We start from the raw sequence: 44,496 nt of genomic DNA on the forward strand, positions 1-44,496 counted from the left end.
TCGGAAAGCGGTCGTTGTAGCCGCGCACGCCGCGCATATGGCCGAAGTAATGATCGAACGAACGGTTCTCCTGCATGAACACGACAATGTGCTCGACGTCACGGATCGAGCCCGTGCGCGAATTGGCGGGGACGGCGAGCGCATTGCGGATCGATTCCGGCAGCATCGTCACGGCGGCGGCGGCGCCCGCGGACGTTGCAGCGGTCTTTAGAAAACGGCGACGGCTATTGGATGTCATGATGTTATTGCCTTCTTCTCGGGGGGAAAGGAATTAACAAGGGAATAACCGCGCGTATTCACGCGCGTTTCTTTGTTTCTTTATTTCTTTATTGCCTGAACGTCGATTCAATGACTCGCTTCGCCTGGCGCGTAGCGAAGAACGGGCGCGACCTGCTGGTTGTCGGCAGCAAGGCTGGCCTGCGCGCTGAGAATGGCGGTGCTGTCCTGCGCGTCGCTTCGCGTGTTGTCGGCCGCGTTCATGCCGCTCGCGGCCGGCGTATTAAACGCACTGGCCGAATTGCCCGTCGTCGAAGACGGCAGCGGCAATCCAGGCGGCGACGCGGAAGGCGCAGCGGTATTGGCTTGCGACGCGCTGGGCGTGGAGTTGCCGACCGTGGCGGCATCGTCCGCTCCGCATGCGGCGAGGGCGAACGATGCAAGCACAACGATTGCGCTCACGCGCAAGGAAGAGAGAGGGAGTCCGTTCATTCGAGCGTCCAGGTTCCAGCGGAATCGACCGATGACGGCTTGCCCGGGAAGGCTGGCCGTCGCTGGAAACGCAGTCTGAAGTCGAATGAAGAACTTATTGTGAAACGTTTGACAAGGAAAAGAAATACCTTGAAATACTTCTTATCGGAAAGCCATTAGAAAGCGAAAAGAAACACGAAAGTCATCATGTAATTGTCTTTAAAGCAATTCGGCATTAAATGCCAGATTGCTTTCCTTGCGTTTCGCATACGCGGCATATTCGACCGGCAACGCTTCATGGCTTGCGCTCGTCGGTACTATGAGCGGCGTGCCTCGCGCGAACTCGACGCAACATCTTGCGAGCACGTCCGTCGGATCGACGAGATGTGCGCTGCGGCCTTTGCGCGTCACCGTCGCCGCTTGCGGGAAAAGAAGCGGCAGCTCGGTGCAGGCAAGCAGAATGACTTCAACCCGCTGCAACAACAGGCTTTCGACGGCCGCGATGATGTCGTCGGCGCAGTCGCCGTTCGTGAAACCCGCCTTCACGCCCCGCGCGCCGTAGATCGCGTTCATCACGCGCGCCTGCATCGCGAGCGGCGGCAGGACCTGGGTCATGCCGCGCGCTTCGAGCGCCGAGCGATAAACACCGCTTGCAATCGTGCCGTCCGTGGCGAGCAGGCCGATGCGATCGACGGCGGGAAACGTCGTGCGCAGATAGTCGGCCGTCACGTTCATCATGTTGATGATAGGCACGCGCAAGCGTGCTTCGATCGGCCCGATGAACGCATGCGCGGTATTGCACGGAATCGCGATCAGATCGGCGCCGCCGTCTTCGAGCTTTTTGCATGTCGCGTAGAGCGCGAGCGTCGGGTCCGCGCCATCGCCCGTCAGATGATCGGTGCGGTCGGGAATCTGCGGGTTCTGTTCGACGATGACCTTGATGTGATCCTGATCGCGCGCGGCGGGTGTATTGCGCACGACCTTGTGCATGAAGTCGACTGTCGCGGCGGGCCCGACGCCGCCGACCACGCCAAGCTTGATCTGACGCGCCGGCTTGCAATGCTCGGCGAACAACAGATGTTGCGCGTACACCGAATAGCTGTCGACGATCGGCACGGCCAGCGCGCCGAGCCGCCGCAGCGACAGGGCGCTATCGGTGCTGCCCGGCAGCAGCACGTCGACGCCCTGCCCGATCAGCGTTTCGCATGCTTCACGCAACCCGTCCACGCCCTTCAAGCCGACGCTCACAACTTCGATACGCGCGCTCTCGCCATATCGTTCGAACAGATGGTGCTCGCACAGCACCGGCGAGGTCAGCACGCCGACACGGCGCGCAAGCGGAAAACGCTGGCGAATATGCGCAAACAGAGCGGCCACCATGTCGACGATTGCGAGCGTCGTGTTCTGCTGTAATTCGTCGATAAACAAATGGCTTTCGAAGCATGGCAGCGCAACAGCGGGCAAGCCGCGCTGTTCGAAATCGCGTATCGCATCGAATACGCGCAACTTGTGTTGCGCTGAACCCGCAACATAAGAAATTGACGCACGGCGCTCGATATCCGATATGCGTTCGACAGCAATATCCAATGGCTGAAACGTACGCGCAGTGGCATTGGCGTCATGCATTTTGCGCAACACATCCACGCTCGCGAGACGCGCTGCGCCGCCGACAATGCCGAGCGCACGCCGCCCCATCCCAGACGATGTATTCATAGTCCCTCGCTTGCTGTCTTATTGGATGCGCGCATTCCGGCGAGGCCGATGTCCTGGCCGCCGGCGCCTTACATCGAATCTCGTTATCGCGGCGCCGATCAGAATATAAATCCGAATGAGCATTTATGTCGCATGAATAAAAGGGAAAGTTTTCCTATAAACAACAGGCTTGGCTAATTCGCGCTTTTTAACGGTTGCCAATTGCGTGTGGTTAACCCCTACATGCGCCGGAATTGTTAATTAACGGCGACTGATTCCATTCCGAACGGCAACCCTATGCTCGCTTATCCCACTCGCTTCGGGCCCATCCCTTGCTGAATTCGCAGCCTTGGGGAGGCAGAAAGACGCCAAAGCGCCAAATGGAGACCCGTGAAGATGGCAACGAAAAATCCACACGACAGCGATGACGAATTGCAATGGCGTGCGATCGGCGCGCACATGACCGACAACCGGCGCGTGCTGGTCGTCGACGATTACGCCGATGCCGCCGACGCGTTGCAACTGCTGCTATTCGCAAACGGCTTCGAATGCCGCGCGATGCACCGCGCCGAGGACGTCTGCGAACTCGCGTCCCAATGGCAGCCATTTGCGGTCGTGCTCGACATTGCGATGCCGGGCGTCGATGGGCTCGAGCTTGCGCGTCGCCTGCGCGCCTCTGAATCGACCTCGCATATGTTGCTGATCGCGTGTACTGGCTACGCGTCGCAGCTCGATCGCGAGCGGGCGCGCGAAGCCGGCTTCGATGCGCATTGCGCGAAGCCGCTCACCCCGCAGCGTCTGCTCGAACTGTTGAAGCGGGCGACATCCGACGACGCATAGCGCGTGTGTAATTCATACAGGCATGCCTGCGCCGTGCCGCCGCATCCATACCGCAAAGGACTAGTCACGCGCCTTCACGCATCATGGGCGGCAACGGCGACAGGGGCAGGCACGCGAACTGCTGTCACGTTGTCAGCCCTCGCCGCACAAAGGTTTAGCGCGCCCGGGCGGCTGCGGCGAAGCACCAAGGGAGGCGCTAGCCGGGGATCTCGCGTTGACAGACAGGAGATTAACGATGCATAGAAGAAATTTCATACTGAGCACCGGCGCCGCACTCGCTGCGGGCGGTCTTGCCCTCTCGGGCTGCACGATGACGGGTTCGAATTCCACGACGAGCACCAGCAATTCGGACAAGCGCCGCGCGATCGATTCGAGCGTCGATGAAACGCTCTCGCGGCTCTACACGACCGCGCACGGCTCACGCGAGCTGGTCGCGAAGGCGCGTGGCGTGCTGGTGTTCCCATCCGTCGTGCAGGCGGGCTTCTGGATCGGCGGACAATATGGCCAAGGGTCGCTGCGCGTCGGCGGGCAAACGGTGGGTTACTACAGCACGGCAGCGGGTTCGTTCGGCCTGCAGATCGGCGCGCAGTCCAAGGGCGTGATCTTCCTGTTCATGACGCAGGATGCACTCGACAGCTTCCGCAACAGCCAGGGCTGGTCGGTTGGCGGCGATGCTACGGTCGCGCTCGTGAAGGTTGGCGCAAACGGCAACATCGATACGACGACGGCTACGAAGCCCGTGCAGGCATTCGTGCTGACCAATGCCGGTCTGATGGCGGGCGTGTCGCTCGAAGGCGCGAAGATCTCGCGGCTCGATATCTGAGGCGTAGTAGAGCGCCGATGTACACGGGGCGCGCAATGCGCCCCGTATGACGACATTGAAGTGTCGAACGCTCGTGCAGGATCAGTACGCCTGTGTAAAACCCTCTCCTTTTCCCAACGCGATTTTGCATTCGCACGGCCGGCACCCATCCATTGCGAACCTTCACCAAGTTGACGCATTTCATCCTCTACAGTGCTTCATGCACCGCAGTCCCGCGTCGCTCAAAGATCTGAAGAAAACGCCGAGGCTCGCCGTAGAAGCTTCACGGTACGCGCGTGCCGATGGCACACCGCTTGCTGCTCACGGAAGCCGTCTTCCCTCGCCTCTATCGCCGACCCGATCCGACGCACGGATCGCGCCAGCCATCTGCGGCGGCAATCCATCTGCGGCGGCAATTCAAGCGTCTCACTCAATCTACTCTTTCACCAGGAGTCACAACCTTGACGCTGAACGTCCTTCTCGTCGCCTCGGAGGCGATGCCGCTGGCTAAGTCCGGCGGTTTGGGCGATATGGTGAGTGCGTACGCCGCCGCGTTGCGCGATGCGGGCGTCGCTTCGACCATTCTATTGCCTGCGTATCCTGCGGCGCTCGAACGCGCGGTGGGCGTGACGCCCATCTGCCGCATCAGCGGCTTGCCGGGCGGGGACGCGCGACTGTTGCGCGCGCACATGCCCGATACGGGCGTGCCCGTCCTGCTCCTGCAGATGGACCATCTGTTCAAACGCGACAACCTCTATCAGGACGAGCAGGGCCGCGACTATCTCGACAACGCGATCCGCTTCGCGTCGCTTGCGGCTGCCGCAACGCGCATCGCGCGCGGCGTGCGCGGCGTGCAGATGCCCGACATCGTGCATGCGCACGACTGGCACACGGGCCTCACGCCGCTGTTGATGAAGCTCGCAGGTGTCGCGGCGAAAAGCGTGTTCACCGTGCATAACCTTGCGTTTCAGGGCAACTATCCACTCGCGCTCGGCAGCTGGATGGGCGTGCCGCCCGAACTGCTCGCGCCAGCGTTGACGGACCCGCGCAGCATCGAGTTCTACGGCGCGCTCAGCATGATGAAAGCGGGCATCGTATACGCGGACCAGGTCGTCACTGTCAGCGAGAACTACGCGCGCGAAATTCTCACGCCGCATTTCGGGCATCTGATGGAAGGCGTGCTGCAGGCGTGCTCGCACAAGCTGTCGGGCATCACGAACGGCATCGACAGCGCGACATGGAATCCCGCTACCGACCCGATGATCGCGCGCGCCTTTTCCGCCGACGACGTGCGCGGCAAGCAGGCCTGCAAGCGCGATCTGCAGCAGACCTTCGGCCTGACGGTCGATCCGTTCGCGCCGCTGGTTGCGATCGGCAGCCGTCTCACGTCGCAAAAGCTTGCGGACGTCGTGGTCGAAGCATTGCCGTTACTGCTCGCGCGCGATGCGCGGCTACAGGTCGCGATTCTCGGCAAGGGAGGCGCGTATCTCGAAGCCGCAGTGCGCGACCTCGCCGCCGCGTGGCCGCAGCGCGTCGGCGCGTACATCGGCTATGACGAACGGCGCGCGCACATGCTGCACGCGGGCGCCGACCTGCTGTTGCACGGCAGCCGCTTCGAGCCGTGCGGCCTCACGCAGCTCTATGCGCTGCGCTACGGCACGATTCCCGTCGCATCGCGAGTCGGCGGGCTGCGCGACACGATCGTCGATTACACGCCCGAGCGTTCGCCAGAACTCGGCTTGCCCGAAGACGGCGCAACGGGTTTTCTCTTCGATGGCGAAACACCCGAGGACGTCGCGGCCGCCTTGCAGCGCGCGCTCGACGCGTTCATGCGGCCTTCGTCATGGCATGCTCTGCAGCGCAATGCGATGCGGTGCGATTTCAGCTGGCGCAAGCCGGTACAGGCGTATCTGAAGCTCTATGGCATGTTGACGGATGCACGCCCGGCGCAACCGCGCGTCGACGTCGAACGCGTCGCAGCGGCGTCGGCGCAACGTCGCTCGAATGCGAGTGGCGCAGCGACCGGACAGGCTGCGTGGAGCAATGGCGCGGCGTCACAGGAGACGGTGGCGCGAAGCGCGTGAAGATGACGCAACAGCCCACATACAGGCTGTGCAAAAAGCAACGGACCTCTTCTCGCGAAGAGGTCCGTTTTTCTTTTAGCACTACCACTGCCTCTCAGGTCCGCCACTACGCCTGCAAATCGCACCTACGAACTCGCGCCTTCAAAAAAGCTCACTCCGTCAAATGCTCTTCGAGCCGCTGGAAGATCCGCTTCGTCTCGCCCTTCGCATGCAGCGAGAACAGCAACAGCGAGCGGCCCGTCACCTGATACACATCGCCCGATCCGAAATCAGGCAATTCGTCGCGCTCCGGCGCGTTCGTGTCGATCATGCAGCTCCACTGATCGCTGCCCGGTATCTCCGGCAACATGAAATCGACGACGTCGTGATACGCGTTGATGACAAGCAGCAACGTCGCATCGGAGGCTGGACGCCGGATACCGCTCGCCTGCGCGCGCCCGTCGATCACCAGACCGAAGCAGCGCATCGCCGAATCGTCCCATTGCTCGTCCGTCAGCACGACGCCGACGGGACTCAGCCATTTCACGTCCATCACGCCGATGTCTTCGCGCATCTCGCCCGTGAGAAAGCGATTGCGCCTCAGCACGGGTAACGCGTGGCGCAGCGTCGTCAGCTTGCGCACGAACTCGGTGAGCGCGCGGCCGTTGTCGTCGATACCCGACCAGTCGATCCAGCTGACCTCGTTGTCCTGGCAATAGGCGTTGTTATTGCCCCTCTGCGTGCGGCCGAATTCATCGCCGGCCAGCACCATCGGCGTGCCTTGCGAAAACAGCAGCGTCGCGAGCAGGTTGCGCTTCTGGCGCTCGCGCAATGCGATGATTTCGGCGTCGTCGGATGGCCCTTCCTCGCCGCAATTCCACGAGCGGTTGTCGCTGTGACCGTCGTTGTTGTCTTCGCCGTTCGCCTCGTTATGGCGCTCGTTGTACGAGACGAGATCGTTCAGCGTGAAGCCGTCGTGCGCGGTGATGAAGTTCACGCTCGCCCAGGGGCGCCTGCCGCGCCGGTTGAAGAAGTCGCCTGAAGCGGTGAGGCGTTTGGCGAGATCGGCGGCGGACGCTTCGTCGCCCTTCCAGAACGAGCGCACCGTGTCACGAAAGCGATCGTTCCATTCAGCCCAGCCAGGCGGGAAGCCGCCCACCTGATAGCCACCCGGTCCGCAGTCCCACGGCTCCGCGATCAGCTTCACGCTGGAGATGATCGGGTCCTGCCGGCAACTGTCCAGAAAGCCGCCGCCTTCGTCGAAACCATAGGGCTCGCGCCCGAGGATAGTCGCGAGATCGAAGCGGAAGCCGTCGACGTTCATCTCCGTCACCCAGTAGCGCAGACTGTCCGTGACCATCTGCAGCACGCGCGGGTGTGAGAGATTCAGCGTATTGCCCGTGCCCGTGTCGTTGATGTAATAGCGGCTTTCTTCAGGCATCAGCCGGTAGTACGACGCGTTGTCGATGCCGCGAAACGACAGCGTCGGCCCACGCTCGTTGCCTTCGGCCGTATGGTTGTACACGACGTCGAGTATCAGTTCGAGACCGGCATCGTGCAGCCGGTCGATCATCTCCTTGAACTCTTCGATCACGCCGGGCCCGCGCGCGAAGTAACGCGGATCGGCCGCGAAAAAGCCGATCGTGTTGTATCCCCAGTAGTTCGTCAGCCCTTTGTCGAGCAGGTATGAATCGTTGACGAACGAATGAATGGGCAACAGTTCGAGCGTCGTCACGCCCACGTGTTTGATATGGTCGATTACGGCTTTCTGCGCCAGACCGTCGAAGGTGCCACGCATCTTTTCTGGCACCCCGGGATGCATCTTCGTATAGCCGCGCACATGCGTCTCGTAGACGATCGTGCGGTCCCACGGCACGCGAACGCGCGTCGGATGTGTCCAGTTGAACGTCTGGTCGACCACCTGGCACTTCGGCATGAACGACGCGCTGTCGCGCTCGTCGAACGTGAGATCGTCTTCCGTTTCGAGCGTATAGCCGAACAGCGACGGGTCCCAGCGCAATGAACCGACATGCGCCTTCGCGTACGGATCGAGCAACAGCTTGTTCGGATTGAAGCGATGACCGGCCTCGGGCTCATACGGACCGTGTACGCGATAGCCATACACCGTGCCCGGCTTCAGGCCGGCCATATGCACATGCCACACTTCGTCGGTGTATTCGGGCAGTTCGATGCGCTCGAGTTCCTTCTTTCCTTCGTCGTCGAACAGGCACAACTCGACCTTCGTCGCATGCGCGGAAAAGAGCGCGAAGTTGACCCCTCTGCCATCCCAGGTCGCGCCGAGTGGAAACGGCAAGCCCTCGGAAATGCGGGAATCGGTTGGCATCGTTGTGTTCCTCAGGCGAATTGGATAGGCGTGACGCGTGTGATGTCCGCGCGCACGCAGCAACGTAAACCTTTAGCAATCGGTGTGCCTGACAGGTCAATGAAATGCATGAAGCGCAAGCAGGCGCTTGAACGCCTTGCATCACGGCGTTCGTTTGTTAGCCTCTGCGCGGAACCCGCAAAATCCCGGGCAGACGGACACGCCCGACGCTGCTGCGGAGTCAGACTTACAAAGACGCCGATATTTTTTGCTAAACGCTCTTACTTGCAAAACACTTGCGTCGCGCGCGCCATTGATGCCCGCACGGTGCGCGGCGGCTGGCTGGAAGTCCCGCTGCGCATGGCAGCGGGCTATGTGCGGCAGCGCGGCGAACCGTCCACGCAGAGGCGTCAAACGTGTCGCCGACCGGATTGGCACGGGTCATGCGTGCGTGCAAACCAATTGACGATGACGTTTCGCTTGCACCCGAGCCCGGCTGCGAGATCAGAAGTTTGCCTGTACATATGGATTCGAACGCACTATCGGACAGCCGCCTTCCCACCATCCTGCTCATCGACGACGAGCCGGACCTGCTGATCGCATGGGCGCTTCTGCTCGAACTGGAGGGTTTCCACGTACTCACGGCCTTCGAGCCGCGCAAGGGGGTCGAACTCGCGCAACGGGTTCATCCCGCACTTGTCATCACAGATCTGATGATGCCCGGCATGGATGGCGCCGAGGTATGCCGCACGCTCAAGAACGATCCCGATCTCGACGGCATGCCCGTGATCCTGTGGAGCGCGTCGACTGACATTCCAACCGACCTGGATTGCGAATGCACGCTGCACAAGCCGGTTGCGCGCGAGACCTTGCTGGATCAGGTCGATCTGTTGCTGGGCCGCCTGCACGACGGCGCCAGGCCCGTACGCGGCGGGGGCGATGCGTCGTTGAACTAGCGCCAGGCGAGGCAAACGTTGTCGCTGCTCACGCCGCGCGCGCCTCCGGAAAGCAATCCCAACAGTCAATCGAACGCTGCCTTCGCGCAACGATGGGCAACACGCGTTGCGGTCCATCGTCGCAGTTCGCAAGCCATTGCGCCAGCGGCGCGAGCCAGGCGTCAATTCGTTGCACATTCAATCGATAGTCGCACAGCGTCGTCTGAGAGCGGCATCGCCGAATCGATCGTGCCCGCACGCATCGCGCAATCCGACATGGACCCGACACAAAAAACGGGCCGCGTTGTCACGCGGCCCAGCGGGCTTCGCCCGTCTTGTTCGCTCCCTGTGACCGGACGGCCGGGCGGCCATCAACACAACAGAAGCGCCGCCCGGCAACGCCACGATCAGTGATGCTTGCGGTTTTCGCGTGCGATGTCCTTTGCGTTATCCTTTGCGTCTTCCTTCGCATCGCCATACGACTTCTGCATTTCGCCGGCGCCTTGCTGCAGGTCGCCCTTCAGTTCCTGGCTACGGTTGCCCGTGGCCTTGCCGACAGCCTCGTTGACCTTGCCCTTCACCTTTTCGACCGTACCCTTCACTTGATCCTTGTTCATGGCTGACTCCGTCTGGTTACGCCGACGCAACGGTTGCGCCAGTCATCGGGAATCGAGCATTCGCTGTGCCTGAGCTGGGCCGCACAGCTGCCGCACAGCCGACGTACCGTGTTAACAACCGACGGCGGGCGCGCGCGCTTCGAGCGCTCGCAGCAATTCGTCCAGCCTGCTGGCACGCGAGCGTTGCGACGGCACCAGCCGCGCCGCCAGCACGGCGTTGAGCCGGGTGCGCCAGTATGAAAGTGGGAAACGATGTTCGGCGGCCATACGCGCGAGTACCCGCTCCAGATGTTGCAACTCGCTTTCCAGTTGGTAGTTGTCCATAGTTGGTCCCCTGATATTGTTTCGGTCCGAGGGGCATAGGCGTGGCGCCCGTCATGTCGATCGCGCCTGAAACGAGCCACGCATGCGCTGGCCCTTATACAGCACCCGCCATACCCGGATGCACTGCGCATCGCGGGCGCGCTAGACGTACGGGCGCTCACGCATCCATTTCGTCATGATCCACTTGTCGCCGCTCGTGACGGGCGCGCCGCCGTGCAGCGTCAGCGGATCGAGCTGACGGCGCCCGTTCATGTAGCGGAAGTAGATCGCGCCGCCTTGCCGTGCCATCACCGCGAGCCCCGCGTCCGGAAACACCGTCTCGCCGCCGCCCTCGACGTCGCTCAGATAGACGATCAGCGTCGCGACACGCTGGCCGCCGCGCGCCGTGTGCAGCACGCTGCCGTTCTGGCCGGGCGGGAAATAGTCGAAGTGCGGACGGTACTCGCCGCCTTGCCGGTAGTGCAAAATCTGCAGACCTTCCCCGTGCTCGAGCGGCCAGTTCATCAACGCGGAGATGCGGTGGTCCAGCCGTTCGATGAACGCGTCCTCGCAGCGCTGGAACCAGAAGCCTTCGCTGGTGCGCAGCTGGATCACGTCTTCGCTACCGTTGTCGGGATTGACGGTGGTCGAGCGCTTCAGCCGGTGCCGTGCGCGCTCGATCAGCTCGGCGCATTCTTCGCCCGACAGCACGTCGTCGAACGCGATCACCTGCGGACGCTCGAAGCGGATGCGCACCGTCACGTCACGGTCGTACGCGTGTACCGTGTTGCCCGCCGCGACGGGACAGGCATCGTAGTGATAGGCGCGTGTTTCGTCTTCCGGCGAAGCAATGACGCTCGCCACCGCGCCCGTCTCCGATGCCGCGCGGCGCACGATCTCACGCGCTGCGTCGATCTCGAAGCCGCCCTGCACCATCGCCTCGATCATCGATTCCTGCGTACACCCGCGGCTCACGTTGGTCGCGAGCCATTCCCGCCATGCAGCATCCACCTCGCGCATCACATCCCCCGCTGCTCCATTGTCGCGCTACCCGGACCCCGGTCGGGACCAGCTCAACGCGCTCATGCTCCGTTCATGCCGCTTTCGCGCGAAACGCGGCCAGCCCTCGTTTCGCCTGCGCGCGGATCGCGTTCTGCACGAAAGGCGTCCAGCCGAGCAGCGCGCCCTTCGCGCCCAACGCCTGACTGGCCCAACGCCATAGATCGAAACGGTCGTGATGCTCGACGATCAGTCCGTCGCGAAACACGAAACGCGCATCGATCTGGTTGACCACCGTCCTGCCTGTCTGGCTGAACACATAGCTCGCGACCCAATGCGCGCTGCCGCTGTCGGCATCGGCAACGACATGGCTGAAGGCCAGCGTGAACTCCTGCGCACGCGACACCAGCATGCGCCACATGTCGGTCACTTCGCCGCCGTGCAGCGCGACGAACACGGGGTCGCTGAAGGTCACGTCGGGCGCGTAGCACGCTGCCATCGCGTCGACATCGCGCCGCTGGAACGCTTCGTAAAATCGCTCGATCAATGCCGCATTGGGATGAGTCATCTCGGTCTTGTGCTCGCCGTTTTCGTTTTTGCCAGCCGGTGTCAGGCCATATCAGCCTGTGTTTTCCTTAGCCTGCCGCTTCGTCAGTGCCATTCACCCAAGGTACAACACGCTCACGCGATTGCGCAATCGTTCAGATATGTCGCCGTCTTACGCCGCTTCCGGGTCCGAGCGATGAATCGCGATGCCTTCCATCGGGTCCGGCTCCTCGCGCCACGGCGCACGTTCGATCATCCGTTGCGCGTCGGCATAGCCCGCTTCCCAGCGGCGCCGGATGCCGTCCTTCGAAAAGTCGATGTCCTTGTGCATGTCGTCGCGCCCGAAGTTCGGCGCATCGAGCTCGATCACCTGCATCGTGGTGCCGCAGCCCCAGTTCAGCAGTTCCTTGACGGCAGCCGTGTCGCGCTGGTCTTCGGGCAGATGCTTGCCGAGTTCGCGGATCACGTGCCGCAGCCGGTGAATCTGCCGCTGCCGTTCGAGATGACTCTCGGCGCGGCTCGAATACTGGATGTCGCGCTGGCGGCTCATCGCTTGCTGGATCGACGCGGGTTCGTCGCCATGCGCGGGCCACAGTTGCACGGTGAAGATCACGGAACTGTTCCGCGGCCGGTCGTCGAGCACGGCTTCGAGCGGCGTGTTCGAATAGATGCCGCCGTCCCAGTACGCCTCGCCGTCGATGCGCACGGAAGGAAAACCCGGCGGAAACGCCGCCGACGCCATCACATGCTCGACATCGAGCGGTGCGTCGCGATTGGTGAAATAGCGCATATGACCGCTGCCCACGCTGACCGTGCCGACCGTCAGCCGTGTCTGCTTGCGGTTCAGATAATCGAAATCGATCAGCGACGCGAGCGTCTCGCGCAGCGGCTCCGTGTGATAAAACGCCGCCTGCTCGATGCCGACGGGCGCATGCAGCGCGAGCCATGCGTCGGCGCGCGGCGTGAAAAAGGCGGGCAAGCCTTGCGCCATGATCGACAGGTTGCGCAGCCACTGCTCGTAGCCGGGAATCCATGCGGCCCACGCGGTGGCCAGATACGCGGGCAGACCGAGCGCGGCGCAGGCGGGCGCGCAGGCCGAAAGCCAGTCCGGCGCTTGATGCCCCGTCCACGTGACGCGGTCCCAGAATGTGCGCAGGCGGCTCATCCGGTCTTCGGGACGGTTGCCCGCGATGATCGCGCCGTTGATCGCGCCGATCGACGTGCCGATCACCCAGTCGGGCTCGATCCCGGCATCGTGCAGCGCTTCGAACACGCCCGCCTGATAGGCGCCCAGCGCGCCGCCGCCTTGCAGCACGAGCACGACCTGGGCGTCGATCTCGGGACGCGCGGACGCGCCACGCGTTTCTTCGCTCTTGCGTATCCCCGTGGCGGCGCGCGAGGCCTGCGCAGAATGCGCTGTCGCGTGCGCCGCGGTTTTCTTGACCATCGTGCTTCTCCGTCGAAAAACGAAGCGTTCATCTGGAGACCTGCGGCCGCGCCGCAGGCAATCACACGATAGCGCACCTTTATTGCGCGCGCACTTCAAGGCGCGCCTGTCACGGCAACGCCACATGTCACCGCTCCCGCCGCTACTTGGCGATGCGCAGGATGGCCGACGCCAGTTGCGCGTAGCACGGCTTGATGTCGTCGGGTGTCGCCGCGTAGCAGTACACGCCAACGGGCTGCTTCGCGTCATAGCAGCGGCTCGGGCCATCCGCCACGTTGGCGATGCACTTGAGAATGTCCTGACCGAGCTCGCCACTGCCCGCGCCCGTCTTGGTCAACAGCGACGGGCCGTAGCCGAGCGCGAAAACAAAGATGCCTTCCGCGCGCGCTTTCGCCGCCATCATTTCCATCAGGTTGCGCGCCGCGTTGTTCACGTTGTTGAACTTCGTCGTCATGGCGGTGACTTGCGCGGGGGTCGGCTTGCCATTATTCACCGTGCCGATAATGGGCATCTGGCCGTCGACCGGCCGCGTCAGCGTGCCCGCGGCGGGCGACGCCGATGTAATGGGCAAGGTGGCTGAAGCATCCGATGCAGCATGCACGTCGTAGGTGGCGGGCAGGCTCTTTACGTTGTCAGCATACTTGTCGTAGCAGCTGCTCTGCTGGTTTTGCGCCGTCATGCTGTCGAATGCGCCAGGGTTGCCACTCCAGCTGTTCGTATCCTTGCCCGTCGTGGACGGCGGACCGTCGCTCGTCATGATCGTGTATTTGCCCGCTGCGCACGTCGTGTTTGCTGCCGCGAACGAAGCCGCGAAGCTGTTCGGCGCGCCGTCGGAAAAGAACACGATCACGCGCAGGCTGGACGGCTGCGTGATGACGTGATCTAGCTGGTACTTCGCGTTCCAGATCGCATCCACGGATGCCGTATTGCCACCGAAGCTGTAATTCGTGATCTTGTTCGTCATCGTCGTGCGGTCGAAGCCGCGGCTCTGGTCGCTCTTGAACGGCACGTCGACGACCGTGCCCGCCGCGAAGTGCATCAGCGCCACACGGTCGGTCGACGTATTGAAGTTGTTGAGAAACGCCGTCGACCCCGAGCGCACGGCCGCCTGCGTCTTCGTGTCGCTCATCGAGCCCGTCACATCGACCACGAACGACAGATCCAGGTCGCGCCGGATCGCCTCGCCCGTGGTCGCCACATTCAGCAGCTTGAAACCCTGCATCTGCATCAGCGTGAGCGGCACGCTCGCCTGCGCGGCGAGATCGATGGTCACCGTGCCCTTGTTGATGTTGACCGACGGCGCACTGAGCGTGGCCGTCGAACCGAGAAAGCCCTGCGGATAGTTCGCGTCAAAGAACGCATTCGCGGCCGTGGTCGCGTTGGTGATCTGCTCGGCCTGGGTCGAGCCGCGCGTGACGGCCTGGCCCGCCGCGACCAGCGCACCGTCCACCGCCGAATCCAGCCGCGCCTTGACCATGTAACCGAGGCCCGCGTCGATCGCGAGTCCCGCGACGCCGAGCAGCGCGATCAGCGACACCGCGACGAGTATGCTCACCGAGCCTTGCTGGCGCCTGAGCGCGCGTGTGTTTCTTTTGAATGTTTTCATTGCTTCCCCCGGTGCTTCGAACTGCTTGACCTTCAGAACACGCTCATCGAATACAGGTTCGGCGACAGCGCGGGCGTCGTGATGCCGCCGCCCAGGTTGATCGCGCCGATCAGCGGCTGCTGCACATAGAAGCTTTCGACGGCATACGCGATCTGACCGTCGGACAGCTTGCCCTTGAGCAGATCGACCGCTTGCGCCGGCGTCTTGCCGCCGAGGCCGTTGCACGCGCCGCTGCCGTCCGTGGCCCACGAGGTGCCCGCTGACGAGCAGTTCCAGATCTTGCTGGCCGCGCCGCCGTCGCTGCCGCCCGTCCATTTCCATTGCGCGACAACTGTCCCCGTGCAGCCGTTGCCTTTCGCGTCGCAGCCTTGCGAGCCCATGATCTGCGTGATGTAGATCATGCCGTTCGCGCTCATGTTGAGCGGCGGCGTGGTGGCCGCGAGCGACGACATGATGGTCTGCATCGGATAGGTAGCCGCCGCGCGCGACGACAGGTTCGCGCCTTCGCGGCTCACGTTGATGAGGATCATCTGCGCCTGGATGTTGCGCGCGATGTCGTACAGCGGCAGCGCGATGCCCAGCAGCAGCGGCAGCAACAACGCAAACTCGACGCTGACGATCCCTTTGGCATTGCCTCGTGCGTAACGGCGCCCCTTGAGCCGTGGTCTCGTCTTCATGTCAGAAGCCCTCGTTGCGCATGGTCGCGGCGACGCTGAAGTTGAAGAAGCCGCCGGGAAAGAACGAGCGGATCATCGGCGTGATCATCGGCCACGCGCAGTTGATCTGCAGCACGACGATGTCGCCGGGATTGCCGAACATGCTCGAGCTGTAGCTCGCGTCGCTCGCATAGCTTTGCGCCTTGCCGCTGTTGACCGTGATCGCGTAGCTCGGATTGACGAGGGGATACAGACCCATCGACTGCTCCCTGATCTCCTGAATCACGGCGAGATAGCGCTGCGGACTTTTCTGGTTCGGGTCGAGACCCGTCTGCCCCGTCACCGCGTAGCGCGCGCCCTCGCGCACCGCGTATTGCATGGTCAGGTTCACCCACAGCGCGACGCCGAGATCCATCACCATGCACAGCAGAAAGAACAGGATGGGCGCGATAAACGCGAATTCGAGCGTCGCGACGCCAAGCTGCCCACGGCGGCGTCCCTGCGAACGCCTCGCGCGCGACACTCTCAGATGAGGACGCGTGGTTTTCATCGTGTCTCTCCCGCAGTGGGTTCAGTGCATGCCGCCCATCGTCGGCAGCAGTTGCCGCGCGACCTGCATCGCAGCGGGCCCGATCAGCACCATGATCAGCGTCGGAAAGATGCAGAACATCAGGGGAAAGAGCAGCTTGAGCGCGATCTTCGCCGCCTGTTCTTCGGCGCGCATCCGGCGCTTGGTGCGCAGCGCGTCGATGAACACACGCAGCGAATCGCCGACGCTCGTGCCGAAGCGGTCCGCCTGAATCAGCATCGAAGTGAGCGTGTCGATGTCCTCGACGCCCGTACGCAGCGCGAGATTGCGCAGGGCCTTGTCGCGGCCCGCGCCCGCGCGCAGTTCCAGCAGCACCAGCTCCAGCTCCTCCTTCAACGCGTGGCTCTTCACACCGATCTCCTCGGCGACGCGCTGCATCGCCGCGTCCAGCCCGAGGCCCGCTTCGACGCAGACGGTCATCAGATCGAGCGCATCGGGCAGGTCTTCGAAGAGGCTGCGCTGGCGCTTCTCGACGAGACGGCTCAGCACCACGTTCGGCAGATAGAAGCCGAGCGCCGCCATCAAGAGCGTCGCCATCAGCAGGAATTTCTGCGCGTCGGGGCCCGCGAACAGCGTGACGCCGAGCAGCGCGAGCGCGGGCAGCACGAGCGCGAGCAGCGTCTTCGCGGCGAAGTAGATTGCGGGCGCGACTTCGCTGCGCATGCCCGCATTCGCGAAGCGCCGCCGCAACGCGGACTTGTCCCAATCGTCCTTCGGCAGTGACAGCTTTGCGACGTGTTGCGAGACCTTCGTGACTGTCTCCATCCACGCCGGGCTGTCGTCGGCGTCCGCACCCGGCGTGCCTGATGCAGCCCCCATCGCACCCGCCGCCGACGACGCCGCAATGCCGTCGATACGGCGCTTCAACGGATCGGGACGCAGCAGCGACATCGCCTTCCACGCTGCGCCGAACACGATCGCAAACATCGCGGCCAGTACGGCAAGCTGTTCGGTTTCCATGATTTCCCCGTTTTGTTGCGTTCGTTTTATCTGTTCGCGTCTTTGTCGGCTGCTACACGCGGATGCGCACCGTCTTGCGCAGCCACAGAATGCCGAAGAACATCATCCCCAGCCCGAGTCCCGCAATCTGCTGGCCGGTCGGGTCTTCCCAGAACACCTTGCAGTAGCCGGGGTTCAGCACCGACAACGCGGCGATCACGATGAACGGCAGCAACCCCAGAATCCACGCGGACAGCCGACCTTCCGCCGACAGCACGCGCACCTTGGCGAGCAGCTTGAGCCGTTCGCGGATGATGCCCGCGATATTGCCGAGAATCTCCGCGAGATTGCCGCCCGCCTCGCGCTGGATCAGCACGGCGATCACGAAGTAGCGCACGTCGTCGACGGGCACGCGGCTCACCAGATTCATCAGCGCGTCGTTCATCGACACGCCGTAGTTGATTTCGTCGAAGGCGATACGGAACTCGCCGCCGAGCGGATTGGGCAACTCGTCGCCCACCATGCCGAGCGCGGCGGGAAACGAATGGCCGGCGCGCAGCGCGCGGGCGATCAGATCGGCGGCATCGGGCAACTGGCGTTCGAGCTTGACGATGCGCTTCGCGCGCTTGCCGCGCAGATACGCGAGCGGCAGCAGCGCCGCCGCGCCCGCCACCACGAGCGAAATCGCAAACGGCAGATGCATCGCGCCGACGCCGAACACGAGCCCCGCGCCCCCGAACGCCACCGTATAGCCGACGAAGCGCCCGACCGACCACGTCAACCCCGACTGCTGCAGATACAGATCGAGCCGATGCACGCGCGGCATGCGCAACAGCATGCGCGTGAGTGTCGGCGATTCGCTCAACAGACGCTGCTTGAGAATCGACATCTGTTCGCCGCTCACGTGGCCGCCCGCCGACATCGCGCGAATCCGCGCGTCCGTGCGCTTGACGACCGGGCCATGGCGGCTGTTCCAGTACAGGTACACGCTCTCGATCAGCAGCACGATCGCGACGAAACCGAGGACCGCGAAAGCCAGCAGTGTCGTATCCATGTCCGTCTCCAGAAAAGCGCGTCAGACTTCGAAACGCCGCGACGGATCGAACATCTGATCCGGCAACGCGAGACCGAACGAGGCAAGCCGGTCGGCGAACTTGGGCCGCACGCCCGTCGCGCAGAAGTAGCCCTTGACCGTGCCGTCTTCCGCCACACCCGTGCGTTTGAACGTGAAGATTTCCTGCATGTTGATGATCTCGCCTTCCATCCCGGTGATTTCGGAGATGCTCATCAGCTTGCGGCGTCCATCCGTCAGACGCGACGCCTGCACGACCACCGTAATCGCCGATGCGATCTGCTGACGCATCGCCTTGATCGGCATTGTCAGGCCCGCCATGCCGACCATGTTTTCGAGGCGCGTGAGCGCGTCGCGCGGCGTGTTCGCGTGCAGCGTCGCCATCGATCCTTCGTGGCCTGTGTTCATCGCGTGCAGCATGTCGAGCGCTTCCGCGCCGCGCACTTCGCCGAGCACGATGCGGTCGGGGCGCATCCGCAGCGCGTTGCGCACCAGCGAGCGCTGCGAGATTTCGCCCTTGCCTTCGATATTCGGCGGCCGCGTTTCCAGACGCAGCACGTGTTCCTGGCGCAGTTGCAACTCAGCCGCATCTTCGATCGTGACGATGCGTTCGTCGTTGGGAATGAAGCCCGACAGCAGGTTCAGCATGGTCGTCTTGCCGCTGCCCGTGCCGCCTGAGATCAGCACGTTGAGCTTGGCCTTGATGAGCGCTTCGAGCAGTTGCGCCATGGCGGGCGTGAAGCTCTGGTTCTTCACCATGTCGTCCACTTTCAGCGGATTCACAGCGAAGCGCCGGATCGACACGAGCGGCCCGTCGATCGCGGAAGGCGGAATGATCGCGTTGACGCGCGAGCCGTCGGGCAGGCGCGCGTCGACCATCGGCGTCGATTCGTCGATACGCCGCCCGACGCGCGACACGATGCGCTCGATGATCTTCATCAGATGCGCGTCGTCGAAGAACGTGATGTCGGTGTGCTCGAGCTTGCCGCGCCGCTCCACGTACACGTGGCGCGGCGTGTTGACGAGTATGTCCGACACGGTCGGGTCGGCGAGCAGCGGTTCGAGCGGGCCGAGACCGAACATTTCGTCATGCACGTCCTGCGCGAGGCGGCGGCGCTCGAGCTCGTTCATCGGAATCTTGTCTTCGTCGACGATGCGCTCGACCAGTTGCGCGAGCTCGCGTTTGATCTGCTCGGGCGTCAGGCGTTGCAGCTTGTCGAGTTCGACACGGTCGATGATCTTCTCGTGTACGGTCATCTTCAGTTGTTGATACGCGCGGCGCGCGGCGATGCTTTCGGCGCTGTTGCCCGCTCCGGCCGCAGTCGCCGCGTCGAGCGGCATCGATCCGCTCTGCAGTCTCAGTTGATCGCGCAATGACATGGTGTCGCTCCCCGGTTCCTGTTGTGTGGCGCTCTCGTCAATGACCCGGCGTCAATGATTCGTCTTCAGTTGCGGCATGTCGCGCGGCTTCTGCGCGAAGAGGCGCGCGAGGCCGCCCTTTTTCTCTTTCTGTGGCGCGGGCCACAACGTGTGCGCGAACGCGACGATGTCCTGCGCGAGCGCGCTGCCCTTCGCGATGCTCATGATGGGCAGCCCCTGATCGAGCGCCGCGCCCGCATGTTTGTCGTCGCGCGCGAAGCGATGCGCGACGCCCATGCCGAAGCTCTGCTCGAACGCCTGCAGGTTGACGGGCGCGTGCTTGTCGTACTGGTTCACGAGCACGCTGACCTTGCCCGTCGCGTAGCCGAGTTCCTGAAAGATGTCGAGCATGCGGCGGCCCGTGCGCAGATACAGCACGCTCTGGCGCACCAGCATGCAGATGCGGTCGCTCTGGTCGAGCACGTGGATCGCGAGTGGATTGATGCCGAGGCCAAGATCGACGATCACCGCGTCGTACTGCGAGCGCGCGAGCGTCAGCACGCGTTCGAGCTGCGCGGGGCGCAGTTCGCCTGCGCGGATCGGATCGCCCGCGCCTGCGAGCACGTCGAGGTTGTCGTTCACGTGCATCACACAGGAATCGAAGAACGCGTTGTCGAGCCGGTCGATCTGCGCGCACAGATCGGCGAGCGTCGCGGCGGGCGTCTGGTCGGACATCAGCAGGCTCGCGTCGGCGAACTGCTGGTTCGCATCGACGAGCAGTACGCGCTTGCCGCGCTGCGTCGCGAGCGCATGCGCCAGGTTCATCGCGATGAAGCTCGTGCCCGTGCCACCCTTGCACGATGTCAGCGCCACGACGCGCCCTTCGCGGCGCGCGCCCGCCGTCTTCTTGCCCCACACGTGCGAAAGTTCAGAGGCGAACGCCTGCGGGTCGAGCGGCCACGGCAGCACATGGCGTACGCCTGCGCGCATCGCGGCCATCAGCAATGCCGTCGAAGGCGCGGGCGTCACCAGCATGCAGTTCAGTTGCGGCACATGCGAGACGGCCTCTTCGATCGACGCCATGTCTTGCGGCTCAAGACCGACATCGTCGACGATCAGCAGATCTGCCGACTTGATCGACGCCGCATGCGTGCGCAGGTGCCGCACCGAGCCGTGAACGGCCCGCACGCGATGCGCGACGCCGCATCCTTCCAGCAGTTGCTCGATATGGCGCGAGCGGTCTGGGCCCGATGAGATGAGGAGGATGTCGATCATGTTCAGTCTCCGCGTGCGGGGCGTGGGGTTTAGTGCGTTGTTTCTGTTGCGGTTGCGATCGCGCCGCGCGTGCGGCGCACTCAATCAGTTCGAGCCGGGCAGGCCGACCGCGAACACGTTGATGGGCGGCGGCGGCGCCGTGAACGACTTCGCGTAGTTCTTCTGGATCGCGTGGGCCGTCGAGCCGTCGACACCAGCCACCGGGTCGGTGTTCATACCCGCGTTCGGGTTCAGCGTCTGCATTTCCTTCAGCTGCGAGACGGAACTGCCGAACGTCTCGTCCCAGTGCGGTGTCGAGGTCAGGCAGCCAGCGAGCGTCAGGCTCGCCGCTGCGCACAGCGACGCGCGGATCAATGTCTGGATGGTTTTCATATCGGTCTCCCGGTGTTCGTCAGATGCGCGTCGCGTTCACTGCGTGCGGCGGTCGTCGTTGTTTTCGCGTGCTTCCTGCGTGCCGGACTGTGCGGCGGGCTTCGCCGCGAGCGGCTGCGCGCTCACGCTCACCGTCTGTACGGCGGCCGTATGCACGGTGCCGTCTGTCGGTTCGGTGCGCGTGACGGGCGCCGTGCCGTCGCCGTCGCTGCCGCTCCCTGTCGAGCGCGGCGTGGCGGGCGCACGGATCGCGTCCGCCGCGGGCTGGGTGCGCTCGGGCGCCGGCACGGGCGACGGCGTCGTCGTGCCTTGCGACGTGATGATCGGCGTCAGGACCACGGGTGCAGCCGTACCGTTAGCCGCTGCAATCGAGCCGCCCTTGACGGGGATCGGCGACGGAATCGCGGCACCCGTCGACGGCGTCGCCGGCTCGGCGGCAGGCTGCGGCTTCTTGCCTTCCATGTTGCCCGTGAAGAGCACGCCCGCTTCCGTGACCTTGCCGAAGTGATCGGTGGGCAGCGGATAGTTCTGCGGCAGCGGTTTCGCGAGACGCGGCGTCACGACGAACACGAGTTCCGTCTTGTCCTCCTGGAAGTTCGTGCTGCGGAACAGCGCGCCGAGCACGGGCACTTCGCCGAGGCCAGGAAGGCCCTTGAGCGTGCCCGTCACGTTGCTCTTCATCAGACCGCCGATCGCGAAGCTCTGGCCGTCGTAGACCTGCAGCGTGGTCGACGCGCGGCGGGTCGTGATGAGGGGCAGCACGGCCGTCGTGCTGACGGTGCCCGCCGTCACGGCGACACCCGTCGGCGAGAGCTCCGACACTTCCGGCGAGACCTTGAGATTGATGCGGCCGTTATCGAGCACGGTCGGCGTGAAGGTCAGACCGACGCCGAATGTTTCTTCCTGGAGGATGATCGTCGAGCCCCCTGTGCCGTTGCTTTGCGGCACGGGGATAAAGACCTTGCCGCCCGCGAGGAAGCTCGCTTCCTGGCCACTGATCGCCATCAGGTTCGGTTCGGCGAGCACCTTGACGAGCTGGTCGGTCTTCTGCGCGTCGAACGCGAAGTTCAGCGGCTTGTTGTTCGCCTTCGAGCCGATCAGCGCACCCATGCCGCCCGACAGGAAATCGGCGAGCAGGCCGAAGCTCCAGCTGCCCGTGCCGCCCTGGATGTTGGCCGCCATACCGAGCTGGTCAATCAGCGTCTTCGACACTTCGGCCACCTTCACTTCGAGCATCACCTGCTGCGGCGCGGCCACGTGCATCATGTTGACGATGCGCTCGTTGTTGCCGTTGCCCGAAGCGCCCGCCGTCTTCATCACGGCGGGAATCATCGCGCCGCCCTGGGCGCCTGCCCCGTTGGCGGGCGCAGCGACGGGCACGGGCGCAGTCTGGCGCGACACATAGGCGTGCGCTAGTTCGACGATGCGCTCGGCCTTCACCGAGTCGGACACGGTGCCCGTCAGCACGAGCGTGTCGGCGGCGGCCTTGACCTGCACGCCGGTCTCTTCGGGCATCAAGACGGCGAGCGTCTGCTGCAGGCCGCCGGGATCGGCGCCGACAGCGACGTCGATGATCGTGCACGAGCCGCTTCTGCCCTGCACGATCATGTTGGTCGTGCCGACATCGGTGCCGAGCAGATAGAGCGTTTGCGGCGACACGAGCATCGCCTGCACGATCGACGGATTGCCGACCGTGCGCGTCTTCACCGACTCGCGGATGTTGACCATCTGCGACTTGCCGACGGGAATCGTCACGCTCTGGTGATCGGCGATCGTGCCCGTGCAGTTCGGGCCCCGACCGCCTTGCGTCATGCCTGCGGCGGCTGCCGGCGCGGCGCCGCTCATGCCGATTGTCAGATGCATGGCGCCGCCGTTCGATGCCAGGCTCATCGGCAGCGGCGCCTGGCCCGGCAAACCGGCTTCCTGGCTCACGGCCTGCGCGGCGGGCAGCGCCCACAGTGCGGCGCCGATCAGACCGCAGGCGCTGGCCTGCGCGAGACGCGAGCGGCGCGGAAACGTTGCGGCTTGCGTCGTATCGCGCTCACGCCTTGCATGCGCGCGCTGGTTCTCTGTGGCATTCATGTCCTTCCCCCGTATTGGCGCCGTTGTCTGGTCTCGTCACGGCTTGCGGTTCGCGCCGGGTTCTGTGCCCGCGCGGTTTTCACGCTGGTCTTACGCGCTGGTCTTGCGCGCAGTTCTCACTCGTTGTTCTCAAGCATTACGTGCCGCTCAAAAGCATTCCTGTCTGGCCTGCGATCCGTCGATCACGCTCACGCAGTTCGACGGCGCCCGCGCGACGATCTTGCGCACCACGGGCTTCGGCGCGGGTGCGGCCGGCGCGGGCGGCACGGCGACGGGAATCTTCAGCAGCGAGGCTTTGGTCGCGCCCGCCGTCGTCGTGTCCTGCGGATCGATCTGGTTGCGCAGCACGAGCGACAGCGAACCGATGCTGCGCGCAAGGTCGATCTTCTCGGCCTGCTCGGGCGTGACTTCGAGCGTCACGGCATCGACGACCTTCGGTTTGGTTTCGTCGCGGCCCACTTCCTGCGCGACGGCGAGCACGAGGATCTTTTCGAGCACGATCTTCGAGATGTTCTGGTCGCGTCCCGTCACGCCGCCGTCCTTGTTGTCCTTCTCGGTGTTGACGAGGATGTCGACGTAATTGCCCGGCAGCGCGAAGCCCGCGACACCGATCACGTCGTTCACCCGCACCGTGATCGCGCGCTTGCCTTCGTTGATGACGGCCGACAGCCCGCCGACCGTGCCGACGGGCGAGAGCTTCGCCTCGAGCACGGGCTCGCCGCGCGCGAGACTCGTCTTTAGCACGCGGCCTTCGAGCTTTTTCACGTCGTTGAAGGTGCCCGTCGGCACGCTGCCGGCGGGCCAGTCGGATACCTTCAGCATCTCGGGCGAAACGCGCTGGCCGAGACTCATGTCGGCCGATGCGATCACCACCTTGGTCGTCGTCGTCGACGACTGCTGGATCATCCAGCGCGACGCGAACACTACGGCCGCAAGACCGGCCGCCGTCGCGACGACCAACATCACCAACGCGCGAGCGTTCTTCATGTCGTTCTCCTGACTCTCGCCGTCGGCGACGGCGCTCTAGGGATCGTGTTGCAGGGAGTGGGCAGTGAGTCTGTCCGTCAGTCCATCAGATCGCGGTCGCGCTCCGGCGGGCTGTACGCGTCGTCATCCTCTGCGCTTGCGACTGGCTGATGCGCCGGCAGCTGCAAAGCGGCGCGCAACGGCGCGGCTTGCTGCGCGCGGCGTTCCGCTTCGCGCTTTGCCACCCACCGCGCGACGACGAGTTCCTCGAGCAGCGCTTGCAGCGCGTATTCGCGTTCCAGCCGGCCCACCGGCGTGAGCAGCGCGCGCTGGCGCAGATAGATGGCGGGATCGGTCGTGTAGAGCAGTTCCGGCGCCGCGTCCACGTAGTACATTGCGTACCCCGTGGACGCGGCCTCCGTGCGGTGTGGCCGGTTCATGGTGCCGGCCTCGATGCCGCTGCCGTTGTCCGCCGATGCGGAACGGCTCCCCCGTGTTGCCGATGGTTTGGCATTGGCCGTCTTGCGGCCTGAATCGTTCGTCTTCATCACTTCCCCCGTATCTGGCCGGCCTTCCTGCGAAGGCTCTTTCCAGGTGGACGACCCCGCGTCCACACCCCGTTTCTGGATCTGCTTCAAGCCTTTCTGCGAAGGCTCTGTGCTGCTGTTTCTCTTGTCACTGCCGCTGCGTTTTTTTCTGCGTTCTGGTGGGCTTCGGCTGTTGTCCGCCGTTCGCCTCTTGTTGTCGGTCGCTAACGCTGTTTGTCGTTATGAACTGCTGTCCTGCCCTGATTCACCTGCTGCCCCGCTGCTGCTTCCCCGTAGAAATCCGTTTGTTCGCTTCTTGCCCCGTGCTGCGTTATTCGTTGTTCTTTTTGCTTGCCGCTTCGTCACACGTGTACGAACAGCGACAGCATCGTGCCGATCGCGATGGCCACGCCGTATGGCAGCGTGCCCGTTGTCGGCCGTCTCGTTCTCGTGTTGCCCGTACCCTGCTCGGTGTCGCCCGGCGCGCCGCCCGAAGGCATCGACACGTCGATCAGCACAGCAGCCATGTTGTGCAGTCCGGCGCGCATCTGCCGATGGCGCAGCATCTCCACCAGCGCCCAGACGCCACCGACCATGCACACCGTCAACGCGGCTTCGAATGCGCCGCTCGCACCGCAGAAACAACCGACAGCCGCCATCAGCTTCACGTCGCCCGCGCCCATCATCCGCAACAGATAACCGGGCAAAAGCACCGCGCCGCCGACGAGCAGGCCGCCCCCCCACAACTGCATCCCGTCGATCGCGCCATGCAGCGCGCACTGAACGACGAGCCCCGCGCCCAGACCGATGACGACCAGCCAGTTCGGAATGCGCCGTGCGTGGATGTCGTAGATCGCTGCAATCACGACCAGCGCCAACACGCAGGGACCCACTGGAAAAGGCACACCGTTCATCGAAAGCTCCGCTGGTTGAATGGACTTCCTGAATTCCGCTGCCCTGCTGCGAACAGCAGCAATCGCAACAAGGGCAGCGCTCAGGCTTGCGGGATGGAGATTGGACGACTGCCCTATCAGGGAGCTACCACGTCGAGCTTGGCCTTGATGATCAGAAAGACATCGTTCAGCTTTCCGCCGATCAAGCCGACCGTCCCGATGATCGCCACCGCGATCAGGCCGGCCAGCAAGCCATACTCGATTGCCGATACGCCGTCTTCTTCGCGCAGAAACTGTTGGATTGCGTTCTTCATGATGTACCCCGTAGAGAGTGAGATGTCACATGGCCGCCGCGCCACATTCGTGCGGGATGGCGATCAGACGACTGCCTTATCAGGGAGCTGCCGTGTCGAGCTTGGCCTTGATGATCAAGAAGACATCGTTCAGCTTTCCGCCGATCAAGCCGACTGTCCCGATGATCGCCACCGCGATCAGCCCGGCCAGCAAGCCGTATTCGATTGCCGACACGCCGTCTTCTTCGCGCAGAAATTGATTGATTGCGTTCTTCATATGTCCCCCGTAGGAAATAAGATGTCACATGGCCGCCGCGCCCCATGCGCATTGACCAGAAAAACCGCCCTTTCGGACGGATACAACCGGCAAGTGCCGCCGAAGGTGTCGTCATGGTCGCGAATGGCCGTACGTCGTACGAACCATTCGCGCCACTTTCTGCCGACGTCCGCCCCCCATTGGCTCCGCCGCCCCCACAGTCGCATGTGGCAAACCCCGGCCGCGACTGCGAAGTTCTGTGCTGCTGTCGGAGACTTCCTTTGGCCCTGCTTTCCGGCAGCAACGTTTTCGTCGTGACGGTCATATTGCAACGGGTGTGCCATGTACCCGCAAACCCTTGTCGCGCCGTGATCGGGCTTGCGCGCCACGTGGTTTTTCAGGGGCTCGCGGCTCGCGATGTTGCGAACCCGTAACGTGATTTCGAAGTGCGGCGCGCGCGTTCGCCAGGCCACATAGCCGGCGCCGCGCGCTCAAAGATGCGACGAATCGGGCCGCGAAGCCCGGCGCCAAAGGCTTCCGGTCAGAACTACCGGTCGCCGGCCGGTGTCATTCGGTCTGAAGAACCGATTGTCAAATGTGTCGCAGAGTTGAGACGGCGGGAAAAGCGCGGCGGCAAAAGTGGCTCGGCCTTGCGCAGCAAGGCGCCGCGTGCGAGGCCCACATGCATGCGCCTGTCAGGCGCCGCGAGCCGCAAACGATTTAAGCGCCGGTAGAAATTGCAGAAGGATGTATCTGCATCCAGATTTACGCTTATATAAAGCCCCTACCCTTTCATTTATCTTTGTTTTCACCGTGCATTTCATGCGACGATAACTTCGCGTTGCGAAGCATGTACGCAGCGCAAAGGCATGGCGACATTGCGGCATTCATGACCCGCATATAGAAGAAGATGAAAATGCCGGGTTCGCGCATGCGGACCCTCAAAAGACCACACTGTTTTGCCGTAGTACAAGGATTACTGACCTTGCTGCACGACGCGCAAGGGCGACGTCCACTACCGGGGGTAACATGAATTCCACTTCCACAACGGGCGCTTCCGACCGCACCGTGCTTTGCGTGGCCTCGACGCCCGACGAAGCGCTCGCAGCCTTTCTAGGCGCGGCCGGATGGCAGGTCGTACACGCCAGAACCACGGCCGCTGCGGAGAAACTGCTCGATCGGGGCGACATCAAGGTCGGCCTCGTCACGCTGCCCGACGATGTCACGCAGCAGCAGCTCTCGGCGCTCGAGGCCTGCATGCGTCACGGCGAGGCAAACTGGATCGCGCAGATCGCGCCCGGCCACGCCACCGACGACCTCACCAGCCGCTTCATCCTCGACTACTGCTTCGACTTCGTCACCGCGCCGTGCATGAACGACCGGCTGATCTTCGCGCTCGGTCACGCGCACGGCCTGTCGAATCTGCGCCGCGCGAGCTTCCGGCCGCAGCCGTCGCTCGGTGCGCACGGCATGGTCGGCCATTGCGAGCCGATGCAAAAGCTGTACCGCCGGATCGACAAGTGCGCGCAGACGGACGCGCCCGTGTTCATCGCGGGCGAATCGGGCACGGGCAAGGAACTGACCGCGCGCGCGGTCCACGACGGCTCGGCGCGCGCGCAGCAGGCCTTCGTCGCGATCAATTGCGCGGCGATTCCGCCTACCCTGTTGCAGGCCGAGCTGTTCGGCCATGAGCGCGGCGCGTTCACGGGCGCGCTGCAACGCAAGATCGGCCGGATCGAGCATGCGCACGGCGGCACGCTGTTCCTCGACGAAATCGGCGACATGCCGCACGAATGCCAGGCCGTGCTGCTGCGCTTCCTGCAGGAAGGCACGATCGAGCGCCTGGGCGGCAACGCCTCCGTCAAGGTCGACGTGCGCGTGATCTCGGCGACGCACGTGAATCTTGAAGCCGCCGTGAAGGACGGACGCTTCCGCGCCGACCTGTATCACCGGCTGTGCGTGCTGCGACTGGATGAACCGCCGCTGCGCGAACGCGGCAGCGACATCCGCCTGCTCGCCGACTATGCGCTCAGCATGTATCGGCAGGACGGCACGCATAAGATTCGCGGTTTTTCCAGCGGCGCGGTCGTCTCCATGTCGAACTACGACTGGCCCGGCAACGTGCGCGAGCTGATCAACTGCGTGCGGCGCGCCGTCGTGATGACGGAAGGACGCTTCATCACGGAAACCGATCTCGGCTTGCCGGAAATATCGGGCGCGCGCGCGAAGACGCTGGCCGAAATCCGCACGCAAGCGGAAATCGAGGCCATTGAAGAAGCGTTGAAGCGGCACGGCCACAACCTGTCGGGCGCGGCGGCCGACCTCGGCGTGTCGCGCGCGACGCTCTACCGGCTGATGAACGCGAACCGGATGAACCCGGACGCAAACGCGACGCGCTCGATGCGCCGTGCCGGCGGCGAAGGCCGCACCGATGGTGGCACGGACGGCTCATCCGATCCGGGCGGCGCGGACGACGCCGACGACAGCGATGCGGGCTCGCACAGGCCGCGCGCTGTCGCAGCGGTGTCGTTAGGCTGAGTCCGCTGCTCTTCCTTTGACTGACTTCGCTTGAATCACGCGGCGGCCCTCACGCCGTTCAGTTGATGCTGAACGGCGTGGCGCTTTATGTGTCCATTGCATTGTCGATCGCACTGCAATGGAGTGGACACCCGTCATGTCCGACCGCGCTTCCCTGAACCACGCGCGCGACCAGCCGCACGCCTTCCCCGCCCAGGCCAGCCCCTGCGACGATCTCGCGATCCGCGCGCAACCCGCCGCCGGGATGCCCTGCCGCCGCAAGCGCCTCGCGCTCGGCGCGACGATACTCGGCTCCAGCATGGCGTTCATCGACGGCTCCGTCGTCAACGTCGCGCTGCCCGCCATTCAGACCGAACTCGGCGCGAGCGTCGCGGCGATGCAATGGGTCGTCAATGCGTATCTGCTGCTGCTCGGGTCGCTCGTGCTGGTCGGCGGCGCGCTCGGCGACAAGCTCGGGCGGCGCACCGTATTCGTCGCGGGCATCGTGCTGTTCACGGCGGCGTCGGCGGCGTGCGGCCTCGCGCCCGAACCCGCCGCGCTGATCGCGGCGCGCGCCGTGCAAGGCGCGGGTGCGGCGCTGCTGGTGCCGAGCAGTCTCGCGATCATCGGCGCGGTGTTCGACGAACGCGAGCGCGGCCGCGCGATCGGCACATGGGCCGGCTTCGGCGCGATCACGTCGGCGCTCGGGCCCGTCGCGGGCGGCTGGCTCGTCGACGCGTTCTCGTGGCGCGCCATCTTCTATCTGAACGTGCCGATCGCGGTCATTACGGTTGCGCTCGCGCTGTCGTCGATACCGGCGAGCCGTGACGAAAGCGCTGCGCAGCGCCTCGACTGGCTGGGCGCGCTGGTGGCGGCGCTGGGGCTCGGCCTGTTGACGTACGGCCTCACGCTCGCTTCGTCGCACGGTTTTAGCGATGCAATCGTGATCGGCATGATCGCCGGCGGACTGGCTCTGTGCGCCGCGTTCGTCGCCATCGAGGCGCGCAGCCAGGACCCGATGATGCCGCTCGATGTGTTTCATTCGCGAGATTTCAGCGGCGCGAACCTCGTCACGCTGCTGCTGTATTTCGGTCTGGGCGGCGCGCTGTTCTTTCTGCCGTTCACGCTGATTCGTGCGCACGGCTATACGGCGACGCAAGCGGGCGCGGCGCTGCTGCCCGTGCCCGTCGTGATCGGCGTGCTGTCGCGCTTCACGGGTGGGCTGGCGGCGCGTTACGGAGCGCGCCCGCTGCTGACAGTGGGCCCCGTGATCGCGGCAGCCGGCTTTGCGCTGCTCGCGCTGCCCGGCTGGCTCGACATCGACCGAGCGAGTTACTGGACAAGCTTTTTCCCCGCCCTCGCCGTGCTCGGCCTCGGCATGACGATCACGGTCGCGCCGCTCACGACGGTCGTGATGACGTCCGTTGCCGCCGCGCGCACGGGTGTCGCGTCCGGCATCAACAATGCCGTCGCGCGGATCGCGAGCCTGCTGGCGATCGCGGTGCTCGGCATCGTGTTCGTCTGGTCGCACGACGCGGCGCTGTCGAAGCGGTTCGAACAGTTGAATATTCCCGCCGACCTCCAGCGGGAGGGCCAGCTTGCGCCGGACATGATGGCGGGCGCGCATGCCGTGCCGGCTGAAATCGTCGCCGCGCAGTCCGATGCCATCGACGCGGGACTGCGCGCTGTCGCGCTCGTGTCTGCGCTGTGCGCGCTGCTAGGCGCGGCGTGCGCGGCGGCTACGATTCGCGGACAGCAGAAGCCGCGTGGCGAACAATAGCGCAACGCACATCGACACTTCCATCCAGCCTGAAACATCGTGCGCGACGCGTCACGGATACTGACCGTCATCCACCCGACCACGACGACGAAGGGAGTCTCCATGACGATCACCTGCTTCATCCGCTATCAGATCGATCCGTTCCAGCGCGACGCGTTCAGACAGTACGCCGAGAACTGGGGAGAAATCATCCCGCGCTGCGGCGGCCATCTGCTCGGCTATTTTCTGCCGCACGAAGGGACCAACGACATCGCGTGGGGTCTGATTGCGTTCGACAGCCTCGCCGCTTACGAAGCGTATCGCGCGCGGCTGCGCACCGATCCCGCAGCGCTCGAGAACTTTGGCATGGCGCAGGCCAAGCGCTTCATCCTGCGCGAAGAACGGACATTCACGGAAGTCGTCGACGGGACGCTCGGCAAGCCCGCCCACCCCGTTCACGCGTAAACGCGCATAACGCGCGAGCGGCGTCATCGCGCCGCCCATTAACAAAAAAGCACGAAAACGCGCGCATCGCACGCATTCATGCCCGTTGGGTCACGGGATTCGCTGCTTTGCGGAACTTATCGTGCGCCGCGGGGGTCGCTTTATTTTCCAGTCGAATCGTGGTGGCTCCCGGCTCCGCATCGCGTCCAGCCGTACGCGCATCGCCGCCGACCACCGGCCCTACATGCGCAAATTTCTCCTGCTCTGCCTCCTCGCGCTGTTCTGCGCGCCCGCCTTCTCCGCCGTGACGGCTACGACGAGCGCGTCCGGTGCGTCCGCCACCACTGTCACGCTGACGCCCGACCAGGCGCGCCAGGCGCTGCAGGTGCTGAACGACCCCAAGAAGCGCGCGCAGATCGAGGACACGCTGACGGCGATCGCCGCGGCGGGCGTACTCGCGACGCCCGCCGCGCCGGCCTCGGGCGCATCGGCGGCGGCGACGGACGCCGCGTCGGGCGCGAGCGTGCCCGCCGCGTTCAAGTCGAACGGCCTCGCGTCGCAACTGGTGCGCCAGGGTGCGCACTGGATCACGCAAGGCGGCATGACGCTCAAGCGCTCGGCCACGGTGCTGCTCGACACGTCGTCGGCCCGCTACTGGTGGAACGTGCAGCTTTCCGATCCGCACGAGCGCGCCCGCGTGTTCGGCGTGCTGCTCGCGCTGATCGGCACGCTGCTGCCCGCGATCGGGCTCGAATGGCTCGCGCGCAGGCTGCTGCGCCGGGCGCGCGCCGCGATCATCTTGCGGCGCGAGGCACGTGAGGCCCGCGAAGCGCGCGAGCATGCACGCGAAGCCGCGGCCTCGGATGCCGTTGCGAGCGCCGAGGCCGCCGATACCGCTGAATCAGCCGAAGCCGCAGAAGCACAGGCCGCAGCCGGCGTCGCGGCGAGCCCAGCCTCGCCGTCCATGTCGATGTCGACGCCGCCCAGGTCACTGGCTGCATCGTCGCAGCCAAAGCCCGACAAACCCGACAACCGGCAGAAGGAAGCGCGCAGCAAGCGCCAGGCGGAACATCACTGGACCACGCTGCAGCGTCTGCCGAGCGCGGCGCTGCAACTGTTGTTGCGGATGCTGCCGCTCGTCGTGTTCGTCGCGGCCGCGAGCGCGCTGATGTCGATCTTCACCGACGACGGCACGGTTCAGGACGCTGCGCTCAACGGACTGATCGACCTGTACGTGATCTGCCGCGCGATCGTGATCGCAGCGGGCTTTTTCCTGCAACCCGATGCGCCCGGGCTGCGTCTGTTGCGCGTACCCGATAGCTGGGCGCTGTTCATGCAGCGCTGGGTGATTCGCGTGGTCGGCGTGATCGGCGCGGGTGGCGCGCTGATCCAGATCGCCACCGCGCTCGGCCTGAGCGACGCGGCGCATTTGCCCCTCGTCAAGCTGCTGGCGCTGGTCGGGCACGTGATGGTGTCGATCATGATCCTGCAATGCCGCGCGCCGATTTCCGCGCTGCTGCGCGAGCGCACCGGCGAGACCGATGCCGACAGCCAGCGCACCGTGACGATGCTGGCGCACGGCCTGATCGACATGTGGGCGTGGGTTGCCGTGTTCATCGTGATGGCGCTGTGGTTCGTGTGGGCGCTCGACGTTCACAACGGCTATCGCACGCTGCTGCATCTGGGCGGCGTGTCGCTCGCCGTGCTGGTGGCCGCGCGCGTGGTGGCGATCGTGCTGTTCGGCGCGCTCGGGCGGCTCTTTCATGTCGAAGAGGGCGAACAGCGTTCGCTGGTTCATCAGCACGCGTACCGCTACTACCCGTTGATCCGGCGCGTCATTTCGGCGCTCGTGATCGTCGTCACCGCGCTCGTGCTGCTGCAGCTGTGGGGCCTCGACGTGTGGCAGTTCTTCCGGCCCGGCGCGATCGGCCACCGGTTGACGTCGGCCATCGTCACGATCTGCGTGGCCGCCGTGATTGCGCTGGTGGTGTGGGAGATCGCGAATGTCTCCGTCGAAAAGCGCCTCGCGCAGTGGACCAAAAGCGGCGACCTGATGCGCGCCGCGCGGCTGCGCACGCTGGTGCCGATGCTGCGCTCGGCGCTGTTCGTCGTGATCGCGCTGGTCGTCGTGATGACATGCCTGAGCGAGCTTGGCGTGAACACGGCGCCGCTGCTCGCGAGCGCGAGCATCTTCGGCGTCGCGCTCGGCTTCGGCTCGCAAAAGCTCGTGCAGGATTTCATCACGGGGATTTTCCTGCTGATGGAAAACGCGATGCAGGTCGGCGACTGGGTGACGCTCGCAGGCGTGTCCGGCACGGTCGAATATCTGTCGATCCGCACCGTGCGCCTGCGCGGCGGCGACGGCTCGCTGTACACGGTGCCGTTCAGTTCGGTGTCGACGGTGAACAACACGAATCGCGGACTCGGCAACGCGGCCGTTCGGGTCAGCATCGCGTACGGCCAGGACGTCGATCTCGCGATCGCGACGCTCAAGGAAATCGGCGCCGCGCTGCGCGAAGACGAGCAGTTCAAGGACGGCATCCTGTCGGACTTCAGTTTCTGGGGCGTCGATACCGTCGATGGCGCGGCCGTCACGCTCGCCGGCCAGATTCAATGCCGCGACTCGGCACGCTGGCCGGTGCAGCGCGAATTCAACCGGCGCATCTTCGACACGTTCCGCGCGAACGGTATCGAGATCGCCAATCCGCAACGCAGCATGCTGGTCGCGGCTAATCCCGCGCAAGGCGGCCCAGCTTCCGCCGACGACGAACTCGAAGGCCCGCCGCGTCCGTCGAATGTGCCGGACGGACCGCAACAGGCGCAAAAGCCGTCATCGAAGGTGGCGCGGCACTGAGCTTCAACAACCCGGCTGCCGCTCTCACGACGAATGCTCGACGCCAAGCAGCCGCGCGTCGAGCAGATCGGCGAGCGCTTCGCCGCCCCGCTGCATCACGTAATCGTGATTCCATTTGAAGAACGGACGCGCGAGCGGCGCAAGCAGATTCATCCAGCCGCGCTGCGTGCGTACGCGCCATTCGTAGCGCACCACCGTCGCTTCGCCGTGCGTCGAGAAGTGCCAGCGCCCCGTTCCTTCGACGTCGCCACACGCCTCGCCTTCGAGCACGGCAAGCGGTTCGACGCGGGTCACCCGCATGTCGAACGCGACGCGATACGGCAACCGCCCTTTCCACGTGTAGCGATGCAATGCGCCGACGCCGTCGCTCGCACCCGGCTCCACTTCGATCACGCGCTCGACGCAGGTCCACCATTGCGGCCAGCGCGCCGGATCGTGGATGGCATCCCATACGGCCGGTAGCGGCGCGTCGACGCGCCAGATCGTCGTGAAGCGGTATTCGTCTGCGCGCACGGGTTGTCTCCGGTTCTTGTTGCTTCTTGTTGCTATGTCTCGATCTTCCACCAGCGCGGCAACAACCGCTTCACATCCGCGTGCCGATACCGGTCGTCGATCAGATGCACGACGCCCGCATCCTGTTCGGTGCGAATCACGCGCCCCGCCGCCTGCACGACCTTCTGCATGCCCGGATACAGATACGCATAGTCGTAGCCGTTGCCGAACTGCGCATCGAAGGTGCGGCGCATCTGTTCGTTGACGTCGTTCATCTGCGGCAAGCCGAGCGTCGCGATGAACGCGCCGATGAGCCGCTCGCCGACCAGATCGATCCCCTCCGAAAACGCGCCGCCCAGCACCGCGAAACCGACGCCCGCGCCGCTCGTCGTGAAGCGCGCGAGGAACGCGTCGCGCGCGGTCTCGTCCATGCGCGGCTCCTGCGTCCAGATGGGCACCTGCGGATGCCGTTCACGCATCGATCCCGCGACGCGCTGCAAGTAATCGAAGCTGCTCAGAAAGCCCAGATAGTTGCCTGGACGCGCGGCGTACTGCTGCGCGATCAGATCGACGATCGGTTCGAGCGAGCGCTCGCGGTCGCGCCAGCGCGTCGACACATGATGCGCGACATGCACATCCAGTTGCTCGGCCCGGAACGGCCCTTCGACGTCGAGCCAACCGGTGTCGTCGGGCAGACCGAGCATGTCGCGATAGAAATGCTGCGGGCTGAGCGTGCCGGAAAACACGATCGTTGCGCGCGCGGCGGCGTAGCGTGGCTTGAGGAACGGCGCGGGAATCACGTTGCGCACGCAAATCTCCGTGGAGGACTTCGCGTGGGCCTGGCCGCGATGCGCATCGAGCGTCACGTCGACGATCGAATGATCGCCGAACTGTTCGACGAGCGACATGAAATGCAGCGCGTCGAAATAGAAACGCAGCGTGTTTTCATCGACGGATTGCGGGGTTTCCGCAAGCTGGTCGCCAATCGATGCGATCAGGTTTTGCAGCGCCGATTGCAGTTTTGGCGGCACGTCGGGCAGTACTTCGTACGCTGCATTGCGCTCGCGGTTCAACGCATTCCATTCGCGATTCAGGCGGTCGAACGGCTTTTTCAGCGCTACAGGCGCGGCATGGCGCGCGCCGCGAAACGCGTGTTGATCGAGCGTCGCGCTGTACATGCGGCGCGCACGGTCGGGCAGATTGTGCGCTTCGTCGGCGAGCACGGCGACGCGCCAGCCGTTCAGTTGCGTGAGCGCATACAGCATCGCGCTGCTGTCGAAGTAGTAGTTGTAGTCGCCAATCACCACGTCGCACCAGCGCGCCATTTCCTGCGCGAGAAAGTACGGACAGATGCCATGCGCGAGCGCCGCTTCGCGCACGGCTGCGCGATCGAGCGTGCGCGCCTGCAACGCCGTGTCGCGCGCGGCGGGCAGCCGGTCGTAGAAGCCGCGCGCGAGCGGACAGGATTCGCCGTCGCACGATTTGTCGGGATGCTCGCAGGCCTTGTCGCGCGCGACGAGTTCTAGCGTGCGCAAAGGCAGCGCGGCTTCGCCACGATGCAGGGATTCGACGGCTTCGAGCGCGAGCGCGCGGCCCGGCGTTTTTGCCGTGAGGAAAAACACGCGGTCGAGATGATCCGCGCCGCACGCTTTCAGCAGTGGAAAGATCGTGCCGAGCGTCTTGCCGATGCCCGTCGGCGCCTGTGCCATCAGACAGCGCCCGTCGCGCGCCGCGCGAAACACGGCCACGGAAAGCTCGCGCTGTCCGCTGCGAAACTCTCCATACGGAAAACGCAGCGCGTTCAATGCGGCGTTGCGCGCATCGCGATGCGCTTCTTCGCGCGCGGCCCACGCGATGAAACGCTCGCACTGATCCTCGAAGAACGCGCGCAGCGACGCAGCCGTGTGCTGTTCCGTGAGCACGGTTTCCTTCTGGTCGGCGATATCGAAGTACACGAGCGCGACCGTCAGTTCTTCGAGCGCGCGTGCCTCGCACAGCAGGTGCCCATACACCAGCGCCTGCGCCCAATGCAACGTGCGATGGTTCGCGGGCATCCGTTCGAGATCGCCGCGATGCGTCTTGATCTCTTCCAGACGATTCAGCGCGGGATCGTAGCCATCGGCGCGGCCACGCACGGTGAGACCGCCATGCGTACCCGTCAGCGTGATTTCCGCTTCATAGCCGGACGCGCGGCGCGCCGTCACGGCCTGATGTCCGGCGATGCCTTCGAGCGCCGATGGCGCGGGCGTGAAGCGCAGATCGAGATCGCCGCGCCGCGCGGTGAAGTCGCAGAGCGTGCGCACGGCGACGATGTAGTTCATGCCGCCTCCGCGTCCGTTGCACCGGCGAGCGCGTCGGCGGCGCTTTCGGTCCAGCGGATGTCGAGCACGCGCACGGGCATGTCGTGCTGCACGCAGTACGCGAGCCAGCGGATCTGGTTGTCCTGCAGACGATCGCCCGGCCCTTTCACTTCGATCAGTTCATAGCGCCGCTCGCGAGGCCAGAAGCGGATCAGGTCGGGCAGGCCCGAACGGTTCGCGCGGATATCCAGAAGCAGTCGCTCGAACCACAGCTTCAGATGCACGGCGGGCAGGCAATCGAGCGCGAGCGTCAGCAGCTCGGGCGTGAGCATGCCCCAGAACACGAACGGCGATTGCAACCCGGCTTTGGTTTCGAAGTGACGCAGGATCGTCTCGCGATACGCGCCGCTTTCGAGTTGCGCGAAGCAGGCGTCGAACTGCGCGCTACGGCGCGCGCGGAAGTCGGGCGCGTGCAGATCAGCGGGACCGCGCTGGAACGGGTGAAAGAACGCGCCCGGCACGGCCTCGAAAACGGGCTTCCAGCACAGCAGCCCGAACAGCGAATTGATCAGCGCGTTCTCGACGTAATACACAGGCGCTTGTTCCGTCGACAGATGATCGCGCACGGCGTATTCGACGGCGACGGGCTCCGATGGACGCGGCAATTCGAGCATGCCGCGCTGCGCCGCGCGCACGCCAGCGGGTTTCTGCGCAGGGACGCCGAGCCGCCGATGCAGGCGCGGCAGCATGCGCGCGACGCGCTGCTGCTCCTCTTCGCTCTCGGGAACGGCAGCCGCCTGCAGCGCCAGCGCGAGCGCCGCTTCATCGCGGCCGTCGCGCTCCAGCACGCGCATGCGCCTGTGCCGCGCGCCCGGCCAGGCGCAGCGCTCGTAGATGCGCAAGGCAGCATCCCAGTCGCGCCGGCGTTCGGCCTGATAGCCGATCGCATACAGCAGCTTCGCGCGGCGCAATGCGAGCCAGGGGTTGTGCTGTGTATCGATTGCATCGACGGCTTCGAGCAGCGGGTCGAACGCTGCGTCGTCCGTGAGTTCCAGCGCTTCGCGGCACGCTTGCAGCGCCAGATAACAGTCGACGTCGCCCCGCTGCTGGAACGCCCGCGACGACGGCGCGAACGCGACGCGCTCGTACTGATACACGCCGAGATCGGCGAGCACGAACTCGGACCAGTCCTGATGCAGATTGCCGAAGAACATCAACCGGAAACGCTCGCATAGCGGCGCGACGAGCACGCGCAGCGCGGCTTCGTCAGCGGCTGCATCCCACTCGCGATAACGCCGTGGCAACGCGTGCGCAGGGTCCGCGACGCGCAGCGCTTCGAGCCATTCGGCCTTGCGCAGGACCTTGAGCGCGGGCGACGCGGCGAACATGCGCTGAAGTTCGGGGCGCGTCGCGCACGCAAACAGTTCGTCAAGCGACACGCCCGCGTCCGCATCGACCCAGCCGAGCGCGGCGAGCGGCGCGGCCGCCTGCACGGGACAACCAATTTCCGCATACGCGAGCCGCCCCGTGCGAAACAGCGTGCCTTTGCGCATCAGCATGCGCACGAGCAGCGCGCGCGATGCTTTCGGCAGGCGCGCGTCGTCGCGCAGGAATGCGTCCAGAAAGGCGCGCTCGCTGTCGTCGAGCAGATCGTCGTAACGGCTCGCAATCCACGCGAGCGCGCGCTCGAAATTCGACAGGTAATAGAACGGATCGGGAGCGTCGGTCGGCACGGCTATCGGACACGGAAGGCTGTATATTTATACAGCCATGATAGCAAACGCGGCGCCCTGCCGAGCCAGAGAGCGCGCACGCCCGTCATGTTCCTCAAGCGCCGCGCACTTCCGTTTCGGCATAGGTCACCTGCACGGCGGGCACGAACCACGCGAGGCAAAGCCCGATCAACGCGGCGAGCGCGGCGACCGACAAGCCGATGTGAATCGACGCAATGAGCGCTTCGCGCGCCATGTGCATCATCGGATCGCTGGAATGCCCCGCCGCCACCAGATGCTCGATCAGCGCGGACTGCTCGTTGCGGTCAACCAGCAGATCGGGACTCGCGAACGACTTGAGCCATTGCGTCGCCTGATACGAATCGAGCGAGCGGGTCACACCCTGCGTGTACATATGGCCGAGCAGCGCACCCGTGATCGCGGTGCCGAGCATGCCGCCAAAAATCCGCAGCGATTGCATCAGCGCCGTCACCGCGCCGAGGTGATCGCGTGCGACGATCTGCTGCGAGCAGATCGTCAGGTTGGTCGCGACGAGGCCAAGCCCCAGTCCGCTCACGCCCATGCACGCCATCCACACGATATGCGGCTCGTGGCCCTTGAACGAGACGAGCGCAACGCAGCCGATCACGAAGAACGCGAAGCCGGCATACATCAGCCCGTTCGCGCGCCGGATGCGCGTGACGATGCGATTGTTCAGCACGCTGCCGACGGTCGTACCGAGCAGCAGCGGCGTGATCAGCATGCCGGAATCGTGCGGCGACATCGCGTAGCCGCCCTGGAACAGCAGCGGCACGTAGAACACCATCGAGAACAGCGCAAAGCCGCCGAGCACCGACATCGCGAAGAGCGGCGCGAGCTTGCGGTCGAGCAACACGTCGACGGGCACGACGGGATAGCCCATGCGCTTTTCCCAGAAGTACAGCGTCAGGCCGCACACGGTCGTGATCGCGAACAGCAGCGCCGTCGTGCCGCTGATGCCCTCGCGCGGCAGCAGTTCGATCAGCAGTTGCAGCGCGCCGAACGTCACGGCGACGACGAACGCACCGAGCCAGTCGAGCTGGATCGGCCCGCTCGTCTTCAGGTGTCGCAACTTCGGCACAAACATCTGAACAAAGATCAGCGACACGATGCCGATGGGCACGTTGACGAAGAACACCAGCCGCCAGCCCTGCATCTGCGTGAGCATACCGCCGAGCGTCGGCCCGACGATGTTCGCGATACCGAACGACGACGTGACGAACACGAGCCAGCGCAACCTGAGTTTGGGATCGGGGAACAGATCGGCGACGGTGGCGAACACGGTGCCGATCAGAATGCCGCCGCCGATGCCCTGCAGGCCGCGCGCGGCGACCAGGAACAGCATGCTGCTGGCGAGCCCGCACAGCACCGACGCCAGCGTGAACAGCAGGATCGCCGCGATCAGGAACGGCTTGCGGCCGTATAGATCGCCAAGCCGCCCGAAGATCGGAATGGTGATGACGGACGCGAGCATGTACGAGGTCGCGACCCACGCGTAGAAGTCGAAGCCCTTCAGGTCGGCGACGATGCGCGGCAACGCGGTGCCGACGATAGTCTGGTCGAGCGCGACAAGCATCGTGACGAAGGCGATGCCGAGCATCGCGAGCAGCGACTCGCGAAACGGCAGCAGTTGACGGCTGGGATCGTGAACGGCACTGGCGGACCTCATGGCGTGCTCCACCGTAAAGACGTCCGCGTGCGCAGCGGACAGGCTGCCGGGCCTTTGCCCGGGCATGCGGCTCTATCGAGAGTGATACGCGCGTTTAAAAATAGCAAGGGCATTTCCCTGACGGGCGCCCGTCATTGCTGCCGGCTTTGCTGCCCGGCTTTGCTGCCCGCCTTCGCGCCGGCATCCGCTGCAGCCCGGGCGCGAATTCCTGCCTATACTTACCTGGCCGTTTCGGACAAAGGTAAGCGGCCAGCCGCCGCGCAACAGGTGACTCTCTCATCCGTTTACTAACACGAACGAAGGAAACCTCTGGTGAACGACGCCGATCTGGTTGCCGCGGCCCACGCCGCCTTCAATCCCTACGTTCTCGAGCAGTTGAGCAGCCGCATTGGTTTGCCGCCCGACGCAATCAGGCTGGTCGTGGAACGCGCGGCGCCCGGCATCGTGCTGACGATGATGGCGAGTGCAAGCAGCGCCGAAAGCGCGCAACGCCTCTTCCTCGTGATCATGTCCACCGAATCCAATGCGCGCATCGCGGCGCAGCTCGCCGGACTGACAGCGAGTTCGCACGGGCTGAAGGCCGTCGAGCGTTCGGGCCATGAACTGGCGATACGGATCGCCGAGAGCCGCGAGATCGCGTTGATCAGCGACCACATTGCCGCCCTGACGGGCGTGCCGCCGCAAGCCGCGCATGCGCTGACGGATGTCGCGTCGGCCGTGGTGTTCGGCACCGCCAAGCACCATATGCTGCTCGAACAGGGCAGCGTCGCTGACCTGCCGGGCTTGCTCGCCTATCAATGGCCGCTCGCTGCGCCGTGGCTCGCCGAAGGGTATGCGAAGGCGCTCGGATTCGAGAGTTCCGCTGCGTTCGCGGATCGCGTCCCGCAACGGCTCGTCGAACTCGCGGCGGTCATGCCGCGCGCGAGCGCCGTCGCTGGGAACGGGCCACCTGGTTGGGCGACGAACGGAGCGCCGCCATCCGCGGATGCCGCGCGGTCCGGTGCGTACTCTGGCGGCGATCCCTACGGACTGGCGGGTGGCGCTGCGGGCGCGTCTGCTTCTGCTTCTGCGTCTGCTTCTGCTGCTGCGCGTGCGGCACCTGGTGTGCCCACGCAGTTGCTTACGACAGTCGAACGCGCCGCGCCCCGCCCGCGCCGCGTTCCCGTCTGGGCTTGGGGCATACTCGTCGTCATCGTGCTGCTGATCGGCATCATCATGTACGGCTACCAGCAACGGACGGGTACGGACGAAGGGAATCCGCAGGTCACCAGCAGCACGGCATCGGGTACGTTGTCCACGCCGGCGCCAGTGTCCGGCGCATCCGTGTTGCCTGCGGCACAGGCGGCAGCCGATTCGGGTGGGTCGGGAACGGCGGCAGCGTCGGAGGCGGTGGCGTCGTCCGAAGCCGCGTCTGCTGCAGGTGCGGCCGCCGATGTGGGCGGTTCGCCTGCCAGCAGCGCGAACCCGGCCTCGGCGGCAAGCCAGTGAAACGGGCGTTGCGCGATTGCCGCGCCGGGCCGCGATCCGTTGATTGCTTCTCGCCGTGCGCGCACCCGACGAGACGCCGCTTTTCCCTCATGCGAACCTTTGCCCAATTGTGACGAGTCGCACCATGGAACCGTCCACTGATCCCGCCGATCGCGAGCCGTCTCCCGACGCGGCGCGCCGCGAGATACCCGCGAGGCATCCATTTGCCGCGCTCGGCGGCTGGCTCGCGCGCGTCGATCCCGGCACGCATCGACGCATCAAAGGGCTGCGCCTCGTGACGGCCTACGGCCTCGCCTCGGCGCTCGGCACATTGCAGGACGTCACGCATGGATTGCCACGCGATGCATCGGTCGGCCTGCTCGCGGCCAACTTCGCGCTGTGGGCAAGCGTGTCGGAGGCGCGCACGACACGGCCCGAATCGAGCCGCGATCTCGCGCTGCTATGCGCGGCGGCCGCGCTCGGCGCGGCCATGTACGTATGTGTTGCACAGCCATTGCTCTTCTTCGGGCATGCGGGTCCCGAGCTCGTACTGGTCACGGGTGCGTTCCTCGTCGGCTACCTGAAGCGATTCGGCGTGACGGGCGGCGGACTCGGCTCGCAGATCTACATCGGGCAACTGCTGGCCTACGGCGCGAACCTCGTTCCCGCCGATCTGCCCGGCATTGCGATTGCCGGGTTGATCGCGATGCTGGCGTCGATCGTGCCCCGGCAGCTGAGCGGGCCCGCCGAACGGCCAGCCGTCGTCGCCGCGCTGTCGCCCGGGCCCGAGCCCGTGGCCGGACGGCCTTCACCCGAGTTCGTGATGGGACTGCAGGCCGCTAGCGGCGCGCTCGTGATAGTCGCGTTGAACGCCTGGCTGAACCTCGCGGAATCGGTGTGGGCGATCACGGCCTGCACGTACGTGGTCGCGGGGTCCGCGACGGGCACCGTGCAGCGCGTGCGGCGGCGGATCATCGGCACGCTCGTCGGCGTGCCGCTCGGACTCATCTGTTTGCCGATCGCGGAGCATGCGCCGCTGCTGATCTGGCTCGCTGCAGCACTGGCGATGATCGTTTATTCGATGGCGCTGCCCGAGCGATACGACATCGCGTGCGGCGCGTTTGCGTTTACGCTGATCGTCACGCTCGCGGTGAACGGCATTCACTCAATTCCATTTCTCACGGCGCGGGCGTGGGAGACGTTGATTGGTGGGGTGCTGGGGTTGCTGGCGGCGATGGTTATTTTTCCGTTGAGGTTGAGGGGGAAATAGGGGCTGGCTGTTCAAGCACCGTTGTTTGTGCCGGATCGCCGATTCGGAGCGCGGTTCAGTGCGATACGCACCGACACGCGCTGCTCGTGCCGTGGATGCGTCTCGTCAATCTGCATCTTGAACAGTTGGGCTTTGTGCCCGGCAAGCGCATGCACATCATCGCGGACTATCGCTCCGGCAACCTCACCATCTCGGCCGATCGCGGTTAAAACGCAACAAGGGCCGCGTATGCGGCCCTTCTCTATTACCACACTCGCATACCTGGAGAGCAAAAACCAGACACAATATCCATCAGTTCTAGAACTCTGTGCTCAGTGTTTTCGGCTACGCCAAATCTCATTGCACCGAGAAACTCATACACGGATTCAGAGCTAAAACCTTTCTCCCGGTACTTCATCAGAATAGCTCGCAAAAAATTGAAGTCGCAGTCTCCCTCCAATGCGCTACGCAGTTCGCTATCCAGCACGATGTCTAACTCGACCTTCATTGTTTAACCCATTTTCCACGAGTCGAAGCAAGTGCCGCTTGGCAATCAGCCAAAGACATACTTGCGCTTGGTTGGATCGTCCCGTGCTTCGCACTATCTTGTACATACTTGAGGGTCTTCGGAAGATTCGCTGTGTTCAACCATACTTGCGCAATCCTTTCCTGTGCTCCCCCAAACTCTCCGGGCGCCTTTGAGGCGGAACGGCTTCTGCCCGGGATGCGCACGCATCCACTCCGCATCCTCGGCCGCTTCACGCGCGTACCGTGCCGTGCGCTCGTGCTCCGTTTCCAGCCCGTCCGGATACAGCGGGATCTTCGCCGCGTCGACCGGGTTGCCGGCAGGATCGAACGCAGAGATCTCCGTCAGGTCGGAAGTCACCGCCTTCAGCGACCGGCCCACCGGGTCATAGCCGTATTCAGACGCGCCGCGCGTACTGTCGTCGAGGCGCGCCAGTTGCCCCGCCGCGTCATAGCTAGCAGCCGAGACACCTCCGGCGCAACTGGAACCGACCGTTGCATCTGCGAACCGACCCGCCGCTTTATCCGTGGATGAAGCTCTCCGGACGGTGGATCGAGACCGCCGGATTTGCAGCGGGGCAGCGCGTCAGGATCAACGTTGAACACGGTCGCCTGAACATTACCGCTAACGCAACGTTTTGGAAACCTGAACATCAATAGCAACAACGGTTAATAATGGCTCGTCGTTCCATGCGGAAATAAAACTAAACTCCTTGAACCCATCCGCCGGTTCCTCTGCTGCTCTACATGTCTCAACGAGATACGGGCTCTCAGCGCTCTCGGCCAAATGCGATAAATCCTGTCCTTCAGGAGAAGTCGCTTTCATGCCAAGAACCGTATGGAAGATAACTTCGAATGCTCCTCCATCAGTCCGTATAAGGACAGTTAGACAATTTCCTCTGTAAGAGAACGTCTCAATCTGACCATCGGCAACAAGTACCTCACTGCTTTTCATTTTTTAACTTCCCGGAAAGTTTTCTCCCGGAGTGAAGCCAGTACCGCTTCCTGGCGTGTAGCCATCCGGTTTTGATTTAGTTACAAGGCCGCGCCGCGCCGCTTGGCCCCAGCTCACATTATCTGGTTTTGTTTCAACATGATAATGCTCTCCATGATGACGAGGATTAAAGCCTGCCGCGCATGGACATAATCCCTCTGGATGGCTTTCATAGCGAATACGCGTGTTGCTATTTGGGAACCAAGTGTAGCGAGGCGTTCCGTCCGGTGTCGTTCCGACCTTAGTCTTACTGTGTCATAAAATAAAGGCGTCTTCCCAGACTTCGGCAGCATGGACACGCGTCGAGCCCGGCGACCAGCCGGACCGTAAGTTCGT

Annotated in this window: 40 protein-coding genes (1 of these 40 cut by a window edge); 11 read left to right on the forward strand and 29 right to left on the reverse strand. The window is 64.4% G+C overall.

What is annotated here, in order from left to right; translation table 11 throughout:
• From BLT65_RS38555 to cuyB, 3 genes are all read right to left on the reverse strand, one after another.
• Nucleotides 1-238 carry the 5' end (the start) of a phosphocholine-specific phospholipase C gene (locus BLT65_RS38555; RefSeq protein ID WP_091788407.1) on the reverse strand. It extends 1,916 nt beyond the left edge of the window, so only the first 238 of its 2,154 coding nucleotides appear in the window; the start codon lies at nt 236-238; its stop codon lies off the left edge, out of view.
• A gap of 107 nt (nt 239-345) precedes the next feature.
• A complete protein-coding gene (locus BLT65_RS38560) occupies nt 346-708 on the reverse strand; it encodes a hypothetical protein (RefSeq protein ID WP_091788410.1) in 363 nt (120 codons plus the stop codon).
• Between the two features lie 198 nt (nt 709-906).
• Nucleotides 907-2,400 carry a cysteate racemase gene (gene cuyB, locus BLT65_RS38565; protein ID WP_091788413.1) on the reverse strand — a complete coding sequence of 498 codons (1,494 nt, stop codon included), beginning with the start codon at nt 2,398-2,400 and terminating at the stop codon, nt 907-909.
• Nucleotides 2,401-2,775: 375 nt separating this feature from the next.
• Between cuyB and BLT65_RS38570 the strand changes: the two genes are divergently transcribed.
• The 3 genes from BLT65_RS38570 (at nt 2,776) to glgA (ending at nt 6,105) form a co-directional block, all read left to right on the forward strand.
• Nucleotides 2,776-3,219, forward strand: a complete 444-nt coding sequence (locus tag BLT65_RS38570) for a response regulator (RefSeq protein WP_042308177.1) — start codon at nt 2,776-2,778, stop codon at nt 3,217-3,219.
• Nucleotides 3,220-3,454: 235 nt separating this feature from the next.
• Entirely contained in the window at nt 3,455-4,042 is a 588-nt protein-coding gene (locus tag BLT65_RS38575) for a BPSL1445 family SYLF domain-containing lipoprotein (RefSeq protein WP_042308180.1), read from the forward strand.
• A gap of 440 nt (nt 4,043-4,482) precedes the next feature.
• Nucleotides 4,483-6,105 carry a glycogen synthase GlgA gene (glgA, locus tag BLT65_RS38580; RefSeq protein WP_091788416.1) on the forward strand — a complete coding sequence of 541 codons (1,623 nt, stop codon included), beginning with the start codon at nt 4,483-4,485 and terminating at the stop codon, nt 6,103-6,105.
• Between the two features lie 151 nt (nt 6,106-6,256).
• Here glgA and glgX read toward each other — a convergent pair whose 3' ends face one another.
• A complete protein-coding gene (glgX, locus tag BLT65_RS38585) occupies nt 6,257-8,428 on the reverse strand; it encodes a glycogen debranching protein GlgX (RefSeq protein ID WP_091788419.1) in 2,172 nt (723 codons plus the stop codon).
• Nucleotides 8,429-8,931: 503 nt separating this feature from the next.
• On the opposite strand from glgX, the gene BLT65_RS38590 reads away from it, so the two are divergent.
• On the forward strand, nt 8,932-9,363 hold the full coding sequence (locus BLT65_RS38590) for a response regulator (RefSeq protein WP_042308187.1): 432 nt from the start codon (nt 8,932-8,934) through the stop codon (nt 9,361-9,363).
• A gap of 386 nt (nt 9,364-9,749) precedes the next feature.
• On the opposite strand, the gene BLT65_RS38600 is transcribed toward BLT65_RS38590, so the two are convergent.
• From BLT65_RS38600 to BLT65_RS38690, 19 genes are all read right to left on the reverse strand, one after another.
• Nucleotides 9,750-9,959, reverse strand: coding sequence for a CsbD family protein (locus tag BLT65_RS38600; protein ID WP_042308190.1), 210 nt, complete (start codon nt 9,957-9,959; stop codon nt 9,750-9,752).
• A gap of 111 nt (nt 9,960-10,070) precedes the next feature.
• Nucleotides 10,071-10,283: a hypothetical protein gene (locus BLT65_RS38605; protein WP_042308191.1), complete on the reverse strand. Its 213-nt coding sequence runs from the start codon at nt 10,281-10,283 to the stop codon at nt 10,071-10,073.
• Between the two features lie 141 nt (nt 10,284-10,424).
• Complete coding sequence (locus tag BLT65_RS38610) at nt 10,425-11,282, reverse strand: 2OG-Fe(II) oxygenase (protein WP_042308193.1); 858 nt, start codon at nt 11,280-11,282, stop codon at nt 10,425-10,427.
• 73 nt (nt 11,283-11,355) lie between these two features.
• Nucleotides 11,356-11,829, reverse strand: a complete 474-nt coding sequence (locus tag BLT65_RS38615) for a nuclear transport factor 2 family protein (RefSeq protein ID WP_091788422.1) — start codon at nt 11,827-11,829, stop codon at nt 11,356-11,358.
• A 150-nt stretch (nt 11,830-11,979) separates the two neighbouring features.
• On the reverse strand, nt 11,980-13,254 hold the full coding sequence (locus BLT65_RS38620; RefSeq protein ID WP_091788425.1) for a patatin-like phospholipase family protein: 1,275 nt from the start codon (nt 13,252-13,254) through the stop codon (nt 11,980-11,982).
• A gap of 142 nt (nt 13,255-13,396) precedes the next feature.
• Nucleotides 13,397-14,860, reverse strand: coding sequence for a vWA domain-containing protein (locus BLT65_RS38625; protein WP_042308198.1), 1,464 nt, complete (start codon nt 14,858-14,860; stop codon nt 13,397-13,399).
• Between the two features lie 32 nt (nt 14,861-14,892).
• A complete protein-coding gene (locus tag BLT65_RS38630; RefSeq protein WP_042308199.1) occupies nt 14,893-15,537 on the reverse strand; it encodes a TadE/TadG family type IV pilus assembly protein in 645 nt (214 codons plus the stop codon).
• Between the two features lies 1 nt (nt 15,538).
• Complete coding sequence (locus tag BLT65_RS38635) at nt 15,539-16,066, reverse strand: TadE/TadG family type IV pilus assembly protein (protein WP_091788429.1); 528 nt, start codon at nt 16,064-16,066, stop codon at nt 15,539-15,541.
• 21 nt (nt 16,067-16,087) lie between these two features.
• Complete coding sequence (locus BLT65_RS38640; protein ID WP_091788432.1) at nt 16,088-17,065, reverse strand: type II secretion system F family protein; 978 nt, start codon at nt 17,063-17,065, stop codon at nt 16,088-16,090.
• A 52-nt stretch (nt 17,066-17,117) separates the two neighbouring features.
• The gene (locus BLT65_RS38645) at nt 17,118-18,098 is read right to left on the reverse strand and encodes a type II secretion system F family protein (RefSeq protein WP_091788435.1); all 981 of its coding nucleotides are present in this window, start codon (nt 18,096-18,098) and stop codon (nt 17,118-17,120) included.
• 21 nt (nt 18,099-18,119) lie between these two features.
• Nucleotides 18,120-19,496 (reverse strand): TadA family conjugal transfer-associated ATPase, encoded by a 1,377-nt coding sequence (locus BLT65_RS38650; RefSeq protein ID WP_042308208.1) that lies wholly within the window; start codon nt 19,494-19,496, stop codon nt 18,120-18,122.
• A 51-nt stretch (nt 19,497-19,547) separates the two neighbouring features.
• A complete protein-coding gene (locus BLT65_RS38655; protein WP_091788438.1) occupies nt 19,548-20,750 on the reverse strand; it encodes a CpaE/TadZ family protein in 1,203 nt (400 codons plus the stop codon).
• Nucleotides 20,751-20,834: 84 nt separating this feature from the next.
• Nucleotides 20,835-21,122, reverse strand: coding sequence for a cyclin family protein (locus BLT65_RS38660; protein WP_042308213.1), 288 nt, complete (start codon nt 21,120-21,122; stop codon nt 20,835-20,837).
• 36 nt (nt 21,123-21,158) lie between these two features.
• Nucleotides 21,159-23,204 (reverse strand): type II and III secretion system protein family protein, encoded by a 2,046-nt coding sequence (locus BLT65_RS38665; protein ID WP_091788442.1) that lies wholly within the window; start codon nt 23,202-23,204, stop codon nt 21,159-21,161.
• Between the two features lie 147 nt (nt 23,205-23,351).
• Complete coding sequence (gene cpaB / locus BLT65_RS38670; protein WP_091788445.1) at nt 23,352-24,191, reverse strand: Flp pilus assembly protein CpaB; 840 nt, start codon at nt 24,189-24,191, stop codon at nt 23,352-23,354.
• A gap of 77 nt (nt 24,192-24,268) precedes the next feature.
• Nucleotides 24,269-24,718 carry a hypothetical protein gene (locus BLT65_RS38675; RefSeq protein WP_244186938.1) on the reverse strand — a complete coding sequence of 150 codons (450 nt, stop codon included), beginning with the start codon at nt 24,716-24,718 and terminating at the stop codon, nt 24,269-24,271.
• A gap of 341 nt (nt 24,719-25,059) precedes the next feature.
• Nucleotides 25,060-25,611, reverse strand: coding sequence for an A24 family peptidase (locus BLT65_RS38680; protein ID WP_091788450.1), 552 nt, complete (start codon nt 25,609-25,611; stop codon nt 25,060-25,062).
• A 116-nt stretch (nt 25,612-25,727) separates the two neighbouring features.
• On the reverse strand, nt 25,728-25,904 hold the full coding sequence (locus BLT65_RS38685) for a Flp family type IVb pilin (RefSeq protein ID WP_091788453.1): 177 nt from the start codon (nt 25,902-25,904) through the stop codon (nt 25,728-25,730).
• Between the two features lie 79 nt (nt 25,905-25,983).
• Complete coding sequence (locus BLT65_RS38690) at nt 25,984-26,160, reverse strand: Flp family type IVb pilin (RefSeq protein ID WP_091788456.1); 177 nt, start codon at nt 26,158-26,160, stop codon at nt 25,984-25,986.
• A 1,008-nt stretch (nt 26,161-27,168) separates the two neighbouring features.
• On the opposite strand from BLT65_RS38690, the gene BLT65_RS38695 reads away from it, so the two are divergent.
• From BLT65_RS38695 to BLT65_RS38710, 4 genes are all read left to right on the forward strand, one after another.
• Nucleotides 27,169-28,677 carry a sigma-54 dependent transcriptional regulator gene (locus BLT65_RS38695; protein ID WP_042308227.1) on the forward strand — a complete coding sequence of 503 codons (1,509 nt, stop codon included), beginning with the start codon at nt 27,169-27,171 and terminating at the stop codon, nt 28,675-28,677.
• A gap of 136 nt (nt 28,678-28,813) precedes the next feature.
• Complete coding sequence (locus BLT65_RS38700) at nt 28,814-30,436, forward strand: MFS transporter (protein WP_091788459.1); 1,623 nt, start codon at nt 28,814-28,816, stop codon at nt 30,434-30,436.
• 102 nt (nt 30,437-30,538) lie between these two features.
• Entirely contained in the window at nt 30,539-30,880 is a 342-nt protein-coding gene (locus BLT65_RS38705; protein ID WP_042308231.1) for an NIPSNAP family protein, read from the forward strand.
• Nucleotides 30,881-31,103: 223 nt separating this feature from the next.
• A complete protein-coding gene (locus tag BLT65_RS38710) occupies nt 31,104-33,713 on the forward strand; it encodes a mechanosensitive ion channel domain-containing protein (RefSeq protein ID WP_091788496.1) in 2,610 nt (869 codons plus the stop codon).
• Between the two features lie 24 nt (nt 33,714-33,737).
• Here BLT65_RS38710 and BLT65_RS38715 read toward each other — a convergent pair whose 3' ends face one another.
• From BLT65_RS38715 to BLT65_RS38730, 4 genes are all read right to left on the reverse strand, one after another.
• Nucleotides 33,738-34,226 (reverse strand): SRPBCC family protein, encoded by a 489-nt coding sequence (locus tag BLT65_RS38715; RefSeq protein ID WP_091788462.1) that lies wholly within the window; start codon nt 34,224-34,226, stop codon nt 33,738-33,740.
• A gap of 32 nt (nt 34,227-34,258) precedes the next feature.
• On the reverse strand, nt 34,259-36,526 hold the full coding sequence (locus tag BLT65_RS38720) for an ATP-dependent DNA helicase (protein WP_091788464.1): 2,268 nt from the start codon (nt 36,524-36,526) through the stop codon (nt 34,259-34,261).
• Nucleotides 36,523-38,238: a VRR-NUC domain-containing protein gene (locus BLT65_RS38725; RefSeq protein ID WP_091788467.1), complete on the reverse strand. Its 1,716-nt coding sequence runs from the start codon at nt 38,236-38,238 to the stop codon at nt 36,523-36,525. Before BLT65_RS38725 ends, BLT65_RS38720 begins: the two co-directional genes overlap by 4 nt.
• Before the next feature lie 94 nt (nt 38,239-38,332).
• A complete protein-coding gene (locus BLT65_RS38730) occupies nt 38,333-39,925 on the reverse strand; it encodes an MFS transporter (protein ID WP_042308300.1) in 1,593 nt (530 codons plus the stop codon).
• A 312-nt stretch (nt 39,926-40,237) separates the two neighbouring features.
• On the opposite strand from BLT65_RS38730, the gene BLT65_RS38735 reads away from it, so the two are divergent.
• Both BLT65_RS38735 and BLT65_RS38740 read left to right on the forward strand, forming a co-directional pair.
• Entirely contained in the window at nt 40,238-41,413 is a 1,176-nt protein-coding gene (locus tag BLT65_RS38735; RefSeq protein WP_091788471.1) for a hypothetical protein, read from the forward strand.
• 124 nt (nt 41,414-41,537) lie between these two features.
• Nucleotides 41,538-42,662, forward strand: coding sequence for an FUSC family protein (locus BLT65_RS38740; protein WP_091788474.1), 1,125 nt, complete (start codon nt 41,538-41,540; stop codon nt 42,660-42,662).
• Between the two features lie 483 nt (nt 42,663-43,145).
• Here the strand turns inward: BLT65_RS38740 and BLT65_RS48890 are convergent, their stop codons facing one another.
• On the reverse strand, nt 43,146-43,388 hold the full coding sequence (locus tag BLT65_RS48890) for a Tse2 family ADP-ribosyltransferase toxin (protein ID WP_482811881.1): 243 nt from the start codon (nt 43,386-43,388) through the stop codon (nt 43,146-43,148).
• A 309-nt stretch (nt 43,389-43,697) separates the two neighbouring features.
• Between BLT65_RS48890 and BLT65_RS38755 the strand changes: the two genes are divergently transcribed.
• Nucleotides 43,698-43,826, forward strand: coding sequence for a SymE family type I addiction module toxin (locus BLT65_RS38755; RefSeq protein WP_425273200.1), 129 nt, complete (start codon nt 43,698-43,700; stop codon nt 43,824-43,826).
• Here the strand turns inward: BLT65_RS38755 and BLT65_RS46795 are convergent.
• Entirely contained in the window at nt 43,792-44,121 is a 330-nt protein-coding gene (locus BLT65_RS46795) for a hypothetical protein (protein ID WP_143036638.1), read from the reverse strand. The genes BLT65_RS38755 and BLT65_RS46795 overlap by 35 nt on opposite strands.
• Nucleotides 44,122-44,496 lie beyond the last annotated feature (375 nt).

The sequence above is a fragment of the Paraburkholderia steynii genome, assembly GCF_900100565.1.
GTDB classification, from domain to species: Bacteria; Pseudomonadota; Gammaproteobacteria; order Burkholderiales; family Burkholderiaceae; genus Paraburkholderia; species Paraburkholderia terrae.

Coding starts and splice junctions, on each gene's coding strand:
- BLT65_RS38705 (WP_042308231.1), top strand. CDS start 30,539: ATGACGATCACCTGCTTCATCCGCTATCAGATCGATCCGTTCCAGCGC.
- BLT65_RS38570 (WP_042308177.1), top strand. CDS start 2,776: ATGGCAACGAAAAATCCACACGACAGCGATGACGAATTGCAATGGCGT.
- BLT65_RS38620 (WP_091788425.1), bottom strand. CDS start 13,254: ATGGTCAAGAAAACCGCGGCGCACGCGACAGCGCATTCTGCGCAGGCC.
- BLT65_RS38730 (WP_042308300.1), bottom strand. CDS start 39,925: ATGAGGTCCGCCAGTGCCGTTCACGATCCCAGCCGTCAACTGCTGCCG.
- cuyB (WP_091788413.1), bottom strand. CDS start 2,400: ATGAATACATCGTCTGGGATGGGGCGGCGTGCGCTCGGCATTGTCGGC.
- BLT65_RS38635 (WP_091788429.1), bottom strand. CDS start 16,066: ATGAAAACCACGCGTCCTCATCTGAGAGTGTCGCGCGCGAGGCGTTCG.
- BLT65_RS38755 (WP_425273200.1), top strand. CDS start 43,698: ATGAAGCTCTCCGGACGGTGGATCGAGACCGCCGGATTTGCAGCGGGG.
- BLT65_RS38625 (WP_042308198.1), bottom strand. CDS start 14,860: ATGAAAACATTCAAAAGAAACACACGCGCGCTCAGGCGCCAGCAAGGC.
- BLT65_RS38710 (WP_091788496.1), top strand. CDS start 31,104: ATGCGCAAATTTCTCCTGCTCTGCCTCCTCGCGCTGTTCTGCGCGCCC.
- BLT65_RS38560 (WP_091788410.1), bottom strand. CDS start 708: ATGAACGGACTCCCTCTCTCTTCCTTGCGCGTGAGCGCAATCGTTGTG.
- BLT65_RS38610 (WP_042308193.1), bottom strand. CDS start 11,282: ATGCGCGAGGTGGATGCTGCATGGCGGGAATGGCTCGCGACCAACGTG.
- BLT65_RS38615 (WP_091788422.1), bottom strand. CDS start 11,829: ATGACTCATCCCAATGCGGCATTGATCGAGCGATTTTACGAAGCGTTC.
- BLT65_RS38740 (WP_091788474.1), top strand. CDS start 41,538: ATGGAACCGTCCACTGATCCCGCCGATCGCGAGCCGTCTCCCGACGCG.
- BLT65_RS38575 (WP_042308180.1), top strand. CDS start 3,455: ATGCATAGAAGAAATTTCATACTGAGCACCGGCGCCGCACTCGCTGCG.
- cpaB (WP_091788445.1), bottom strand. CDS start 24,191: ATGAAGAACGCTCGCGCGTTGGTGATGTTGGTCGTCGCGACGGCGGCC.
- BLT65_RS38630 (WP_042308199.1), bottom strand. CDS start 15,537: ATGAAGACGAGACCACGGCTCAAGGGGCGCCGTTACGCACGAGGCAAT.
- BLT65_RS38605 (WP_042308191.1), bottom strand. CDS start 10,283: ATGGACAACTACCAACTGGAAAGCGAGTTGCAACATCTGGAGCGGGTA.
- BLT65_RS38645 (WP_091788435.1), bottom strand. CDS start 18,098: ATGGATACGACACTGCTGGCTTTCGCGGTCCTCGGTTTCGTCGCGATC.
- BLT65_RS38650 (WP_042308208.1), bottom strand. CDS start 19,496: ATGTCATTGCGCGATCAACTGAGACTGCAGAGCGGATCGATGCCGCTC.
- glgX (WP_091788419.1), bottom strand. CDS start 8,428: ATGCCAACCGATTCCCGCATTTCCGAGGGCTTGCCGTTTCCACTCGGC.
- BLT65_RS38720 (WP_091788464.1), bottom strand. CDS start 36,526: ATGAACTACATCGTCGCCGTGCGCACGCTCTGCGACTTCACCGCGCGG.
- BLT65_RS46795 (WP_143036638.1), bottom strand. CDS start 44,121: ATGAAAAGCAGTGAGGTACTTGTTGCCGATGGTCAGATTGAGACGTTC.
- BLT65_RS38680 (WP_091788450.1), bottom strand. CDS start 25,611: ATGAACGGTGTGCCTTTTCCAGTGGGTCCCTGCGTGTTGGCGCTGGTC.
- BLT65_RS38695 (WP_042308227.1), top strand. CDS start 27,169: ATGAATTCCACTTCCACAACGGGCGCTTCCGACCGCACCGTGCTTTGC.
- BLT65_RS38600 (WP_042308190.1), bottom strand. CDS start 9,959: ATGAACAAGGATCAAGTGAAGGGTACGGTCGAAAAGGTGAAGGGCAAG.
- BLT65_RS38655 (WP_091788438.1), bottom strand. CDS start 20,750: ATGATCGACATCCTCCTCATCTCATCGGGCCCAGACCGCTCGCGCCAT.
- BLT65_RS38685 (WP_091788453.1), bottom strand. CDS start 25,904: ATGAAGAACGCAATCCAACAGTTTCTGCGCGAAGAAGACGGCGTATCG.
- BLT65_RS38665 (WP_091788442.1), bottom strand. CDS start 23,204: ATGAATGCCACAGAGAACCAGCGCGCGCATGCAAGGCGTGAGCGCGAT.
- BLT65_RS38675 (WP_244186938.1), bottom strand. CDS start 24,718: ATGAAGACGAACGATTCAGGCCGCAAGACGGCCAATGCCAAACCATCG.
- BLT65_RS38660 (WP_042308213.1), bottom strand. CDS start 21,122: ATGAAAACCATCCAGACATTGATCCGCGCGTCGCTGTGCGCAGCGGCG.
- BLT65_RS38590 (WP_042308187.1), top strand. CDS start 8,932: ATGGATTCGAACGCACTATCGGACAGCCGCCTTCCCACCATCCTGCTC.
- BLT65_RS38640 (WP_091788432.1), bottom strand. CDS start 17,065: ATGGAAACCGAACAGCTTGCCGTACTGGCCGCGATGTTTGCGATCGTG.
- BLT65_RS48890 (WP_482811881.1), bottom strand. CDS start 43,388: ATGCGGAGTGGATGCGTGCGCATCCCGGGCAGAAGCCGTTCCGCCTCA.
- BLT65_RS38690 (WP_091788456.1), bottom strand. CDS start 26,160: ATGAAGAACGCAATCAATCAATTTCTGCGCGAAGAAGACGGCGTGTCG.
- BLT65_RS38700 (WP_091788459.1), top strand. CDS start 28,814: ATGTCCGACCGCGCTTCCCTGAACCACGCGCGCGACCAGCCGCACGCC.